The sequence below is a fragment of the Chryseotalea sanaruensis genome, from assembly GCF_003990915.1.
In the GTDB taxonomy this organism is placed as follows: domain Bacteria; phylum Bacteroidota; class Bacteroidia; order Cytophagales; family Cyclobacteriaceae; genus Chryseotalea; species Chryseotalea sanaruensis.
The window spans coordinates 692,058-749,728 of sequence record NZ_BHXQ01000002.1; the positions used below are offsets into that span (position 1 = coordinate 692,058).

The following is a 57,671-nucleotide window of genomic DNA, read 5'->3' on the forward strand; positions in this document are numbered from 1 at the left end:
TACTAGCCATTTCTTATACATCGAGTTTACCTACCTGATCAACCTTGGCTTGATGGTGAGCGTGCTGCTATGTGCTTTCATGGCCTGGAAGCGTCTTATTTTATATCAAAAATCCAAGTGGTTAATTCGTCTCTGGACCTTTTTTGAGGCCGGTATGATCTTGTCGCTGCTGTATAACAGTTTAAGTTATCCTTTTGTACAGCAGTATTATGAGTATGTATTAGGACTTTTTGTTTTTGTGGGCCTGGTGCTTTCCGGCAACATGAAATGGGTGGCCTATCTTAACTTCCGACAAAAGTGGACAGGCTTGTTATTACTACTTTTAACCATTTTCTATCTCTTTTATATTTTCATTACATCAGGTTCGCTGGTTCCTGAAGATCTGTTGGTGAGCCAACGAGTAATCGACCACTCAGTACACATATTCATTTTATCCCTGATGATTTTTGTGTCGATGTATAGTATCTTCTCATTTCTGGTAATTCTATTCAACTTGCCAACCACTTCAGTCTTTGAACAGAAACTTGAAGAGGTAGTGAACTTTCAACGTATAAGCCAGTCGATACAGACCGAACAAAATGAAGAGAGCGTTTATAATATTTTGTTGGAAACATCAGTAAGCACTGTCTTTGCTGATGCAGCCTGGCTTGAAATAAATGGTAGTAAAGAATCGCACAGACTATATACATACGAAATCTCCGAGAAAGAAGCACGAGACATTATCGATCACTTGGCTAAACAGCAGGTTCGTGGCTTGTTAGACCAAAACCAGGACAAAACAAGAAACCTGTCTAAGCATTTAAGCTCATTACGCGGCTCTCGTTTCCGCTCTATTCTGGCTTACCCCATTTATGTAAAGGGTGATAATATTGGTACGCTCGCTTTGTTGAAAGAGCTCCCAGAAGGTTTCAATAAGGAAATGAATAAGATCGTTTCCACCTTTGCTAACCAAGCTGGTATTTCTATTGAAAACTTCCGCTTGATGGAAGAGGCACTTCAAAACGAACGTTACAAAGAAGAACTAAAAATTGCCAAAACAGTTCAAAAGAGTCTACTACCTCAACAGCTTGAATTCGATGATCATTTTGACCTCGTGGCTTTCTCTGAATCAGCCGATGAAGTAGGAGGTGATTACTACGACTCTTTACGAATTAACGAGCACCAAACGGCATTGATTATTGCAGACGTTTCAGGCAAAGGAACAACAGCAGCCTTTCACATGTCGCAGATGAAGGGGATATTCCATAGTCTGGCACAAGGTTGTACGAGTCCGGAAGACTTTATGTTCAGAGCCAATCAGGCCCTTATCCGCTGTCTTGAACGCGGTTCCTTTATCAGTGCTATTTTCTTTGTGATTGATACAGAAACTAAAAAAGTAAAATATGCCCGAGCCGGACATTGCCCGGTACTTTATTACAATAGTTTAACCGATAAAGCCGACTATTTTAAAGACAAGGGCGTGGCATTGGGTATGGTGCGCAATAAAAGCTATAAAGAGTTTATTCAACAGAATGAATTTACCTATGCTCCGAACGATGTAATGGTACTTTACACCGATGGAATTACCGAAGCAAAAAGTGTAAAAGGAGAACAATTTGGTGACGACAGACTAAATCAAGTGTTGTGCGAAGTGAAAACACTTTCTCCAGAACAAATTCAGGAGCATTTAATCAACCGTTTGTATGCGTTTTCGGGAACCGACAATATCGATGACGATTATACAACCATGATTGTAAAATTTAAAGAGAGAACATAATTAGAAAAAAACCGTTTAACCATGATACATATTAAGCGATTACAAGAAGACGGAGCCGATGTAATGGCGTTGGTGGGAGAAATTGATGCGAGTTCGTCTATAGACCTTGATTTGGCAATTGCCAAAAGTGTCGGGGAGGGTTTCACTAAATTATTAATTGACTGCTCAGCATTGGAATACATCTCCTCTGCCGGACTTGGTGTCTTTATGTCATATATCGAAGAATTTAGAGAAAAGAGTATTCAAATGGTATTGTTTGGTATGAACGAAAAGGTAGCAAATACGTTTCAAATATTGGGTTTGAATGAGTTGCTGAAAATCGCAGCAGACAAGGCAGAGGCAAAGAAAATGTTGGCATGATCTACAAGCAAAAAGTTGGCTGTAAACTGGAGAATCTAAAAACACTCCGCGACTTTATCAGAGAGTCCTTAGGTCGTCATGGCGTGCACGAGCTGCACATCAGCGAGATCGTATTGGCACTTGATGAGATGTGTTCAAATTTAATGATACATGCCCATCACTGTAACCCACTAGATCTTTTTGAGCTTCACATTACTGTTGAAAATGGTAAACCCATTGTTTTTGAAATTATTGATGACGGAACAGTCTTTGATATTAATAAATTTGACGAGCCAGCGTTGGGCAATCTTGTACACGACAAGCGTAAAGGTGGTCTGGGCATACGCCTTGTTAAATCTATTATGGATAAAATAGAATATATCCAACGCGATGGTGCCACTGTTTGCCGTCTGGAGAAGCTAGTACGCAAAGCCGTTGCTTAAATCATTTCCGTTCAGATGTCTACTATTCCATTAAGTAATTCGATTAATTTTTTTATGCTTATGCGACTTGTATTACGCCTGCTGTGTCTTTCATTACTCATCAACTTTTCTGGACAGGCTCAGTCAAAAGAAAAGCCTGTAACTATTTTTTCGGTTAATAAAAAATCAGTCGGTGCAGAAGAGTTTATTTACTTGTATCAAAAAAATCATAAAGGTCGCGAAGGAGAGTTCAACAAAGAGAAAATTGAAGAGTACCTTGATCTCTATATTAAATTCAAATTGAAGGTAGAGGAAGCACGCCAGCGTGGCATGGACACGACCACAAAATTCACTAAAGAATATCTTGGCTATAAAGAAGCCTTGCGCAAACCATACTTACCAGACAACAAACTTATCGATAGCCTTACACAGCTTACTTATAATCGTATGCTTGAGGAAGTAAAGGCAGCTCACATTTTAATTAAGGTTAATCCTGATGCTGCTCCTGAGGACACTTTACAAGCCTATAATAAAATACTGAACATCAGAAAAAGACTTGATGCCGGAGAAGACTTTGGCACGCTGGCAATGACTTTTTCGGAAGACCCATCAGCAAAAAGCAATGAAGGAAATTTAGGTTACTTTACAGCTTTTCAAATGGTTTATCCATTTGAAGCAGCAGCTTATTCAACTGCCATTGGTTCAGTTAGTAACCCAGTACGCACACGCTTTGGTTACCACCTTGTAAAGGTTGACGATAAACGTAAAGCACAGGGAGAAATAGAAGTATCGCACTTGTTGATACGTGTTGGTAAAGATCGTAATACTGAAAAGGCGAGGCTTCAAATTTTTGATATTTATGATAGACTACAGGGCGGTATGCCGTGGGGTGATCTTTGCAAACAGTATTCAGAAGATCAAAGCACGAAAGATAATGGTGGAAAACTCAGGCCATTTGGAGTTGGTGCCATGGCATCAGTCCCTGAATTTGAAGGCAATGCTTTTGGATTAATAAATCCAGGAGACTATTCTGCGCCATTTGAAACACAATATGGCTGGCACATAGTAAAACTCGAAAGAAAAATTCCGGTACCTGCCTACAATGAACTAGAGAGTAGTTTGAAGAGTAGAGTAAGCCGTGATGAGCGCATGCAGGTAGCAAAAGAAGCCATAGCTGTACATCTCAGAAAAAAATATGCTTTTAAAGAAAATGCTGAAGTAAAGAGAAAAGCAATGCTTTTGGCAGACAGCACATTGCAAAAAGGAGCGTGGAGAGCACCAAATGAAAATCTGAATACCCAAACCTTATTTACGCTGGAGAGCAAAGCAGTACCCGTTGAAAAATTCTTTGCTTACGTATCAACCAATCAGAAGCCTAATAAGCTTACCCCTGTTTTATATTTTAATCAGTTATATGAAAGCTTCGTAAATAACAGCATAGAAATGGTGGTAGAAGAGACACTGATGAGCACAAATGCTGACTACCGTTTCTTAAGTAATGAATATTACGAGGGTATTTTACTTTTTGATATAATGGAGAAAGAGGTTTGGAATAAGGCGTCAACAGATACAATCGGTCAGCGTAGTTATTTTGAAAACAACAGCGCCAAATACAATGCAAGTGAACGGGCACAAGCCACCATTTACAGTGCGGCCAAAAAGGAACCATTAGATGGTTTAGAAACTTTGCTAACGGCCGATTCTATTATCGAGAACGCTTACTTGAAAAAGAATGGTATTCGCATGGATCAGGGTAGATACGAGAAAAATGAACGTGCTGTATTAGACAAGGTAAACTGGGCTCCGGGACACCAAAAAATAGAGTTAGACGGAATTTATTATCTTGTAAAAATTGACAGCATACTGCCGGCAGGCAGTAGAACGTTTGAAGAAGCAAGAGGATTGCTGGTAGCGGATTATCAAACATATTTGGAAAACAAATGGCTTGAGACGCTACGCAAAAAATACCCTGTAAAGATAAATGCAAAAGGAAAGAAATATGTATTGGGCAAGCTCACCAAAGCAGGCTGAGGCTGATCAAAACGAAAGCAGACAAGAAGTTAAATGCTATATGGCTTTTAGCCTGGCAGCTTTATGTCTGCTATTTTCTTCGTGCGATTTAATCAAAAGGAAAAGTGAATCAGAAACCGATAACATAAGGCCTTCGGTCGCTCGCGTAGGCGAAACCTATCTTTACCTGGATGAACTTACAGGAATAGTACCTCCAGGCACACCAAAAGCGGATAGCATAACACGTATGGAAGCCTACGTAAACAGCTGGGTGAGGAAGCAGTTGTTGATAAGGCAGGCAGGCAGGCAGATAGACATTAACAAAGCCGAGGTAGAGCGAAAGTTGCTAGATTACCGATATAGCCTTATCGCCTATGAGTTTCAGACCTACTATATCAAGCAGAACCTTGATACGGTCGTAGCACAATCGGAAATTGAACAATATTACAAAGAACATCTCGACAACTTTGTGCTCAAGCAAAACATCGTGAGAGCAACCTTCCTAAAGGTACCTCAAAGTGCGCCACGTACAAAAAAAGTTAAGGATCTCATCTTTTCTACAAAGGAGAAAGATGTTGAAGAACTTAAATCATATTGTCTTAGTTTTGCAGCCTCTTATCATTTATCTGATTCAAGCTGGATGGAGTTTGACGAACTGGTGAAAGGAACACCCTTGGTGGGGATTCCTGACAAAGTGCAGTTTCTGAAACGTACGCCCTATTATGAAACAAATGATGAGGCCTATCTGTACTTTTTGAAGGTTGATGAATACCGAATCTCGGATAACGTTTCCCCACTTCAATTTGTAAGGGATGATATTGTGAATGTTATTTTAAACAGGCGCAAAGTTGAGCTGGCAAAAAAGCTTGAAGAAGAAGTATATAGTAAAGCACAGGAGACTAATGAATTTGAACTTTTTAACAAATAATATGAAGCAGTTAAAATGCCTTGGGCTGGTTCTTTTGCTGGTGACATCTGCCTATGGCCAAGAAGAGAACAAGGGGTTTGTGGTTGATGAAATCATAGCTAAAGTTGATAATTATATTGTGTTAAAGTCTGAATTAGAGCGGGCTTATCAGGATTACATTACCAATGGTGGTACACCTTCACAGGAGGCGAGATGCCAATACCTTGCCATTCTTGTACGCAACAAATTAATGGTTGCGAAAGCAGAAATAGATTCGGTGATTGTAGAAGAGTCACAGGTTGATAATAACCTGCAACGCAGATTTGATCTCATTCTTGGGCAGTACAATGGTTCTCCTCAGCAATTGGAAGCGGCCTACGGCAAATCAATTGATCAGATCAAGGCTGATATTTATGATCTTGTTAAAGAACAGTTAGTTGTTCAAAGAATGCAGGAAGAAATAACTAAAGATGTTACTGTAACTCCGGCAGAGGTTAAGCGCTTTTTTAATAAAATACCTAAAGACTCTATTCCTTTTTTATCAGCTGAAGTAGAAGTTGGACAAATTGTGCGTGTGGCCAAAGTAAGTGATGAGCAGAAAGAAGAAACAAAACGCAAGCTCATCGCCCTGCGTGAGAGAATTTTGAAAGGTGAAGATTTTGCAACTTTAGCCAGACAGTACTCAGAGGATCCCAGCGTGGTAGCCAACGGTGGTGATATGGGTTTTGTTGGACGGGGTATGATGGTGCCAGAATTTGAAGCAATGAGTTTCAAACTTAAAGCAGGAGAGATATCAATGCCTGTAGAAACAGACTTTGGATTCCATATTATTCAGCTGATTGATCGTAGGGGTAATGAATACAACTCACGTCACATTTTAATGTCACCAGCTCCTTCTAATCAGGATTTGAAAGATGCTACAGATTTTCTTGACAGCATTCGTGTTCTCATCTTAAACGATAGCATTAAGTTTGACAAAGCAGCTAAAGAATTTTCGGATGATGATCAAACAAAAAGTTCAGGTGGTTTTTTTGCAGACCAGGAAGGTGGGACCTTCGTATCAGTTGATGAACTTGATCCGGTTATCTTTTTTAGCCTGGATACAATGAAAGTAGGTGGCGTTTCAAAACCCGTAGCCTATAGAACTGACACCCAAAAGGATGCAGTAAGAATTTTCTATTACAAATCAAGAATTCCTCCACACGAAGCTTCTTTAAAAGACGATTGGAATAAAATTGAAAGTTTTACCCTGAACGAAAAGAAGAACAGACTTTTATACAAATGGTTTGAGAAAGCCCGTCAGGATGTGTTCATTAGCATAGATCCTACTTATGACTATTGCAGACTTTTGGAATAAACGATGATGAAGCCATTTGCTAACGATGTTGAAGCTGCTGATGCACTGGCGGCTTCGTTTAAGAAAATGCAGGCAGAGATTGGTAAGGTAATTATCGGTCAGCATGACGTTGTACGTCTCTTACTTACAGGTATTTTCTGCCATGGACACTCGCTTTTAGTGGGTGTGCCCGGATTAGCTAAGACTTTGTTAGTTCAAACGATTTCATCGGCCCTGGATTTGGACTTTAAACGTATACAGTTTACGCCCGATCTTATGCCATCAGATATTGTGGGTGCAGAAACCCTCGATAAGGAACGCAACCTGAAATTTGTTAAGGGCCCTATATTCTCCAATATAATCTTGGCTGATGAAATAAACAGAACCCCTCCAAAAACGCAGGCGGCTTTACTTGAATCTATGCAGGAGTATACCGTTACTATTGGCGGTATTAAATATCAATTACCACAGCCTTTTTTCGTGCTGGCTACTCAAAACCCGATAGAACAAGAAGGTACTTACCCACTTCCTGAGGCACAGCTGGATCGCTTTATGTTTAACATTTTGCTTAACTACCCAAGCATGGCTGAAGAAATTGCCGTGGTTAAAGCAACCACTAGTGACAATGTCTCAAAGGCGACCAAGGTAGTAAGTGCTGAAGAAATTGTAGCCTTCCAGCATTTAGTAAGAAGGGTACCAGTTCCGGATAATGTAGTAGAATATGCGGTAGCACTTTCAAGCAAAACCAGACCACAAACAAGTGGAGCTTCGCCTCTGGCTAACGAATACCTTGAGTGGGGAGCAGGCCCAAGAGCCTCCCAATACCTGATTTTAGGAGCCAAATGCAACGCACTTTTCAATGGCAAGTACTCCCCGGATATTGAAGATGTTCAGGCCATTGCTCAACCTGTGCTTCGCCATCGCATTGTACGCAATTTTAAGGCCGAAGCTGAAGGCATTAGCGTTGACGACATTGTAACCCGTTTGATGCAGTAAAAGCCTTTGGTCCTTCCATTTTACCTTTATACTTTAAATTCTGGCTTCTAACTTCTAACTTCTAACTTCTATCTTCTATTTTTGCGCCTTATGGCGAATCAAGAAGACAACCTTTTCAAAAATGTTATATCCCATGCCAAAGAGTATGGTTTCATATTTCCCTCCAGCGAAATTTACGATGGACTTAGTGCTGTTTATGATTACGGACAAAATGGTGCCGAATTAAAGAACAACATCAAGGAATACTGGTGGAAATTTATGACACTCCTTCACGATAATATCGTGGGAATAGATTCAGCCATTTTCATGCACCCCACCATTTGGAAAGCTTCCGGTCACGTGGATGCTTTTAACGATCCGATGGTTGACAACAAGGATTCCAAGAAGCGTTACCGTGCAGATGTTTTGGTGGAAGATGCCGTTGCTAAACTTCAGGATAAAATTGATAAAGAAGTTGAGAAGGCAGCCAAGCGTTTTGAGAATTTTGATAGCGCCATGTTTATCTCAACAAACGCGCGTGTAGTTGAATACCAAAAGAAAATAGATGAAGCCAATGAGCGTCTGAAGTCAGCCATGAATGATGGAGATATGGCGGCCATGAAACAACTCATTGAAGATTTAGAAGTTACTTGCCCTGTTTCCGGCACACGCAACTGGACAGAGGTTCGTCAATTTAACCTGATGTTCTCTACTGAAATGGGTTCAGTAGCCGAAGACGCCAACAAGATTTATTTGAGACCTGAAACAGCACAAGGTATTTTTGTCAACTTTCTAAACGTGCAAAAAACAGGAAGGATGAAAATTCCTTTTGGTATTGCACAAATTGGTAAGGCTTTCAGAAACGAGATTGTAGCGCGTCAGTTCATTTTTCGTATGCGGGAGTTTGAGCAAATGGAGATGCAGTTTTTTGTGAAGCCGGGTGAGGAAATGAAGTGGTACGAATATTGGAAAGATAAGAGAATGAAGTGGCATAAAACGTTGGGCTTAGGCGATAATAACTACCGCTTTCACGACCACCTTAACCTTGCACACTACGCCAATGCTGCCTGCGATATACAATTCAATTTTCCCATGGGATTCAAAGAATTGGAAGGTATCCATTCCCGCACAGATTTTGATTTAAAAAGCCACGAAAAATTCTCCGGGAAAAAATTACAATATTTTGATACTGAAGCCAACCAGAATTATATCCCTTATGTAGTAGAAACCTCTGTTGGTTTAGACCGCATGTTTTTATCAGTGCTTGCTTCATCCTATCAGGAAGAAAAACTAGAGGACGGAAGCGATAGGGTTGTATTACGCATACCTGCATCGTTGGCACCAAATAAAGTTGCAATTCTGCCATTAACTAAGAAAGATGGTCTTCCGGAAAAAGCGATGGAGATTATGAATGAACTGAAGTTTGACCTTCGTTGCTTCTATGAAGAAAAGGATGCTATTGGTAAACGTTACCGCAGACAAGATGCCATTGGTACACCTTATTGTATAACTATTGACCACCAGACGTTACAAGATAATACAGTAACCATTCGTGACAGAGACACCATGAAACAAGAGCGCATCTCTGTTGATGTTTTGCGTGCCAAGTTAATGGATGCATGTTCAATCAATAATTTGTTAAGAAAAATTTAAACTGAATGCTCACCATTTTCATTTTCGGAACGATCATTATACTGGTGTTCAGTTTCCGAAATCAGGTGGCAGAAGGATTTGGCCAGGTGGAGGTAAAAACTGCTGCATTGCGTAGCAAAATATTGCCTGTGCCTGCATCATATATAGAAATACTTAACAAATACTTCTACTATTATCAAAAACTTTCTGAAAAGGATAAAAGAGAGTTTGAACAACGGATGATGCATTTCTTAATGACCAAAAAATTCATCCCTCGTAATTTCACTTTGGTTACCGATGAGATGAGGGCAACGATTGCTGCTACCGCAGTTCAGCTTACTTTTGGTTTACCTGCTATTTACTTCTTACATTTTAAAAAAATACTAATCTATTCTGACGACTATTACTCTAATATTACCAAACGCTATCACAGAGGTGAAGTTAATCCGGCCTTCGGCATTATCGTTTTATCCTGGCGAAGCTTTGTGGATGGTTTTATTAATCCAGACAATGCCGTTAATCTTGGACTGCATGAAATGGCACACGCCCTTCGATTAGAAAATATGGTGAGAGATGAAGAATTTGGTTTTCTGGATGAAGAGGCCCTCGAACACTTTAACCAAAGCGCATACGAACTCTGTAACGATCCTGAGAAAAGTTTCCAATTCTTCAGAGCATATGCCTGTACCAATGAACATGAATTCTTTTCTGTAGCCGTGGAAAATTTTTTCGAACGGCCACTTGATTTCAGAAACAATCTTCCTGAGTTATACCAAACTATGGTTACGCTGTTAAAGCAAGATCCAATTAAACTACTAAGTCATGAATAGTGTATTAAACAAAAATGTGTTTTTTGTAAAAGAACACGTTAAGGTATTTAAAGCATCCAACAGTTTTGACATCTACGATCCGGAAACACAACAGATAGTGATGCAGGCACGAGAAGAACGCCTGGGTTTTTTCACAAAACTATTTCGCTTTACAGATTATAAGCGAATGACACCCTTTGAAATTGATATCAACACACCAACAGGCCAGCGTATTCTAACAGTGAAGCGCGGGACGACATTGTTTGTATCAACAGTAGAAGTACTGGATGAGCACAATCAGTTGATCGGAAAGTTTAAACAAAAGTTTTTCTCTATAGGAGGTAAATTCGAAGTATTGGATGTCAATGAACGCTCTCTTTGCTGGTTAAAAGGGAAGTGGACAAGCTGGGACTTTAAGTTTTTAAGCAATGATGGTAAGGAATTTGCAACAGTAACAAAAAAATGGAGTGGCTTTGGTAAAGAGTTTTTTACTTCAGCAGATAACTACGTTTTGCAGATCAGTAACGAAGTACCGGAAAATCATCCGTTGCGTCAATTAATTTTAGCAGCAGTTATGTGTATTGATTTGGTGTTGAAGGAGTAGAAATTGAAAGCCTTGTTATAAACAAAACCTTCGAAATTCCGAAGGTTTTTGTTTTTGACCACTGGTGTAACCAAAGACATCTATCTTCGAGAAAGCTATATATTCGTTATACTAACTGAAGTTTATGAATAAGATTGCTTTGCTCTTTTTGCTATTTGCCTTTGTGGCTAATGCTCAACAAACCCAAAAACCAATCCTGCACGGTAAAAACTGGATGGCTATTACCGGCAAACCTTTAGCGGCTACCGCAGGAGCTATGGTTTTTCAGAAGGGTGGTAATGCTGTTGATGCATCGTGTGCTATGCTTGCAGCTACTTGCACGATGTGGGATGTACTCAGCTGGGGAGGAGAAACACAAGCAATCATTTACAATCCGAAAACAAAAAAGATAATCGGCATTAACGCATTGGGCGTTGCACCAACTGGAGCCACTCCAGAATTTTTTAAAGAAAAGGGTATGAACTACCCACCACAATACGGACCACTGGCAGCAACAACACCAGGAACACCTGGCGGACTGATGTACATACTGGCTGAGTATGGTACCATGAGTTTAAAAGATGTACTCGCACCTGCTATGCAACTAGCAGATGGATACCCGATTGAGGCACAAACTGCAAATGCCATGGAACGTGGCAAAGCACAAATCAAAGAATGGCCATACTCAAAAGAAGTTTTTCTACCTCATGCCGGAGAGAAGCGTGAAGCACCAGTAGCAGGAGAAATTTTCAGACAAGCTGATTTATTGGCTACGCTACAGAAATTAGTTGATGCGGAACAACAAGCGCTAAAAAAGGGCAAGAATAGAAAGGAAGCTATTTATGCAGCTTACGATCGTTTCTATAAAGGTGATATCGCCAAAGAATTTGTGCGAGGCAGCAAAGAGCAAGGCGGCTTAATTACAGAGCAGGATCTCGCATCTTGGAAAGTGATAGAAGAAGAGCCACTTCACGTAAATTATAAAGGGATAGAAGTATACAAACTTTCGCAATGGACACAAGGCCCCATGTTGCTACAGTCTTTAAACATTCTTGAAAATTTTGATTTGAAGGCAATGGGTTTCAATTCTGCCAAATACATTCACACCTTGTATCAAACCATGAACCTGACTTTTGCTGACAGAGATTTTTACTACGGAGATCCTTACAAAGCCCCTGAAGAACCAATAAAAGGTTTGTTGTCGAAAGAATACGCAAAGGAAAGAGCCAAAACTATTAACCTCGAGAGCAATGATGCAAAGACAGCGCCTGGCGATCCTTATCCTTTTGAAGGAAAAATAAATCCTTATCAAGATTATTTGAAACAATGGAATCAGGCAGCAGTAGAAAAATCAGTACTTACGCCTATGGATGAAGAATGGTTGAAGAACCAATTCTTAGGCACAACATCCATCGAAGCAACGGATAAAGATGGTTGGATAGTATCCATGGTGCCGAGTGGTGGTTGGTTACCGGCTACCATTGCAGGTAAAACAGGTATTGGTATGAGTCAGCGCATGCAGAGTTTTGTAACCGATCCAAAATTAAATCCATTTAATGTTGTTGAACCAGGTAAGCGCCCACGAGTAACACTTACGCCAACATTGGCAATGAAAGGTGATAAACCTTTTTTGGCTTTTGGTGTACAGGGTGGCGATACACAAGATCAAAACTTGTTGCAGTTCTTTTTGAACATTGTTGAGTTTGATATGAATGTACAGGAAGCCTGTGAGGCACCAAACATCAATACAGATCAATTGTATTTATCACTAGGTGGTGAAGACCGCAAACCAAAACCAGGTTCCATATTACTACACGACAGCACTCCGGCTTATGTAAGAAGTGAATTGCAAAAGATGGGGTATCGCATGCGCTTTAATGAAAGAACATCAGGGCCGATTAATGCAATATTTTTTGATTGGAAGCACGGCAGTTTCTGGGGTGGCTCCAGCAACCATGGCGAAGATTATGGTATAGGTTGGTAAACAGCAATGCTCAATCAAAAGCTCAATGAAAATCATTGAGTTTTTTGTTTTTAATACTTACTTATAAAAAATGAACCACAACTTATTACCATACTGAAAGTAAAAGAACCAGATGAATTTGGATGCTTGGTCAACCGTATATCAAATTAAATGTGATTCCAAAGATATTATAGTGCTTCAGTCGGTTATGAAGATGCTTAATATGAAATGAAAGCATAACTTTACAAAAAAATGATTATGCGATTAATCTACGCAGTGCTATTCTTTCTACTGTTAAATCAGTACGCTTTTGCGCAAAGAACTCCTAAAGTAACAAAGAGCCAAACTAAGCAGCTAACACCGGAACAGCGTCTGGTACTTGAATCAAACCGCAAAAGTAAGGGGGGCAAGAAAAAACTGAGCATGAAAAGGCGGGTAAGAATTGATAAAAAACAAGATAGAAAGGCGCGTAAAATCAGACATAGCGGTCATAATTCCGAAAAAAGGATTCAAAGAAATCAGACTATATAAAATGGTGTTGCCAAAAATGATTTATGGTTCTCATTTCGAAATCAGTATCGAATAATTTTACAAAGAAGGCTTAAGCCACTGAGATGTGACTTTTTATTGATTTGTAGTTACTTCATATCACTTAAATCGTTCATCAGTTATTTCGCAATCCTTAGTCTATAATCATCAAGGAAATAATTCTTTTAAACTAATATGAGCAGAAGGCAGAACGCCTGTAACTAGTTCTTCATCATTGTAATGAATGATTACAGTTGAAGGTTCTTTAACTTGCTTATCTGCCTTGGCAATACAATAGTACATTCCCGAATAATCTACATTATTAATAATGCCCAAATCGAAATAATGGCAGTATTGGTTTTCGCATAGATCAATTTTAAACAAAGCGTTCTCAGCCCTGTCTGCGAAGTGTGGTTGCTTAATAATTCTTAGTAACCCATCAATTAAGTTGGCGGGTTGGTACACAACGGGCTCAACCAATCCACTTAATAAAACTTTTATGGTAGCAATATCAATTTCACAGTTGCGCTCGACTTCGGTAAAAGAGATTGTATGAAGATGTATATTGGAGAACATAGCGTCAAGTCTGCCTACAGAAATAAAACTTGTAAAACTTTTTTGACTGTTTGGCGAGCTGATTGACTTATCTATGTGTAGAAAAGTAAGTTGCTCACCCATTAAGTTTGAGCTTGATTTGATATAAAGAGATCTTTCTACGATTAGCTTTTTTGCAAGGTTATTCGACACAAGGAGTTCGGTAATAATAAAGTATAACTCGTCATTGGAAAATGAAGCTAGTTTTTTGGGGATTTGGCTGAATATTTCTTTGATCATAACCAAATATAATATTTGAACACTATAGTATTCAACCACACAATTATCTCCACAATAGCTTGCTCAAGGTGAAAAGAGATTTAAAACCAGCCTTTGCGATGACTTTAAAAAATCTGCGGATAAATAGTGGGCTTAGTCAACAAGCCTTGGCAGATTATTGTGATTTGGAGCGGGTATATATATCCAAACTAGAGCGAGGTTTATCTATGCCATCCATAGAAACAATTTTTAAAATTGCAGAAGTGCTTGATATGAAGCCTTCTGAGTTAGTTGAATATGTTGAGAGGACATTGAATAAATAATTTCATGAATTATTGGATCACTTAAAATTGAACACGAAAAAGTTGTATAGCGTTGACTGTTCTTCGCAACTTGATTACTAGAAAGACTTGTAAGGCCATACAATGTTGTCATGCAGTGAATCATATCATGAAAACAAATAAAACCGACTGTGGCATTAGTTGTCAATAAATCCATATCCATGATTTAACTTATTGAACAATAAAACGAAAACAGTACTTAATCTAAAAAAACAATAGAAAATAGATAAACAGATTTTTTACAATCTCAACTATGAGAATAACGCAACAAAAGAACGCATCAATCAATAATAGTAACAATTCTCTTATTGATTTCATGACTCTGTCATCCAGATATTCGAAGTTGGAGCTCATTCCATACGATGCTTTGCTGCGCACAAAGGAGTGGATTGAGAAGAGAACAGAAATTCTAAAAAGGGACGGTCATGTCTGCACAAGATGCAAAAGACGGTCAACAAAACAGTTCAAGGCAAGGGATATCCAACAAATGATCAAAACCGACAAAAAGAAGGTTGACTGGTTTAGAGTTGGAAATGATTTAAAACTTCCTGACCAAATTGAAGATAGTCACTATTGGTTTTTCTCAATTGAGACACTTAATAAGTCAAGCGCTTATTATAGGGATTGCAAGTATCTAAAGTACAAAGATGGCGATTCTGTGTTCGCTTTGATAAAAGCTTCTAAAAGGTATTCCCTCAACATCCATCACAAACTTTATATTATTAACAAATTGCCATGGGACTATTTGGATTCGGACCTTGAAACAATTTGCAATTGGTGCCATTGGGAGTTGCACGAGACTGAGAAGGTAAAGAGCTACAAAATTGTGGAAGGTGGACTGGAGCCAACAAGTTTAACACCCTGTGAAAGATGTAATGGTGCAGGATGGCTCCCAAAGTATGAACATGTTGAAGGCGGCTTATGCTTTAAATGCCTTGGCTTCAAGTTCGAGGAGCTCATCCAAAGTAAGAAATGAATTCAAAAGATGATTTCTGACAATTTATGTCGTTCCTTTAAAGTAATAGCCTTTTATGGCATCAGATTATAGCTATTCTTAAATTTCCACCATACTTTTCGAGTTGGAATCTTACAATTTGAATAGCTTTCTAAAATATGGTCTAGAGAAATTCGAAATGATTGATAATCAAGGGGTTTCCTTTGGGCTTACCGAAGTAAAAGACCTGAAACTAATCGATCACAATAACCTTAGTATATCAGAGGTTATCGCCATTGAAAATGCCTTGAATTATAAAGCATCCTATATCTACTTCAGGAGGTTCAAAGATCGGCCAGCAATACCACAAGTTTACATATATGATTTCACTTCTGGCAAGGAAGTTGAAACGGACGAGTTAATTACATTACACCAGCGTCTCTACAGTTCCGGGCATGTTCCGATGTTTTTTGTTTTCTCTCAATCAAATGTGAGAATCTTTAATTGTTATGAGCGACCGGCAAGGGGTAAGAAATTGATTTATAAACCTCTTGAAACAATTCAACTTGCATCTGATGTCTTATTCAAGCTTGACGAGGATGAGAACGAAAGGAAATTCAAAGCATTTTCGGGAAAAATTTTTGACAACGGTACATTTTGGGAAGTTTCTCCGTACAGTAAAGAGTTCCTATTTGGTAATAGCGCTTATGAGAAGCTACTAACTGAGTTAAAGCAAGCTTTAAGAGACATTGTTGCCCTTAAGATTCTACCAGCTCGTGTTAGCCGGAAAATCATGGTTGTCTCAATCTTAATTAAATATCTAGAAGAACGCACCGATGACTTTAATAACTCTGTTTTCCCAAGAGCTAATGAGGAGCGTAAGGCCTTAGTAAACGGGAAGAGAAAAAAAATTAAGTACAAGAAAAGTTTTTTCGAAAAATTTGCAAAAGGAGCTACTAAATTCACTGACGTTCTTAAGAGTAAGGGTTCGGCTGTCAAATTGTTTGATTATCTAGCAAAGCACTTCAATGGAGGTGTATTTCAATTTTCAGAAAGTGAGAAAGGGGCGTTGAAAAAAAGTGACCTTACACGATTTGCGCATTTTCTGGAAGGTGAACTCGCAGGGATTCAATATGTATTTTGGAAGTTATATTTCTTCAATGATCTACCAGTTGAGTTAATCAGCAACATCTATGAAGAATTTCTAGAAAAAGAGCCAGGCGTTGTTTACACACCTCCATATCTAGTTAACTTTTTACTAGACGAAGCTTTACCCTTGGCTGACTCCGAGACCGATTTTAAAGTTTTAGACCCAGCCTGTGGTTCGGGGGTATTTTTAGTTGGAGCCTATAGAAGGTTGGTATATAGGTGGAGAAGAAATAATAAATGGAAGGACCCAAGTTTAGCTACGTTAAAAAGACTGCTAAAAGAGAATATCTATGGATCGGATAAGGATCCAGATGCAGTTAATCTTTCTATTTTTAGTTTAAGCCTTGCTTTGTGTGACGAGCTCACCCCTTTACAGATTTGGGAGGACTTAGAATTTGATGCACTGTATAACCAAAATCTTTTTGACTCAGATTTTTTTGACCTGATACTTCAGAATAAATTCAAGCGATCAACTTTTGATTTAGTGATTGGCAATCCACCGTTTGAAGCAAAGCTTACTCAGCCTGCAAAGAAAATTGACTCAGAGAACTATAAAAATAGGTTGCTATTGGTGACTGAAGGTGAGGGCGCAAAAAGCTTAAAAGTCAAGTTACCAGATAATCAGATTGCACTTCTCTTTTTAGAAGAGTCAATAAAACTCACAAAACAAAATAGCCTCGTTTGCCTGATTCAGCCATCGGGCCCATTGTTGTATAATAATACGTCTTCAGAATTTAGACGATGCCTCTTGTTAAAATATGATATCCCTCAAATTATAGACTTTACTCATCTTAGTAGGGTTCTATTTGGAAAAAATGGAGATGTTGCAACTGCAGCCATCTTTGTAAAGAATCAACCGGCTAAAGACAAGGGATTGCTGCACATAACAGCACGAAGAACCAAGCCCAATAAGGAGAAAATATTTTTTGAGTTGGATGCATACGACTTTCATTATGTACCAAGAAAGCTAGCACTTTATGATAATTTTATTTGGAAAGCCAATTTTCTAGGGGGCAATAGAATACACCAGTTTATTAAAAGGTTGTCACATCTAAGAACTCTAGGAGAATTTATCATTGATAAAAAGTGGATATCTGAAGAGGGATTTATGGTCGGAGGTAAAAAGGCTCACAAGAAAGCTGAGCATCTGACTAATAGTCGATCGCTGCCTGCAGATGCATTTACAGAATTAGGGATAGATAATGTGAGGATTTATGAATTGAAAAATAAACTTTTCTACTATTTACCTAACCCCAAAATTTTTAAAGCACCTCACCTACTTATAAAGGAAATAATCTCTAATGATAGAATCCCTGTTGAGTTTAGGGCTGATGATTTAACGTTCCAGAGTAGAATTGTTGGAATTCATGCTCCTAATAAAGATGTATCAGAATTAAAAAAAGTAGAGAAGTCAATCAAAGACAATAAACTCTACCCATTCTACATTGCGGCCACAAGCGGTCAATATTTGATAAATAAGTCTTCGGCAATTTTAAAGCAGGATATCGACAATTTGCCATTTCCGGAGAATCTAAGCGATTTAGGTTTAGACGCTTTCGAGAAGATTCTGCTCGATGATTTTTGGAATCATTTACTCGAATTTAGACGCTATGGTGAGACTTCTCAAATAGCCACTAAAAATGTTACCAGAAATGATCTTCTCGAATATGCAGATGTCTATTGCAAGGTTTTGAATTCTGTATATTCCAATTTAAAATACTCAGATCCCTTAGAAACAAATTCTTATATATGCTTCCCGTTTTACTTTAACAAGAAACCAACAATTAAATTTGACGATCCGGAAACTGCAGAGCAGAGCATCGAAAAATTGGTTATAAAGACATCGGGAGTAAGTTTAAGATTAACTCGCATAGTTAGATTGTATCATGATAACATCATCTATATCATTAAGCCAAAAAAGCTTAGGTTTTGGATTAAATCAATAGCATTAAGAGATGCAGATGAGACATTTTCGGATTTGAGGAAACAAGGTTTTTAATGCTATCTGATTCAACTATATACGACAGTGGTGGAACTCTTTCTTCAGGAGTTGAAAATAACAGCTCAATAAATGCAGTAATCACTTTTATTAAAGAGCATTTTGACCATTTCGCTGAGCAAAATAAAGGACAAACATCTATAAACGAGAAAGGATTAACCCAAAAGCTATGCATCTTTTTAAATCGAAGTGCTCGAGAACAGCCGTTCTTTTTTCATTCTGAATTTATGGAAGATGTCAATATTGGAACGAGTGCACAAGTGGATATTGGAACGCTATCGTACTCTCAAACCATAACTATAGTTGACAGAGATTATAGTGATGACGATAGTTTTTTCTCAATCGAAGCAAAGCGACTTCCAACTCCAGGAACTGGCCGTGAAAGAGAATATGTTATTGGGGAATCGAAACCATCTGGCGGTATTGAGCGATTTAAAAAGGGCTTACATGGAAGTAGATTGAAATTCTCTGCGATAATCGCATATGTTCAAAAGGAGAATTTTGATTTCTGGTTTTTAAAAATCAATTCCTGGATTCAGGAGCTTGCAAAACAGGATCAAGAAGGCTTATGGAGTAATCTTGATCAACTAAACAAAACTTCGAATGTTAAAGATTCGGCAATAATGTTGGAATTGTCATCTACTAACTCTAGAAAAGCTCCAGACCAACAGCTAGATTCGATTCAACTTTTTCACTTTTGGATTAGCCTTGTGTAAAATGGAAAAAATTTATTACTCGCTTCTAATCTGAATTCAACACATCGTATTGCTATAATTCCGCAAATGGTTAATCGCAACGTCAACATATTTGTCCTGAAAGAGTTTCTTTTTCCGATCAGACCAATTATGAATTGTTCTTATGATATCTTCATTTTTTAATGATTTATCCTTGCTAACAAAATCCACTGTTGCCAGTATTTCAAGAGATAGTGCAGATTGAAAGCCGTCTATAATTTTTGTAAGATTTTTTATGATGTTCTTTTGATCTTCGGATAATTCTTTCTTCACATACTCGCTTACTTCTTGCAATTTGTCGTACTGCAGTTCCAGAGGTTCAAAAGCTTTCGCATTCATTTGCTCCAAACCCTTAAGGTATTTTCCGTTAATATTGTGAAGCATGTGCTCCACCTGAACAGTGTATGGTCCATATCGACTTGCCTCAAATCTTAAGTTAGAGAAGCTTTTCTCTCCTAATCTTCTGAGAAAGTAAGCAAGTTTGTTTGCAACAAATAAGCTTGTGTCTTCGCCAAAGCTTTCATAGTAAAACATCATATACAGAAGCATAGCTCGAGCGTGTGTCAGCTTAGCTTCCTTTTTACTGTCTTGCTGTTTAATTAGCTCCTTTACAGCTTCATTCGGTTCGTAAATTAGAATGTCAACATCTGTTAAATGTCCAAGGTATTTTTCCATTAAGCCTCGAACTTTTTCCCACTTGAGCCCACCATTTCCGCACCCTAAGGGAGGTATTGCTATGCTTTTGATATTTTCTTGCCTAACAACATTCACAAGTTCTTGTAGACCTTGTTCGATGTAATCATACTTTGATTTTAAATGCCATAGAGTCTTGGTTGGGAAGTTTACAATAATTTTTACCCCTTCGAGTATTGGTTCCTTTACGACTAATAGCTTGCCCGGCGTAAGCTCACCACGCTTGCATACGTCAATATACGCCCTGTAATTATTTGGGAACGCCTCTTTAAATTGCAACGCAATGCCTTTGCCCATAACTCCAACTGTATTGACAGTATTCACAAGAGCTTGTGTCTTTGCATCTAATAGGTTGCCTTTAATGTATTGCATTTGTAAACTTTTGTTATTCAATAGTAGTAATAGTTGTTGCCCGGATTCACTTTAACTTGGATTTGCAGTTCTAAATCCTCAACAATTTCTTGAGCCTTAGCAAGTGCGGATGCATCATAAACAATAATTTGTTCTACACAGTCAACCGGCGCATAATCCTTTACCAAGAATTCTGCTTGTTTTCTCCGCACCCTGTCAATATCATTAACATCATTTCGCCAATATCGTTCGTCAACGATACTCCAATCAACCTCATCTAAATCTTTTAGATCATTGTAAAATTCCGTTAACGATACAGTCTTAGCATGACCGTCAGTAAAACACCACTCTTCACATTGAGCAACGACATCACTTAATCGACAACAGATATATATTATTTCACGCTGATGTCTTTTTGTAACATCTCTTTGACCCGTCTTAATGTTTAGCAGCATTGGTGAAAGCCTACCAAAATAAAACGGTACATAATCTCCTAAATTACCACCTGGAGGATCAATACCTACAGCATAGACATTTCTTTTATTTATAAGCCCCCTATCACCAATATCAATATAGTTAGGGTCTGCCAAATTGTGCGATTTAGTACAAATCCCATTTGCAAGGAGATGCCGCAAATTGTTAATATGAATTATGCGATATAGTCTAATAATGTTAGGACTCTTCCCTGGCATCTACTCAAATTGAGGTTATATATCTGAAAGGTATATATAAAGATTACACATCGTGGTGACAATCTATGACAAACGCTAAAATTACGAGATACATCTAATATTTGGTAAATACAGACCACACTATTGGCCACACTAAACGAAAAAAGCTCTGGAAATCAGAGCTTTATTTCGCACTTTAGTACCTCGGGCGGGACTTGAACCCGCACGACTATTACTAGCCACAGGATTTTAAGTCCTGCGTGTCTACCAATTCCACCACCAAGGCAGGTTGTGAAACCTATTAAAAATAAACCCCTCTCTGTTGAAGAGAGGGGTTTGAGCGGGAAACGAGACTCGAACTCGCGACCCCGACCTTGGCAAGGTCGTGCTCTACCAACTGAGCTACTCCCGCTTGTCAGCCAAACCCTTAAAGTCTGGCTTTTTGGTCATTTCTTGCTGAAATGGGATGCAAATTTAGTCATGCTTTCTAAAAATGCAAATATCAGAAAAATAAATTCTCAGGCTTTTATAGAAGACCCCTATGCTTAGCTACTGGTTTTTAACTCTTCAAATTCCCTGCGCAGCTGTGCTGCCTCTGTTTTATTTTTAGAATATTTAATGTGCTTAGGCACTTCTTTTAAATCCCAGATTAGACCTAATGCTTGAAAAGTTTTAAGCACATAGTATGTAATGTCAATCTCCCACCAGAAGAAACCTTGTCGCGCAGCGGTCTCGTAATAATGATGGTTGTTATGCCAGCCTTCGCCTAACGTAACCAGCGCCAGCCAAAGACTGTTCCTACTTTCATCGTTTGACTCGTAGCGTTGAGTGCCCACCTTGTGCATAATGGAGTTAATAGAAAAAGTAGCGTGGTACAAAATCACCGTACTTAAAAAGAAACCGATCAGGAGGGTAGACATGCCTGCAGAAGTAAACATGTCCAGAATACCATCGCCATTAACAATCCCACCCAGGGCGGTTACAACAACGGCTAAAATAACTGGTGGCACGAGGTAGTGTTTATTTAACCAAACCAGTTCAGGGTATTTGGCATAATCCCCTATTACTTTATAATCTGTCTTCTTAAAATCCGGACCTACTATCCAGCCAATGTGCGAATACCAAAAACCATAAATCTTCATGGAGTGAGGATCGGCCGGTGTATCGCTGTGTCTGTGATGATGGCGGTGGTGTGCTGCCCACCAAAGTGCTCCTTTTTGTGCAGTAGTTTGTGCCATAAAAGCAATGACAAACTGAAACCAACGTGAAGTTTTATAAGACTTGTGGGCGAAATAGCGGTGATAGCCTCCCGTTACCCAAAACATACGCACTACATAAAGCACTGCACAAACAATCCAGTCAAACAAAGTAGCCCCTGTTAACAGTGCCAATAATGGCAACATGTGCACAAGTGCAAAAGCAATTTCTTGTCTTAAAATAGGTTTGCTCCTGGCCTCAGGAACCATGGCATTTTCCGTCATCACAATTAATTTTTGAAAGGGCTAATTTCGCATCTAATTCTTAATAACATTCCTAATCAGCAAATAATTCTGAATAAAATCGCCTTAAACACTTTGAAAAAACAATTTACTCTGCATGCACAACAAACGGTAAGCCTACTGGTTTTAAGCGTATCTTTGTAGTCTTAATTAGTATGAATCACGCTCAGACCATATCGCACTATCAACCCATGCTGCACGCTATTGCCCAAAACCTGGTAAGGTGTACAGCAGATGCGGAAGATATTGTGCAAGAAACTTTTCTAAAATGGTTAAGCATTGATCAGACAAAAATTGAAAATACTAAGGCCTACCTTATTAAAGCAGTTACTAATAACTGCCTAAATCACCTTAATTCGCTTAAGAAAAAGAAAACCGAGTATCTGGATGCTATTCATATGCCGGAGTTTCTGCATAAGGCAATGGAGATTAATTTCTCTAAAATGGACCTCGATGCTAACCTTAAAGCAGCTTTTAAAGTACTTAATAGTAAGCTTGAACCTTTAGAAAGAGCCGTTTTTCTGCTAAAAGAGGTGTTTGACTTTGATTATGAAGCTGTTCAAACTACTCTCAATAAAAAGAAGGATCATTGTCGCCAATTGCTAAGCCGGGCTAAAAAGAAGCTAAACGAAGAGCGCTCCAAAATCAATTTTGAAATGCCTGATGCAACCCAGATGATGGAAAGCTTTAGAAGAGCTTGCGATTTAAATAATGCCTCAGATTTCGTTTTAGCGCTTAAAAACGACCTTTAAGCCTTTTCAAAAAAAATATTCTCCATTCTGTCACAAATCGAAAATCTGTTTGTCTTACAGGACATTCAAGTCGTATTTAGGCTTGTTTGATTTTGTTTAACATTTTAACTTTTTCCTAACAAATGGAAGTCATTCTCATCTTTTTTGCAGCACATTGGTATTTGTCGCTGTTCTTTCAAACCTTCTTTTTGCATCGCTATGCATCGCACAAGGCATTTACGATGAACAAGACCACAGAAAAAATCTTTTACATGCTTACCTGGTTTTTTCAAGGTTCAAATTATTTAAGCCCTTACGGCTATGGCGTTATGCACCGTATGCACCATGCTTATGCGGATACTGAGAACGATCCACACTCGCCCAAATACGATGAAACCATTTGGAACATGATGTGGAAAACAAAAACGATCTACTCTGACATCGCGAATAAGAAAATGATTCCGGACGCACGTTTTACAGAAGGAGTGCCTAACTGGGAAGCCTTCGACAAATTTGCGCGCTCATGGCCATCACGCATTTTCTGGGGTGCTGTTTATATTTCTGTTTATGCAGTGTTTGCTACACAATGGTGGTTATGGTTATTGTTGCCACTTCAGTTTTTAATGAGCCCAATACATGGCGCAATTATCAATTGGTTTGCACATAAGTATGGTTACAGAAATTTCGAAGTAGGCGATACATCACGCAATTTCTTGCCTACTGACTTTTTAATGATGGGCGAAAGCTACCATAACAATCACCATAAAAACGGTTCAAGTGCAAACTTTGGCGGCATCCGCTGGCACGAGATTGATCCTACTTATCAGGTAATAAAAATCTTGAACGCTTTTAAGATTATTAAACTAGTTAAGCACAAGGAAATAAACCTCGAATCCGTTAAAAAGGCTGCATAACAGTCTAATAAAGAGATTATTATGAGCAAATAAGAATATGTGGTTTATTCTGCATACCTTTGTTCATTAATTATTTTAACACATTATCACAAATGAAACAAGGAACAGTAAAGTTCTTTAACACAACTAAAGGTTTTGGTTTTGTTAAGGAAACAGCAACAGGTGAAGAATTTTTCGTTCACGTATCAGGTCTAGTAGACGAAATCCGTGAAAACGATGCTATCACTTTTGAAGTACAACAAGGAAAGAAAGGCTTAAATGCCGTTAAGGTTCGTTTAGCCAACTAATTTTATATTAGTAACAAAACAAAAAAGCCCCGCCTCATAACGGGGCTTTTGATTTTCCACCCCACAACAAAGCAGACCTTCGTGGGCGAATTACACGATTCCCAATAATCAGGTAATTTTAGCAGGGGACGCCTGAACACGCACTCGTATCAATTCGGACGAGAATTCTGCCTGGTGTATTTTTGATTTTGATATAAAAACAAGTGACATTCCACGATTTCAACTTTGATGAGCGTTTGGCTGAAGGCCTCGACTCAATGAATTACCAAAAGCCTACACCCATACAAGAGCAGGCTATTCCCCTTATTTTAGAAGGACATGATTTGATTGCTTGCGCCCAAACAGGTACAGGTAAAACCGCAGCTTATATTTTGCCTGTCGTGCACCGCATGATACGCGGAGATCATAGACATTTAAATACACTCATTATTGCGCCCACACGCGAGCTTGCACAGCAGATTGATCAGCAAATTGAAGGCTTCGCTTATTTTACGGGGGTAAGTTCAATACCTGTTTATGGCGGAGGAGATGGCGCAACCTGGGAACAACAGAAACGTGCGCTTGAACAAGGTGCAGATATTATTATTGCCACCCCAGGGCGTTTAATTGCTTTATTAGCATCAGGCACAATTGACCTTACTCACTTACAACATTTAATACTAGATGAGGCCGATCGCATGCTCGATATGGGCTTTTACGATGATATAGTAAAGATCATCAGCTACCTCCCTAAAAAAAGACAAACACTTCTTTTCTCGGCCACTATGCCGCCTAAAATCAGGCAGCTGACAAGCAAAATTTTGCACGAGCCTAAAGAAGTAAACATTGCTATTTCAAAACCTGCAGCGGGCATTTTACAACAGGCATATGTTGTGTACGATGCACAAAAGATGCCGTTGATCAAGCACATATTAACAGCAGATACCTATAACAGTGTGATCATTTTCTGCTCAACAAAAGATGGAGCCAAAGCCCTTGATCGCTCATTTCAAAAAGAGGGATTGAAAGCAAGCGCTTTTCATTCCGACCTTGAACAATCAGAGCGTGAAGAAATTATGCGCGCTTTTAAGAGCAAGCAAATCAATATTTTAATTGGCACTGATGTGCTTTCAAGAGGAATAGATGTTGATGGTATTGACCTTGTCATTAATGCAGATGCTCCACCTGATCCGGAAGATTACATTCACAGAGTAGGGCGTACTGCACGTGCTGAGCGCACAGGTACAGCCATCACTTTAATAAATGACAGAGATCAACGCAGATTTTTCAGTATAGAAAATCTGATAGGGCAAGAGATAATAAAATTGCCCATTCCGGCAGCACTTGGTGAAGGACCTGTTTACGAGCCAGAAACTAAAAAGAAAAGTACTTTTAACAAAGGCGGCAAAAAGTTTGGCGGGAAAGGTAAATTTGTAAAGCGCAAGTAGTTGGAATAGGTGCGCTGCTAAAATATTATTACTGATCGAAACTAACGTTCAATGAGATTTAACGTTTACTGGCTGATGTATCGGTGTTATGTTTTATTGGTGTTGCTTTTTTGTGACGCTGCATCTTCTGTAGCACAGTCCTCCGATGCTTTAAATAATAGTTCAGCATTATCACAAACCTCCGTTTATCAATGGACCGGTGAGAATGGGTTAATTTCCAATAATATTACTTCGGCCATACAATCCAGTGAGGGTTTCATGTGGATCACAACGTATAATGGTATTATGCGTTTCGATGGTCAGCGTATAATTGTATATGATCGTGGTGTGCTTCCATTTTTAGCGACTGATGCCTTTTATCAGGTGTATGAAGACAAGAAAGGTGTGCTTTGGTTTGCATCGCAAGGCAGCGGTATTGTTTTGTACCAGGACAAAAAATTTAAACTGCTGGAAGTAAGTGGCGAAAAAATGCCAAAGTCTGTGCGATCCATACTAATAGAAGATGATGGGAGTGTTTGGATTGGATCAAATAATGAAGGCTTGTTTAAAATGACAAAAGGTGGTGAGCTAAAGCGCCTTGATCATGCAGTACTTAACACACTTACCATTTTTGATATAACCAAGGATAAAAAAGGTAAGGTTTGGATAGCTACAGATGGTGATGGTTTATTTTCATTTAATGGAACACATCTTGAACACTTCGATCAGCTTGATGGCTTATTGAGTAATAATGTAAATACACTCGCTTTATCAAAAGGTGACACACTTTATGTAGGCACCGCAGATGGGCTTCAAACTATTTGTAACGGTAAACTTCGGACGGTAAATTTTTTGAAGAATATCCCCATTAATGATATTTATATAGATAAAGAAAATAGAAAATGGTTTGCTACAGAAAATGGCCTTGCCAGAATTAGCGGGAATAATGTTGCTGAAGAGTTGACCAGTCGAAAAAAAGGATTCGCATACACTAGACTAAACTCAATTAGTCGTGATAGAGAGGGTAGCATTTGGATTAGTTCAGGCCGCGATGGATTGTTGCAAATGCGTGAAACTGGTATTATGAATGTATCCGAGGAACAAGGCCTTTCAAATAACCGAATCAATATTGTAGTTGAAGAAGCAAACAAAACCCTTTACATTGGCTCAGATGCAGGAACTGTTGATAGATACACAAACGGGGAAATAACAAGTATTGTATTTAAAACTGATTTGAAGGAAGCCGCCATTCGGGATATTTGCGAGGGCGCTAATGGAACACTATGGATAGCTTCCTACAGAGGTATTCTTAGAATGCAGGGTAAGTCAGAGAAATTACTTGGCGAGAAGGATGGATTAACAGCCATTGATATGAGGAGAGTACTTCGCGATAAAAATAGTGATCTCTGGTTTGCTTCTCGATCAGGAGGGTTATTCAAATTCTCTCAAAAATTGAATCGTGTTATAAAGCACTATAATAAAGATCAGGGACTTGAGTCGAACTACATTTTATCATTAGAGGAAAATAGTAAGGGCGATATATATGTGGGTACACATAGTGGTGGTTTAACTATTATTAAAAATGATGGGAGTACAAACACATACCATATTTCTAAAGATGATGCTGGCGTTTTGATTTTTAATATTCATCTGGATAAAGATGGTAACGTATGGGTGGTTAGTAATCTTGGCTTATACCGCTTTAATAATGGTGTGTTTAAAAAAATCAGACTTCAGGCAATTAATAAAGGCGAAACTTATTTTGATTGGTTGGAGGACAATGATCACAACGCATGGATTACCACTAACCTTGGTGTATTGAAGATTGAACACACAGATCTTCAAAATTTTTTCGCAGGCAGAGATAGCGTTGTGCACACAAAGCTTTACGACAATCATGACGGAATGAAGAATAAAGAGTGTACGGGCGCAACACGCTCTCTTGTTTCAAGCAACGGTGACTTATGGATACCAACCCTTGGAGGTATAGCGGTATTCTCTCCGGATAAAATAGTTAGTAATGCTCTTCCTCCTCCGGTATATGTAACTGATTTAATTACAGATAGTGAGACATTTGTATCCGATACAGTAATTGTTGAACCTGGAAATCTCCGGTATATCTTTAATTACACAGCATTGAGCTACACAGCACCCACGAAAATAAAATTTAAATACAGACTTGAGCCTATAAATAAAACTTGGGTAGAGTCGGAAATGAAACGTGATGTAGAGTATACAAACTTATCGCCAGGTACATACACTTTTAGGGTAATGGCCTCCAACAATGATGACATTTGGAATACAACTGGGGATAGCAAGGTCTTGATTGTAAAACCTTTTTTCTATCAGACAGTATGGTTTTATATCATTTGTTTTTTAGCAGTAGTTATTTTGCTTTACACTATTTATCAGTGGAGGATTTATGTGGTGGAGAAGAGAAACAGAGAATTGAGAAAGCTAAATTCAGAGCTCGATAGATTTGTATACAGTGCCTCTCACGATTTACGAGCACCATTAGCCTCAATCCTTGGATTAATAGCGGTGGCAAGATTAGATAAGTCGAACAATGTAGAGGAATACCTCAATTTAATTGAAAAAAGTATTCACAAGTTAGATGGTTTTATCCGCGATATTATTGACTTCTCACGCAACTCACGCTTGGAACTGGATACCGAGCCTATCAAGTTCGAATCAATGATACACGAAATAATCGATGAACTTAAGTATATGGATGAAAGGGGGCTCATTAGAAAAATTGTGGAGGTAAACGGAAGTGGAGATTTCTGTACAGACAGAAAACGATTAGCCATTATTCTTCGCAATTTAATTTCAAATGCTTATAAGTATCATAATCCATACACTGAAGACAATTTTGTTCATGTAACAGTTAAATATTCAGGGCAGGAAGCAACAATAAAAGTGGCCGATAGTGGTATTGGTATTTCTGAGGAGCATTTGTCTAATATCTTTAAAATGTTTTACCGGGCCAACGAAAACAACAATGGTTCAGGTCTTGGTTTATATATTGTAAAAGAGACGGTTGAGAAATTAAAGGGTAGCATAACAGTTCACTCTGAGCCTAATCAAGGAAGTACCTTTGAATTAAAATTGGTGAGTATAAAACCAGCCTCCTAGCTTATATCCACTTGTTCAGTGGCGTACGATTTTCTACTTTTGATTACCCATGGAAAATCAAACATATGTTATTTTATTTTATGGCATCATTGGCTTTTTAATGCTTCTCATTGTTATCACTGCTATTATTTTTTTTCTTATACGCAGACATTACAAAGCTCGTTTTTTCATTTTAGCACAACGCCTCACTGCAGCCAGTTATCAAAAAGAGGTTGATTTGGCTATTACCAAAGAACACGACCGTATATCTCAGATAATTCATGATGAGGTGGGGAACAAACTCATTGCATTGCTTTATGAGTTTGAGAGACATTTTCAAAAAGGCACATTTGGCGAGAATGGATCAGATATGTTGTGGCAACTCACAAGGGAACTTAAGGATCGCATTAGAGATACCCGTGCTTTAGTCAGGGCTTTTTCAAGTTCCGAATTAAACAGTAGTGGTATCGTTACAGACTTGGATCATTTTTGTAAGAACAAAGACGGTTATCAAGGGGTAACCGTTACACTAGCTGGTGTATCAGGCGCAAGACGTTTTGAATTGAAACGTGAAAAGGAATTAGTGGCAATGGTGAAGGAACTTGTTTACAATAGTTTGAAATACAGTGGATGTTGGCACATTGACGTGGCGCTTACCTGGACAAAGGACAGCCTTATTGTTGAAGTGAGTGATGATGGTTACGGCTTGTCCAAACCTGGTAGCAGGGAATACAAAATATCAGGTCTGGTAGGTATGCGTGAGCGCTGTATTGCCATTGACGCAATATTTAAGGTTGAACACCCAGAGCGTGGAACGCGTGTATTAATTACGCTACCAATCTAATCAGAGAATTCCGTTTTTCTGAACGTATGCAATTAACTCAATAGTAGTTTGTGTTCGTGTTAACTCCATCATATCGCTCTTGTATGAATTAACGGTATTTACGCTCATGCTAAGTTTTTCCGCGATTTCCTTTGGTGATCGTCCTTTAACCAAAAGCTCGAGCACTTGCTTGTGTCGGGGCGCAACATTAATGTCTGGTAGCTGTGCTGTTTTTTGTGGATTGGCATTAATAACTTTTAACACAGATGGAGCGAAATAATTAACACCACTCATCACTGTCTGGAGCGCTAATTCAAGCTGAGCGGGTTCAGTGTCTTTTAATAAAAAACCATGAATACCCAATCGATAAAGTGTGAGTATGAGCGCATCGCCATCATGATTGGTCAGCATAACTATGCGAATATTTGGTTTGGTTTTAAGAACCACCTGTGCTACAGAGATGCCATTGCGTATTGGCATGTTTACATCGAGTAGCAAAAGCTCATAATTATTTTTCTCAAGCATCAACAGTGCTTCTTCACCATTAGCTGCTGTGTCTATTGCATCAACCCACGACCATTTACGCATCAGCTCTGCAAGCGTTGTACGTAAAAGCTTTTCATCTTCACACAATAATATCGAAGCTCGGTTAGGCATTATATTTTTTGTTTGGCATAAAACTAATGCAAAATTCAAGAGTAAGTATACCTTAATTTTAAGGTACATCATAAATTAGTTTTTTGTGTTTTTAATTTATAAGCTCGAGGCACATTACCTTATTTGTAAGGTAAATGCTTAATGGTATTGTTAAATAGATGAATTGCAATTATCGTTGCTAAAGTATGCTGGCCAGCACGTGTGTAATTAAACATTATTTTAAAATTATGAGAAAGATTATTTTATTACTCGTTGTTATGTTTTTTGTCTCATGTGAAGATAACTTCAATTTTGGAGATGACACTTGTATTGATTGTGGCGATGAAATACCACTACCTCCTGGTAAGGGAGGTGGGAACCCACCGCCACCACCGCCACCACCACCGCAGAGCCGATATGATTTGGGTTATAGCACAGGAATCAGTGATGCAGTATTGTTGTTCAACTCAACGTTTATGGAAGTTCCTTGTACTTTAGGATCTCCTGATGAAGAATGGGGATTTGATGATGAGTATGAGCAATACTATTCTCAAATTGATAACTCTACAACAAGAAAATGTTTTGCAACAACAAATAGTCAAAAGCAGGCATTTAATGATTTCATCATTCAATACAGAGCTAATTTGCAAGCAAAAATTGATGCTGGTTTGGATGTGCTTTTTAATCAAGGTTTACTGAATGGATTCAATTATAAACTACTTGAATATAGTGTCAGTTATGGCATAAACATGCCGTAGGATCGTCATTAAGTTTGATATATAAAGTCTAAAACAATAAAGGCGAGTAACACTCGCCTTTATTTATTTTTGTATTAAATATGTTTCTTACTTTTCTTTGGAAGCTTCTTTCGCTTTTCTTGTTGTAATAGTAAGCACTTCAGCATTGTCTTCGTAATCGGCAACAATGGTTCCGCCTTCTTCGATTTCACCTTTCAGAATTTCTTCGGCTACCGGATCTTCCAGGTATTTCTGAATTGCCCTGTGAAGTGGTCTAGCGCCAAATTGATGGTCGTAGCCTTTCTCAGCCAGAAAATCTTTTGCCTTATCAGTTAATTCAACATGATAACCGATTTGGGTAATACGATCGAATACTTTCTTAAGAATGATATCGATGATTTTGTGTATGTGCTCACGTTGCAGTGAGTTGAATACAATTACGTCATCTAAACGATTCAAGAATTCAGGGCTGAAGGCACGCTTCAATGCATTCTGAATAGTTGATTTCATCGTCTCTTCTTCATTCTCACGTTTAGCAGCAGTAGCAAAACCAATTCCTGAACCGAAATCTTTCAAGTCACGAACACCAATGTTAGAGGTCATTATGATAATGGTGTTACGGAAATCCACTCTACGTCCTAAACCATCAGTTAATATACCATCGTCTAGCACCTGAAGAAGTATGTTAAATACATCCGGGTGAGCCTTCTCGATTTCATCCAACAATACAACTGAGTAAGGCTTACGTCTTACCTTCTCGGTAAGCTGTCCGCCTTCTTCATAACCAACATAGCCTGGAGGTGCTCCAACTAAACGAGACACAGAGAATTTCTCCATGTACTCACTCATATCAATTCTGATCAAAGAATCTTCTTTGTCAAAAAGGTAAGTAGCCAATACTTTAGCCAATTCAGTTTTACCTACACCCGTTGGACCTAAGAATACAAAAGAACCAATTGGTTTTTTAGGATCCTTTAAACCAACTCTTGTGCGTTGTATCGCTTTAGTTAATTTTTTAATGGCCTGATCCTGACCGATCACCTTTCCAGAAAGCTCATCACCCATGTTGAGTAATTTGTTGCTTTCTTTCTGAGCAATACGTTTGGTCGGGATGCCCGTCATCATGGCGATAACGTCTGCAACGTTATCTTCATTAACGGTATACTTTTCAGTTTTTGTTTTCTCTTCCCACTTGGTTTTCGCAATCTCTAATTGCTCAAGCAGTTTCTTCTCTTTGTCGCGAAGTTGCGCAGCTTCCTCGTATTTCTGACTCTTAACTACGCGATTTTTCTCTTTCTTAATTTCTTCGACAGCTTCTTCCAACTTCACAATCTCTTCAGGCACGTGTATGTTGTTAATGTGTACACGTGCTCCAGCTTCATCCAATACGTCAATAGCTTTGTCTGGTAAATAACGATCGCTGATGTAGCGGTCTGAAAGTTTTACGCAGGCATCAATTGCTTCTTTAGTATAAACTACATGGTGATGCTCTTCGTATTTTTCTTTGATGTTGTCCAGAATTTGAATGGTTTCTTCTACGGTAGTAGAATCTACCATTACCATTTGGAAACGTCTTGCCAAAGCACCATCTTTTTCAATGTACTGACGGTACTCATCTAATGTAGTTGCACCAATGCATTGTATTTCTCCACGTGCCAGGGCAGGTTTAAACATGTTAGATGCATCAAGCGAACCGGAAGCACCACCAGCACCCACAATGGTATGAAGTTCATCAATGAAGAGGATCACATCCGGAGATTTTTCCAATTCATTCATTACAGCCTTCATACGCTCTTCAAACTGGCCGCGGTATTTTGTACCGGCAACAAGTGATGCGAGGTCGAGTGTTACAACACGTTTACCGAAAAGTACACGCGAAACTTTCTTTTGAATAATACGCAAAGCCAAACCTTCGGCAATAGCAGTTTTACCCACACCGGGTTCGCCAATAAGGATAGGGTTATTTTTCTTTCTACGTGAAAGAATCTGGGCTACACGTTCTATTTCTTTTTCGCGGCCAACGATAGGATCAAGTTTACCGTCTTCGGCTAATCTTGTTAAGTCGCGGCCAAAGTTATCAAGTACAGGCGTACGTGATTTTTCTGTTCCTTTCTTTTCGCCACCACGTTGCGCACCTTGTCCACCACCAGCGCCAAAGATTTTAGACGAATCATCATCCGGATCGTCAGTGTCTTGTGAAGCGGTAGGTCCGTCTGCCTGGTATTCAAGCATTTCTTTAACAGTTTCGTATACAACATCGTAACGACTTAATAACTGTGATGCAAGGTTATCCTTGTCGCGAAGTATAGAGAGCAATAAGTGCTCTGTACCAATCAACTGTGCTTTAAATATTTTGGCTTCCAGGTAGGTGATTTTCAAGACCTTTTCTGAAGCTTTTGTTAAAGGAATGTTAGTCAGATTTTTTACGTCTGGGGCTTGTGAGGCTGTGCCTTTAGAAATCTTCTCGATTTCGGCACGCAGATCATCAAGGGGTACCCCAAGTTTTTTAAGCACGCCTACTGCTACGCCTTCGCCTTCGCGAATAAGACCTAACAATAGATGCTCAGTGCCTATGTAATCGTGACCGAGTCTGAGTGCTTCTTCTCTGCTGAGGGAGATAACCTCTTTAACGCGGTTAGAGAATTTTGCTTCCATATTAAATTGGAGTGGATGTTACTGTAAATGTAAACTTTTGCTTTAATTTTTAATGAAGATCGTGTTCTTTTTGACTGATTACCGATGCTACTTCAAATCTCTAAACGCAGGCTCTTTGTTAATTGTTCATTCGACTTCTTTTAGATATGTAAGTGCCTGCGGTCCAGTGCAAAAAATGAGATCGATAATGCTGAGGTTATTGACAAAAGTGTTGCCAAAAACCTGAGTGTAGGGCTTAAAGTGAGGTTCATATTTGATTAACCCCTTTTTTTTCGCAGAAATAGCATTTCTTAGATCAATTTCACCTAGAGGTGTTGCTTTCTCATACGCCAAACTTTCTTGTATTTGGATTTCTAGTTTCAACCATTTGAGACACAATGTCAGCAAGCTCATATTTAGTTCATACAAATATGGGTATTGCTTAAACAAAACCGTATGAAGTGCATCAGCATAGTATTCAAAAAAGGGTGCTTTCGCATAAGCAGCTTGAATGCTTCGCCAATGGTTATTAAGCCATTTTTGTGAATAATCGATGCCTACTTCGGTAATCAGGCTTTTAAAATGACCATTAGACCCTGCGTTAGATTTACTGCTAAGCGGTACAATTAAGGTTTGTGGACCTTGTGAGGTATTGATAACGCATCGGCTACGGTAACTTTGTTTAATGAAATGCTCATGTCGCTCAATGGTAATTACATTATGCTTTGCGAGGGTGGTAAAGTATTGTACTGATGGGAGGTAGTGGAGTTCTATTAGGCAGGAGGACATGGGAGATTTCAAATTTCAAATTCAATATTTAAGAATCATCACGTTTACTTAAGCATTCTTTTTATTCGCCTCGCCCTACCCTCTCCAGAGGAGAGGGTTAAAAGAGCTATAGTAAAAGACATTGATATAAGTATAAACTTTTAGCGTAGTAATTCACCCAGACCTTGACGTATAATATAAGGTTCGGCCTGCGTAAGATCAACAAAAGTAGAGGGAATGTTTCCTCCGGCTCCACCATCAATTACCAGGTCTACAACATTTTTAAAATCCTCATAAATCTCCTCTGGATCAGTTGTATATTCTTTAATGAGGTCATCATCTTTTATAGACGAAGTAATTAGAGGATTGCCTAACTCTGCCACAATCATACGTGGAATATTATGATTGGGAATTCGGATGCCCACGGTCTTTTTATTGACATCTAAAATTTTAGGCACTTTGTTGCTGGCTTCCAATAAAAAAGTAAAACCACCGGGCAAGTTCTTCTTCAATAATTTGAAAGTGGGTGTCTCCAGGTTTTTTACATACTCGGAAATATGGCTTAAGTCGTTGCATATAAAAGACAGGTCTAACTTCTGCGGTTTTATGTCCAGGATTTTACAGATACGTTCAACGGCCTTTCTATTAGTAAGGTCGCAACCAATACCATAAATAGTATCGGTAGGGTAAACAATGATGCCTCCCTCGCGAAGTATTTGTACTGCACGCGCTATCTTTCTCCCCTCAGGATTTTGCGGATGAATTTTTAAGAGTTCGGCAGGCATGTATTAAAGATAGGATAATCTTGCTTAGTCTTTTATGAAACTTATTATGATTTCTTCAAAGCACTCAGCACCTCGTTTAACTTCAGCAAAGCTTCAACAGGGCTCATGGTGTTGATATCAATTTTTTGAAGAATCTCTTCAACCGCTTTGTGCCGCGGGTCTAATTCGAACAAACTGATTTGGTTGGTTGACTTGGGAAGTTCCTCCAGCTTTTTTCTGGGTTCGTTTTTGTGTTTGTCTTTTTCCAAAAAATGAAGAATTTCATTGGCGCGTAGCACAATCTTATTAGGCATGCCCGCAATTTGCGCAACATGTATACCAAAGCTATGTTCGCTGCCACCGCTTTTCAGCTTGCGCATGAATATGATTTTATCTCCGACTTCACGCACACTTACATTAAAATTCTTCACACGCACTAAATCCTCTGTTAGTTGATTGAGTTCGTGGTAGTGGGTTGCAAAAAGTGTTTTAGGCTTAAAGTCTTTATGGTTATGTAAATACTCTACGATAGCCCATGCGATGGATACACCATCATAAGTGCTGGTACCTCGTCCGATCTCATCCATTAAAATCAAACTGCGGTCACTCAAATTGTTTAGGATGCTGGCCGTCTCAGTCATCTCTACCATAAATGTTGATTCACCTTTAGATAGATTGTCACTGGCGCCAACACGCGTAAACACTTTGTCTACTATACCCAGCGTTGCAGCATCAGCCGGAACAAAACTGCCAATCTGCGCCATCAACACGATCAAGGCTGTTTGTCGTAGCAGGGCAGACTTACCGGCCATATTGGGGCCGGTAATAACCAGAATCTGTTGCGTTTCATTATCGAGGTAAATATCGTTGGGCACATAGCTCTCGCTGATGCTCAATTGCTTTTCAATAACCGGATGACGACCGGATTTTATATCAATAACTTTTGAATCGTTAAGATCAGGTTTAACATATTTATTTTGTCGGGCAACGCTTGCAAAAGAAAGCAGACAATCGAGCATGGCAATGGCCCTGGCATTTTGCTGAATAGGTGCTGTGAAGTCAGCGGCCTGTAAAACCAGATCCAGGAAAAGTTTTTGTTCAATAGCGCCAATCTTTTCTTCCGCACCTAAAATCTTTTCTTCGTAAACCTTTAATTCTTCTGTAATGTAACGTTCGGCATTTACGAGGGTCTGCTTACGAATCCAATCCGTTGGTACTTTGTCTTTATTGGCATTGCTTACTTCAAGGTAATAACCAAAAACTTTGTTATACGATATTTTTAAAGAGTTGATACCTGTTCGTTCGATCTCCCTTTTCTGTGCTTGCAATAGGTAATCTTTACCGCTTCCTGATATACCCCGAAGTTCATCTAGTTCTGCATTAATACCATCTTTAATGATTCCACCCTGATTACTATGGATGGAGACATCGTCACGTAATTCCTTATCTATTTTTTCTACAAGAAATTCGCAAGCGTGTAAAAGATCGCCAACCTTCTGCAATTGTGGGGATGCTTGATCGCTAATTAATTTTTTAATGGGTGCGATTCGTTGCAACGATTTTTTCAACTGCAACAGTTCTCGCGGATTAATTCGACCTACGGCTACTTTAGAAATCAGGCGTTCCAGATCGGTAATGTTCCGAAGCTCTTCTGTTAATTTTTCAGTTAGTTCTTGCTCACTGAAAAAAGTATCAACAATGGCATGACGTTCTGCAATGCTACTTAATTCTTTTAAAGGTAGAATCATCCACTTCCGCAATTGGCGCGAGCCCATCGGAGTGAGGGTGTGATCCAATACTTGTAACAAGGCCACACCACCTTCTTGTTGTGGATTAACTAATTCAAGATTTCGGATGGTAAACTTGTCCAGCCACACGTACTTCTCCTCATCGATGCGGGAGATGGAAGTGATGTGTTGTGTGTCTTTATGTTCAGTAGCTTCGAGGTAATGCAGTATGGCGCCCGCAGCGGTAATGGCTTCAGGCATGTTTTCAATACCAAAACCTTTCAGCGAAGCGGTCTTGAATTGATTTAATAGTTTCTCCTGCGCAAAATCAAAGGCATACACCCACTCATCTAATGCGAAAGTTGAATAAGCATCAGTAAACTGTGCTTCAAGTTTTTCTCTGTTGCTTTTTGCAAAAATAATTTCGGCAGGAGCAAAACTTTGAATGAGTTTGAAAATGTACGTTTCAGAACCTTGCGCTGCAAAAAATTCACCTGTACTGATATCTAAAAATGAAACACCCGTAGCATTTTTTTGAAGAACAACTGAAGCGAGGAAATTATTTTGTTTCCGTTCCAGTACATTGTCATTATAAGAAACACCGGGTGTAACTAGTTCCGTAACACCACGCTTTACAATACCTTTTACCGAGCGAGGATCTTCCAATTGATCGCAGATGGCAACCCTGTGCCCTGCCCTGACAAGTTTAGGGAGATAATTGTCGAGCGAGTGGTGTGGGAAACCGGCAAGTTCGATTTCCGAAGCTGAGCCATTACCTCTTTTGGTGAGCGTGATATCCAGAACCGCTGAAGCCTTAATGGCATCTTCACCAAAGGTTTCGTAAAAGTCGCCAACACGAAAAAGCAATAAAGCCCCCGGATACTTTGCCTTAATGGCATTGTATTGTTTCATTAAAGGGGTTTCGAATGCAGCTGGACCGGCCATAAGCGACAAAGATAAATTTTTCGGCTGTAGGAAGAACAGAAAAGATCAGCAACTCACATCTATTTTTTTATGCAAGTTCATAGGTTGTAATGCCTGGTTCTGTTGGTGCCTGTTTAATCAGTTTGGGGTATTTTCAATATTCGAAGTTTTTAATTTATCAAGGGCGAAATCCTGCTGGCAATATTTTGCATGATCAATCAGCATTACGGTTATTTGTAAAAACACAAGCCCATGCGCATGAGAAAACTTATAGGTATTTTCTGTCTGCTGATAGCCTTATTCGGTTGCCAATTAAATCAAGAAAAGATGAGCGAGTTAGTGAATGATGTCCACTCTTTTTCAAAACCTGCACAAGTACGTGTAACACATTTAAATTGGCAGGCCAAGGTCGATTTCAAAACAAAAACCATACAAGCACAAGCCGATTGGCAGATATTATACAGCAAAGGGGATACATTAATACTAGATACTAAAGGCCTCAACATTAAAGAGGTGAAAGTTGATGGGAAGCAGCCAGCTTTTACTTTAGGAAATGAAGATCCGATACTCGGACAAGCACTTCACATTCCTGTAAATGCTGATTCAAAAATCGTAAGGATAATCTACACCACTTCACCAACGGCAGAAGCCTTGCAATGGTTAAGTGCTCAACAAACGGCAGATAAACAACAACCTTTTTTGTTCACGCAATCGCAAGCCATTTTAGCGCGCTCTTGGTTGCCTTGCCAGGATTCGCCCGGAGTTCGCTTTACCTATGAAGCCGATGTAAAGGTACCCGCTGCGTTAATGGCTTTGATGAGTGCTTCTAACCCACAACAAAAAAGTGAAACTGGCGAATATCATTTTGAAATGAAACAGGCTATTCCTTCTTATTTATTTGCCTTAAGTGTAGGCGATTTTGCTTTTAAACCGATTAGTGAACGCAGTGGTATTTATGCTGAACCTTCGGTGCTGGATACTGCTGTCTGGGAATTTGCCGATCTGGAAAAAATGATTGCAGGGGCAGAGTCGCTGTATGGTGCTTATGCCTGGGAACGTTATGACGTATTGGTGTTGCCTCCAAGCTTTCCATTTGGTGGCATGGAAAATCCGCGCCTCACTTTTGCTACACCCACCATATTGGCAGGCGACCGCTCACTCACTTCTTTAATTGCCCACGAGCTTGCGCATAGCTGGTCCGGTAATTTGGTGACCAATGCTACCTGGAGTGATTTCTGGCTGAACGAAGGATTTACCGTTTACTTCGAACACCGCATTATGGAGAAACTTTATGGTAAAGACTATTCAGAAATGCTAGCAGCCCTCTCTTATGCAGACCTGCAAGCAACCATTACTGAACTGACTAATAGTGGCATGGCAGAAGACACCAAACTGAAATTGAATCTTGTTAATCGTAATCCCGATGATGGGGTTACTGATATTGCTTACAACAAAGGGTATTTCTTTTTAAGAAGTATTGAAGAGCAATTCGGACGGGAAAAGTTTGATGTTTTCTTGAATGATTATTTTAAAGATCAGGCTTTTAAAGTGATGACTACCGAGGCATTCATTCCTTATATACGCAACTACTATCAAAGTAAATTTAAGATTTCTTTGACCGATGAGCTCTTCGATAAATGGATTTTTACGGTGGGACTGCCTGAAGACTGCCCTAAACCACAGTCACTTGCCTTTGAAAAAGTAGATCAAGCACTAAACAGTTGGTTAACTACAAATGAGCTGCCTTCTAAGACCACACAAGAATGGACAACTCATGAGTGGCTGCACTTCTTAAATAATTTGCCTGCTGGATTAAGTGAGGAACAAATGGTGCGTTTAGATCAATTGGGTAAGTTTACGGAGTCTGATAATGCAGAGATACTTTGTGCCTGGCTCGTACAGGCAGTACGTTATAATTATAAACCTGCGTATGTCAAGCTGGAATCATTTCTGGTAAACACGGGCAGACGAAAATTCCTGAGTCCGATTTACCAGGAATTGCTGAAAACAGCGGATGGTAAACAACGTGCACAAGCCATTTATGAAAAAGCCAGGCCGAATTATCACTTTGTGGCTACTAATACTTTCGATGCTATGCTGAAAAAGTAGCGGAAGAGTGAGCTTTGCTGTCGGATACTTAGAGAATCTTTACAATATTTGCGGGATTAAACTTACCACACCTTATCCAAAAGCATGAAGTACAAGCGCATTCTCCTGAAACTCAGTGGTGAAGCCCTACAGGGCAGCTCTAAAAGCACTAATATTGATCCGGCAGTGCTGGAGCAGTATTGTGAAGAAATAAAGGCTGTTCGTGATCAGGGAGTAGAAATTGCCATTGTGATTGGAGGAGGCAATATTTTCAGGGGTGGACAGGCAGAAGCATTGGGGATAGAACGTGTGCAGGGTGACTATATGGGTATGCTCGCCACGGTGATTAATGCTATGGCATTACAGAGTGCGCTGGAAAAACATGGCGTTTACACACGATTAATGGCCGGTATAAAAATGGAACAAGTTTGCGAGCCTTTTATCCGCAGACGTGCCATCCGTCACCTGGAGAAAGGTAGGATCGTAATTTTTGGTGCCGGCATAGGTAATCCTTATTTCACAACAGACTCAACCGCCAGTTTGCGCGCTATTGAAGTGCAGGCTGATGTGGTATTAAAAGGCACGCGCGTTGATGGTGTGTATACAAAAGATCCCGAGAAACATCCGGATGCGGTTCGCTACAGTACGCTTTCTTTCCAGGAGGCTTATGAAAAGAACCTCAACATTATGGATATGACAGCTTTTACTTTGTGTATGGAAAATAACTTACCCATTATTGTTTTCGATATGAACAAGAAAGGGAATTTGTTGCGTGTTGCAAAAGGAGAGGAAGCGGGAACATTAATCAGTTAATTTTTACAGATAACAATAAAGATCAATTCATGGAAGAGCTTGAATTATTATTGGACGAAGCAAAAGACTTGATGAATAAAGCTTATGCACACGTTGGTGGTGAACTTACTAAAATCCGTGCAGGCAAAGCTAATCCTAATATGCTGGATAGCGTTCAGGTTTCTTATTATGGTTCCATGTCGCCTCTTAATCAGGTAGCCTCAGTAACCGCACCGGAAGCACGCACACTGTTTATTAAGCCTTGGGAAAAAAGCTTGATTCATGAAATCGAACGTGCTATTACTAATGCTAACCTCGGCTTGAATCCGCAGAATGACGGACAGCAGGTGATCATTAACATTCCTATGCTGACAGAGGAGAGAAGAAAACAATTGGTGAAGCAGGCAAGTCAGGAATGCGAGCACGGTAAAGTCAGCGTGCGTTCAGTGCGTAAAGAAATTAATGAAATGATCGACAAACTGAAAGGTGTTTCAGAAGATGATCAAATTGCATCTAAAGAAAAAGTACAGAAATTCACAGACGAATTCATTTCTAAAATCGAAGCCTTGATGAAAAAGAAAGAGGGCGAGATTATGACGGTCTAGTTTTAGTGAACTACCAACAAATGGACAATTGACTGCAATAGGTTGGTTGTCCATTTTTTTTACATCACAACAATCTCTACATCATTCAACTAGCATTTTTTCCTTTAACCACTCCATAGCAGAATCGATGCTTCTAAAAAGTTTAATCTCCACATTGTTGGTTTTTACAACTTTCAGGTATTGATTAATGGCAAACACTGAAAAAACATCGCTTGATATAACCAAGGCTGAACGTTTTCCTCCGTGTTTTTCAAAATTCAACGCCACCTCTTTACTCATGAAGTCATTTAACTTTGTAAATGTTCCTATCATCTCTGTGGCATCATGCAGTACAAAATAGCATGGATGAGTTTGTAGGAAGCTCATTGTTTTTTTGAAAGCCTCAATGCCAAGTTCAAAATTTACGATACCAGTCCACTTGTAGGTGAGTAGCTTCAAATCAGGGGTGTATGTTACCGTTACGAATTTGTTGGCGATGAGAGTATCCATGTTCGATAGAGATTAGCCATCTCAAAAATAAGACGAGCTAACACCGAACTCAATTGTAATACATCCAAACAATATCGTTAAAGGGTTATTTAAGACATGGTCTTAAATCTTAGCTGCTTATATTTGAACATAACTAAAACCAAAGAACCAAGTAGTTGCATGGGCAGCATTGGTTTAATTGCATAAACAACTCACAAGCTCCGAAATCCGTAAAAGATATAATGACCACAGACATCATTGAAATAAATGACTTTATTGTTTTAATTGAGCAATCGAATGCTTCAACAGTACTTATACAAAAGTGCGAAATTGATGCTGATGTTGTTGGCTTTGCTTTTTATGGATCAGGAAATGTGGAGTTAGAAATAAAGCACAATAGCCAAACCAAGTATGTAACTAACACTACAGGAATGGCTATTTCCTTTTTTGGAAATCAAAAAGTAGAATTCTCGCATAAGATAGCTCCCGATAAGCCATTACAGTCGATTAGTATTTTTACCAGAATTAGAAACCTACACGCCTTACCGCAGGCCGAACAACAGATTTTTCGCGAACAACTCCCTCAACTACTGCATCCAGAAGAAAATTTTGTAAAAGGTCCTTCGCTGTATATGAATTTGGAAATGCAGAACGCAGTGCAGAAAATTTTTAACACTACTTATACAGGTAATACACGATTGTTATTTTTGAAAAGTCAGGTGAATGAATTGTTGGCACATTTTTTTGCTCTATTGTCAACAGAAAATAATCGTACCGTCAGCGACAAGGACAAACTCTTTCAGGCTAAGGAAATCATCAGCAATAATATGGCTAAACCACCTTCGCTAACAGAAATATCTAAAACGATTGGCCTTAACAGTAATAAACTGAAGCGAAACTTCAAGGAGCTATTTGGTGTGCCCGTTTTCAAATTCCTTCAGGAAGAAAGACTTAAGAAAGCTTATGAGTTACTCACCAATAGCGATTTAGGTGTTCAGGAAACAGCCTGGTATGTCGGCTATGAAAGTATAAGTTCTTTCTCCAACGCTTTTCAAAAGAAATTTGGAATGCGACCCAATGAATTGAAGCAACAATTCTTTTCGAACAAATCTTAATTCTTTCAAAACAAATGCATTAGTAAATACAAGTACAGCTTTGTATCAGGTATTCTACTAAAAAGCATTTGTATGATAGAAAAGAAAATTTTAGTTCTTGGCGGAACAGGAAAAACCGGTCGCAGAGTTGTAGACCGATTAAAGCAATCGAGAGTTAGTCATGTTCGTATTGGTTCACGCACGGCACAGCCTTCCTTCGATTGGGAAGACGCAACAACTTGGAATGAGGCAGTCAACGGCATTGACACCGTATACATCACATTTCAACCTGACCTGGCTATTCCAGCAGCACCTTCCATTATTAAAAACTTTACCGAATTAGCTTCAAAAAATGGAGTAAAGAAAATGGTATTACTTTCTGGCCGGGGAGAACAGGAGGCACAGTTATGTGAAGAGATTGTAAAACAAAATGCTATAAACTGGACAATTGTAAGGGCCAGTTGGTTTAACCAGAACTTTAGCGAAAGTATTTTCTTAGACCCTATTCTGGCTGGACATGTAGCATTGCCTCGCGCAGAAGCATTAGAGCCTTTTACTGATGCAGATGATATTGCGGATGTGGTGGTGAAGTGTTTGCTGAATGATGAACATAATAAACAAACCTACGAACTAACCGGACCTCGTCTGATGACTTTTAAGGAAGTCATTTCGGAAATAGCAAAAGCTACAGAGAGAGACATCACATTTCAGGCGCTTTCATTGGATGAATACACGCAAATGCTTCGCCAATATCATGTACCGGAAGATCATATTTGGTTGGCGAATTATCTTTTTACTGAAGTATTGGATGGAAGAAACGCTAGTGTAAAAAATGATATCGAAAAGGTGTTGGGCAGAAAGGCAAAAGACTTTTCAGAATATGTTAAAGCCAATGTTGAGGTTGGTGTTTGGAATGCTGCAACTTTAAAAACGGTTGAATAGCATGAATTATCTCAGGGCAATTCGATCAGGATTTATCGTTTGGGTATTGTTGATCATTACGTTCGCAACTTTAGGCAGCATTCCTGGTATTAAGGATCCAATGCTACAACAAACAATAGTGGTGGCTTTTCTTATAATTGGTTACTCCATACTAGGAGCAACTTTATATTATAAAAAGGATAAAAATCAGCATGGGCTAAAACTCGGACTTGTCATTTCCGCCACCGCTCTTGTACTCGATGTACTTATAACAGTTCCCTTTTTTGAAATACCAGCGGGAAGAAGCTACCTGAGCTTTTTTACGAGCCCTTTGCTTTGGATGTTAGTTTTCATAAATACGATGACAGTATATATTTATTGGGTGCTAAGCGTGAGAAGGCAATTTAAATAGCTGACATACTAAAGTATGCCTTATGTATTAGTAACCAGTGATAATTTTATTACAAGTATATATTTTTCAGTTGTCCTTGTTTGCAAAGAGGACAACTGAAAATGCATTTATGATATTTCAATGTTGTAGTCAATCATCGCTAATTTTTTTATGCTCATAAGACCTTGTACAGTTATTCGATTTGTTGTTTAGCCCAGCTCTTCCGAATTTATAATTCGGAAGCCTTATCAAAGGGTCTGTGACCTAAGTTTTGTACAATGAGTATTTTAGCTTTTTAAAATCTTCTGTGTAATCGCTGCTCTAGTGCACTTTCTTCACAAGCAAGGGCGATAAGGGTTAGAGTTTTCGTAAATTCCTTTTCAGTTCTGGATTCTTTTCAATCCGATCAACCATCAAACTGAATCTGTCATAATCTTTCTTATTCTTTATGACATAATTAATAGAGACTGCTCTTCCTTTATGTTCAAACTCAATTTTATTATTACCACCGTGGTGAATACCAAATAATTCTTTTGACATTCCCAGATACTCATCGACATAGATTATTAAATTGGTCAGTTCAGAAAATGGAATTCTTACATCTCTGACCTCTAAGTATTGTTCAGTAACTACCAACGTAGCTTTCCTTTCTCCATGAGCACTTATGCCCATATATTTATCATCATAAAGCTTAACACCGAGCACAACAATTGAAAAGCCTATGGCAGTTTTAAAACCAATAAAAGGAAATCCAGTGAGGCACAAAATCCAAATAAAACCAATGGAACCAAAAATGCCTAGATTATACAGAAGACGTTTTCGACTCTTCTCTTTTGTCTTTTCAAAAATGCTGGCTCTAAACTCTTCCACGATGTAATTTTTTGATTATGGTTATTTCTCTTCCTTAAAGTTACCCGAAGTAAACTTTGTGAACCCCCAATTGTTAATTGTCCATTGTCAACTCTCAATTAACCTAATGCGCTTCCAGCCAATTCAAGCCCACACCTGCTTCTACTTCCATAGGCACTTCTAATTGTATGGCGTGTTTCATCAGGCGCACTACGTTTTCTTTTACATGGTCTTTTTCTTCTTTGTGCAAGTCAAACACCAATTCATCGTGTACCTGCATAATCATGCGCGAGCGTACCTGCTCTTTCTTCATCCATTGTTGGATGTTGACCATGGCAATTTTAATAATGTCTGCCGCACTGCCTTGTATGGGTGCGTTAATGGCGTTGCGCTCTGCAAAACCCCTGGTGGTTACGTTGCGTGAATTGATGTCGCGGAGGTAGCGTCTTCTTCCTAAAATAGTTTCTACGTATTCTTTTTCGCGTGCTGTATTAATGGATTGGTCCATGTAGCGTTTAATACCCGGGAATTCTTTAAAGTAAGATTCAATGATTTCAGCAGCTTCCGTTCTGGAAATGCCAAGGTTCTGTGATAAACCAAAAGCGGTGCTACCATACAAAATACCAAAGTTTACTTCCTTGGCTTTGCGTCTCATATCGGGTGTTACTTGTTCAAGGGGTACACCAAAGACTTTAGCGGCTGTGGTAGCGTGGATATCGCGTTTGTTTTTGAAAGCTTCAATCATAGTCTCGTCTTTTGCAAACGAGGCGGCTATGCGCAATTCAATTTGCGAGTAGTCGGCCGACATGAATAAAAAGTTTTCATCGCGTGCTACAAAAGCTTTGCGGATGGCCCTGCCTTTTTCAGTACGGATGGGTATGTTCTGTAAGTTGGGATTGTTAGAACTTAATCTACCAGTAGCGGCTACTGCTTGTCTGTAGTCGGTGTGTATTCTGCCATCGCGGGCGGAGATCAATTTTGGCAAAGCATCTACGTAAGTGGAGCGTAGTTTTTCATATTCGCGGTAATCGAGAATTTTTTTGGCTATCGGGTGTTCATCCGCCAATGTAGCCAACACCTCCTCACCAGTAGCATATTGCCCGGTCTTGGTTTTTTTGGCCTTGTCCACCAGCTTCATCTTATCAAAAAGAATTTCACCCAGTTGTTTTGGTGAACCGATGTTGAATTCCGTTCCGGCCAGCTTAAAAATTTCTGATTGCACTACTTCAGAGGCTGCTCGCAATTCTTCCGACATTTTTGCCAACACTGCTGTGTCAACTTTAACACCTTCAAATTCCATATCGGCCAACACACTGAGTAGTGGCATTTCTACATCGCTCATCAAGCGCGCATGGCCGCGTTTTTCTAATTCACGCTGCAGTTTCTGTTTTAGTTGTAGACTGATATCCACACGTTCGCTAATGCGCTCGGTAAAATTGTGTGATTCTTCCAGCAATTGATATTGCAAATGTTGGCCACTGAGTAGGGAAAGGTCATGACCGATTTCAGGCTCTATTAAATAATGGGCAATCATCGGGTCAAATAGTTTGCCTTCTACGGCTAAACCAAATTCTTTTAAAGCGAGTAGCGTAGCTTTGATGTTATAACCGATTTTACCAACAGCTTTATTAGCCAATACTTCAGCAAAAATGTTGAGTAGGGAAGTGTCCGCTTTGGTGAATTGTATGTAATTCACTTCACCCGTCTGCATAGAAAAAACAAGCAGGAATTTTTCGTCAGCTTCTTTACTGAGTTCAAGTGAAAATTCTTTTTGCTTACTAAGTTTATCGGCCAGATTCTGGCATTCATCTTCTCTGGTCAAAGCTTTGTATGTTACTTTACTGGCATCAAAACTTTGTGAGCCAGTATTTGTAGACTGATCACTTGCATTTGCTTCACCACCACCAAACATAGAAAGTTGCGAAGTTTCCGGAGCTTTGATAGCAGCCGGAGCATTACCATCGGTGAAGACACGTGCGGCAAGTGTTTTAAACTCGAGATGATCAAAAATTGGTTTTAGTTTTTCTTTGTCAGGCCCGGTGTAGACAAGGTCTTCTTCATTAAATTCTACCGGTACTTCTGTAAAAATGGTTGCCAGCTTTTTAGAGAGCAACGCTTGTTCTCCGTATTGTTCTACCAATTCTTTTTTCTTGCCTTTTAATTCGTGCGCATTGGCAATAATGTTTTCGATGTTTCCGTATTTCTTAATAAGTTCTGCGGCAGTCTTTGGTCCAAAACCCGGAATGCCTGGAATGTTATCAACACTGTCGCCTTGCAAACCAAGTATCTCAATTACCTGCGATACATTAGCAATATCCCAACGCTCACAGATTTCTTTCTCACCCATGATGTCAACGGCATTGCCCAGAAAGGCCGGTTTGTATAGGAAAACATTTTTATCGACTAACTGCCCATAGTCTTTATCGGGCGTCATCATGTACACTTCAAAACCCTGGGCTGCTGCTTTTTTGGAGATGGTACCAATTACATCATCGGCTTCGTAGCCATCTAACTCCAGAATGGGAATATTAAAGCCGCGTATAATTTCTTTAACAAGGGGTACACCGCTGCGGATATCTTCAGGTGTTTCCTGACGATTGGCTTTATACTCCGTAAAAATTTCATCGCGAAAAGTAGGTGCCGAAGTATCGAAGGCAATACCAATATGCGTTGGTTTTTGCTTAAACAACACTTCCAGTAAAGTATTGGTAAAACCAAAAGGCACAGAGGTGTTAATGCCTTTGGAATTGATGCGTGGTGTTTTAACAAAAGCAAAATGTGCTCTGTAGATCAGGGCGTATGCATCCAGCAGGAATAGTTTCTTTTCGCTCATAACTTGTATGGAAATGGATCAGAAAATTATCACAATTAATTCACAATCCGAACAAACAAGACTTATAGTTTATATTAGCAGCCAGATGAAGCTGGTAAAATTTTACAGGTTGCTGAATACCCTGAGCATAGACGTTATGCTTGGCTCTGTATGTGGTGCGTTAATGTTTGCCAAAATGCTTCAGGTAACATTGCTGCCCTATGGTATTGCAGCGCTGGCGCTCAGTGTTTGGATAATCTATACAGTTGATCATTTACTAGACGCCAGGAATGTAAAAGGTTCAGCTTCTGCTACACGTCACCGGTTTCATCAGCATCACTTTAAAACACTACTGGCTATTTTGCTTGTGGCAATTGCTGTGGTAATTGTTTTATTATTCTTTATTCGTATTCAGGTTTTGCATGGTGGCTTAATACTAATTGGCGCTGTAGCGCTCTACTTGTTATTGCACCGTTACCTGAAAATTCCCAAAGAAATGCTGATTAGTATCTTGTACACTTGTGGCGTATTGCTGCCTTCGTATATGGTAACAAGATTATCGTTTCAGGAAATCCCATATACTATCGTGCTCATGTTTATGCTGAGTGCATTTACTAATTTGTTGGTGTTCTCGTGGTACGATTATGAAAAAGATAAACGAGATGGGTTCAGATCTGTAGCCATCACTTTAGGTAAAAGCCGGACGCAAATTATGGTTTGGCTGGTAGGCTCAATTGCTCTTGTATTGGTCATGCTGGCAACAGACAGGATTGCAGCTATTATAATTTTTTCAGTGATTTTAATTCAACTGGTGTTAATCAGCTTCCCTTCATTTTTTACGCAACAAGAAAGTTATCGCTTACTAGGCGATGCTGCTTTTATGCTTCCACTGCTTTATTTGCTTTTGTAATTTCTTTTTCAACTTGCTGGACCAGCTCAGCTCTTTCTTCCATTAGTGCAATAATTTTTTTCAAATAGCTTATCTCTTTTGTCGCAAGGTTTAATTCATCATCTAGTTTGGTGAGTTGCAAATCTTTTAAAGAATCTTGCTCACCCTCCTGACAATAGTATTGGAAAAAGTTGTGTTCAAGCACCTGAGATATGCGTAGTAACAAACCTGTGTCGAGGTGGCGCTTTTTAAAAATCCTGTAAACGTTTTGGCGCACGGTACCTAATTGTTCAGCAAAATCGGAGAGTTTAGTAGCTTTTTGCTCAAAAACCTGCTGAATGAGTTCGCCAATATGAACTGATTTAGATTGATTAAAGTTAACACTCATGTTACGATTGTAAATTAAAAGGTTACAAATAAACATAAAAAGGTAATAATATGTAAACTTTACGTTTACTTTTTCGTTACAAAACCGATTCAACGGCAGAGAGGTCGCAGGGGCTTTGATATAAGTATTCATTCATGTACAATTCGCTAACCAGGGAAAATCCTTCCCTAAACATTGAAAAGGACAAATCTCTTTTCAACATTTTAAGAGGCTTTGAAGAGTTTATTCTCAATAAAGAGGGACTTATCATTAGTAGTAACCTGGAGGTTGTAAACATAACCGGGTACGAAGAGTGGGAGGTAATTGGTAATCATATAGCGCTTTTTTACAGCTTAGAAGACCGACAGCTAGAAAAACCAGAGGCGGAATTAACCTTGGCAGCAGCGCGTGGTCAGCTGGTGCTGAGCGATTGGCGCGTTAAAAAACGTAATGCCAGGTTTTGGGCAAAAATGAAAATTACCCGTTTGCAAGACGACAACGGTATCCATACTGGCTTTAGAGTAGTATTAAAAGACACTACGCACAAGGCTCTATATAACCACCGCGTTAAAAGAATTAAAGATGAGTACCTGAATCTTTTCAATAATGCCTATACAGGTATTTTTAAATTCAGGATGAAAGATCTCCGCATTTTATTGCTAAACGAAAAGGCAGTAGATATTTTGGGTAGAGATGAGTCGGCTGATATAGGCTTTCAGGATTTGTTTGTAGAAGCTGATCGTTGCGCAGTGCTGTGCCAGACTTTATATGATCAGGAAAAGGTTGAGAATTTTGAATTTGAAATTTCTAATACTGGTCGTGATGAGAAATGGGTAAGCATCAGTTGTCGCTATTTTGCAGAACAGGGTTTTGTAGAAGGTATTCTGATAGACGTGACTGAGAGTAAACGTCAGGTGACTGAATTGCAGAAACTAAACCATGAATTGGATCAATTCATTTACCATGCTTCACACGATTTACGCTCACCATTAACTACCATTCTTGGATTGGTAAACCTGATCCACTTAGATGAGCCATCACCACTCATTAAAAATTACACACAACTCATTAATGAAAGGGTTCATCATCTGGATGGTTTGTTGAAAGATTTGGTGGCTATTACCTATAACAATAAAACAAAGCCATCGGCTGAAAGCATACATATTGAAACCGAGGTTCGCACCTTGCTGAAAGAATTTCATCATCAGTATAATCAGGTGCATCCCTATTTGGAGGTAACGGGTGATGCTGTATTCACTACTGATGTTGTACGCTTCAGAACGATTTTAAGAAATATTATTTCCAATGCACTCAAGTACCATAATCCGCAGGCAAACCCTCCATTTGTAAAAATCAAGATAGCTGCTGATGTACAGAATATGTTATTAACGGTTGAGGACAATGGTTTAGGAATAGATCAAGAATATCTCGATCAGATTTTTGGGATGTTCTTCAGGGCAACAATTCAAGCAAAAGGAACAGGACTTGGGTTGTTCATTACTAAAGCGATGGTAGATAAGTTAGGAGGTAAGATACGGGTGAAGTCGCAAATAAAAATAGGGACAACATTTTACGTGGAGCTCCCTTGTTTGATGTGCTGATTGATTTGAGGATTTGAAAATTTGATGATTTGAAAATGGAGGAGCCTGTCATTGCGAGGAATTAGAAGGTATGTGCGTTGGAATGACGAAGCAATCTGATTTGATGTGCTGATAAGATGATGTGCTGGTGTGATGATTCGTTAATTCGTTGATGGATTTGAGAAGTGGATAAGAACGAGTCACCAATTTTTAATAGTGAATTTAAAATTTGAAATTATAATATGAACGTAGTATTTGATGAGGATTTTGCTAAGGTATGGAGCGATGGCTATTCACCTTGCATTTTTGCTACCATGTATCACATCCCCTCTTTAACACGCTTTAAAGAAATGAGTGAGGCTTACCTTAAATTGGTGAAAAAAATATCGAGCGAGTACCGCGAGGTTTATGGCATTTCTAATCTGTCAGAATCACAGCCTATATCAATTGAAGCACTATATCTCTATTACAATAACTATTTACCCAAACAGTTTCAGAACGGTTTGTTCTATAAAGCTTATGTAAAACCTAAAAACCTTTTCTCACAATTTTCGTTGGAAGAAGTCTTAAAAGGTCTTGATCCCCAAAAAGTAGGTGTATTCAACACCTTTGAAGAGGCATTACAGGCTGTAAATAAAAGAAGATCAGAAAAAAACACCCGTTTCTATGGTGAAACAGTTTTATAGGGATGATTACGTCACCATTGAGTTAGATGACGAGGTTCCCTGTGTTAAGGCTACTGCTCAGGGTCTACCCAAGTTTAGCGAGCATTTTCAACTGGTACAGATAAAAAGACTTGAATTGCTGCATCAGGAAATAAAAAACTTCGATTTACTCCACTTACTAACAGATAGTAGACAAGCTGGCCCGATATTAGATATAGATGTAGAGTTCTTCAAACAAAGTGTACTGCCGGAAATAGAACGCATGGGTGTAAAATTTTGGGCGATTGTATTACCTAAGAGTAAGTTTACCCGCTTTGCTGTGCGCGAAATGATATCGCAATCGGAAGAAATTGAGTTCTCTACTTTTGATGATATGCGTGAGGCACGCACATGGCTGAAGAGCAAATCGGTAATGGCACTTTAATTAGTTTTCAACTCTCTCAATAAAAAAACCTGTACAGTGTGAATTGTACAGGTTTCCTTTTTTATTACCTCTTTCATTCTACTCTCCTTTGGAGAGGACTGTAGGTGAGGCCAGTAATTTCAGATTATTTTCTGCTATAGTTTGGCGCTTCGCGTGTAATGGTTACATCATGCGGATGACTTTCGGTGACACCTGCTGAAGTAATTTTAATAAACTTGGCAAGCTTCAGTTTTTCAATATTCTTGGCACCACAGTAACCCATACCTGCTTTTAATCCACCCACCATCTGATATAAAATTTCAGACGCTTGTCCTTTGTACGCTACACGTCCGGAAATACCTTCAGGTACTAACTTCTTAATATCATCTTCCACATCCTGGAAGTAACGGTCTTTTGATCCATCGTCCATGGCTTCTAAAGAACCCATACCACGGTAGGCCTTAAACTTACGACCTTCAAAAATGATCATCTCGCCCGGGGCTTCTTCTGTACCGGCAAGTAAAGAACCGATCATAATGCTATTGGCACCAGCGGCAATAGCTTTCACTAAATCACCAGAGAAGCGAATACCACCATCGGCAATTACAGGAACATCAGTGCCCTTAAGAGCTTTAGCTGCTTCGTAAACAGCAGACAATTGTGGTAGACCTACACCTGCCACAATACGTGTTGTACAAATACTGCCAGGACCAACGCCTACTTTAACAGCATCGGCACCGGCTTTTACTAAAGCTTTTGCGGCTTCACCTGTAGCAATGTTGCCAACGATAAGATCAAGTTCAGGATATTTTTTCTTTACGCGTTTTGCTGCGTCCATCACACCTTTTGAATGTCCGTGCGCTGTATCAATACTAATGATGTCAACTCCGGAATTCTTAAGTGCGTCAATTCTATCCAACACATCGGCAGTAGCGCCAACGGCAGCCCCTACACGCAAACGACCAAATTTGTCTTTGCAGGCATTGGGTTTATTTTTCTTTTTAAGAATGTCCTTGTAAGTAACGAGGCCCGTTAGCTTACCTTTCTTATTTACAACAGGAAGTTTTTCAATTTTGTATTGCTGAAGAATTACTTCTGCTTTTTCCAGGGTAATGCCTTCAGGAGCGGTGATCAGGTTTTCCTTGGTCATGATTCTCTCCACAGGTATGCTCATGTCCTTTTGAAAACGAAGGTCGCGGTTAGTGATAATGCCTAACAACTTTCCATTTTCATCAATTACAGGAATGCCACCGATTTTATACTCACGCATAATTTTTTCGGCATCGCGTACAGTAGAGTTGATGAGCAACGTAACCGGGTCGAGGATCATACCACTCTGCGAACGTTTTACTTTTCGCACCTGGTCGGCCTGCGCTTCTATACTCATATTTTTATGAATAAAACCCAGCCCACCTTCTAAAGCCATAGCAATGGCCATTTCTGCCTCGGTAACCGTATCCATGGCAGCAGAAACAATAGGAATGTTCAGCTGAATGTTGCGGCTAAGTTTAGTAGTGGTGTCTGTTTCGCGCGGCAGTACTTCGGAGTAGGCCGGAACGAGAAGCACATCATCATATGTGAGGGCTTCGAAGAGAAATTTGGTGCTGTTTAGCGCCATAGCAAATAATATTTACGATCTGTTATTTGCAGGGCAAAAGTAGACTTAATTCTGCAATAAGCCAATGAAGCAACAAATCAATGCTTATTTTTACTCAACTAACCAGGTTTTATGAGAAAAACAGCTTTTTCTATTGCATTCTCTTTAGTTGCATCATTTTTATTTGCACAGGTTCAAACGGGTAAGGCATCTTTTTATGCCGACAGATTTGAGGGTAGGCCGACAGCCAGTGGAGAGAAGTACAAGCATAACAGGCTAACAGCCGCGCACAAAACCCTGCCTTTTGGCACGAAAGTGCGTGTTACAAATACGGCTAATGATAAAAGTGTTGAAGTGGTTATTAACGACAGGGGGCCTTATGTGGATAACCGTATTATTGACCTGTCTAAATCGGCAGCTGAAAAATTGGGTTTTATAAACCAGGGACTTGCTGAAGTTAAAGTGGAGGTAGTTGATGCAGGTGACGGCAAAACAAGTGATACCCCAAGGCCTATTGGCAATGTTGCCGTAGAAGAAAAAGAGTTTTACACTTTTGAAGTTGAGCGAAGCACACCTTCTGGTTTTGGTGTACAAATCGCTACTTATCAGGAGTTAGTTAATTTGATACGACTCACAGATAATTTAAAAAAATCGTATCAGAAAAAAGTGACTGTTCAGGTTAAGGTCCTTAATGGTGTTAAATACTATGGATTAGTATTAGGTCAATTTCCTTCCCGGCCTAAGGCTGAACAATTCAGGGCCAGCGTAAAAGGTAAATTTCCTGATGCGTTTATTGTAGATTTTGGAAGACTGTAATTGATGTGCTGATGAGTTAATTCGTTGATGTGCTGATATGCTGATGAGGGGATGAGTTGATATGCTGATTGATTTGAAAATTTGAAGACCTGCCTACCGCAGGCAGGTTTGAGAATTTGAAACCGGGGTACTGTCATTGCGAGGAAACAGCAGCTTATGCGAGAAGCGTTGACTAAGCAATCTGGGTTGATGTGGTGGTGAGTTGATTCGTTGTTGTGCTGATTGATTTGAAAATTTGATAATATTAAAATCCGTCAGACCGCTGTTTGCTTCCACTTTCAGCGGTCTGACGGAGGGTCTCTTTTAAAAACCTCTACTGTTTTTAAAACGAGTAGTATCCAAACGGATTAGCAGTTATTAGCTGTTCATCTTAACCCATTGTCTTGGCATAAAGAGATGCAGCTTACTCCGATCTTAATCCTTTGATTGGATTATCAACGACAGCCTTCAGCCCATGAATGCCCACCGTGAACAAGGCAATTAATAGCGTTGCAACTCCGGCAACTATGAAGAACCAAACCTCTAAGTTGATTTTATAAACAAAACCATCCAGCCATTCCCTCATCAAAAAGTAAGCAACCGGTGTGGCGATAACGATGGCCAGCAATACTAGCCGGATAAAATTACCAGATAAAATCCCTAATAAGTTAAAAGCAGATGCGCCTAATACTTTGCGTATACTTATTTCCTTGTTGCGTTGCTGAATCATGAATGAGGATAAACCAAACAATCCAAGGCAAGCTAAAACAATTGCGATGCCGGCAAACAAATTCATCATTTGTCCCAGCTGTACTTCGCTTCGATACATCTTTTCATATTCCTGATCTAAAAAACTGTAATCAAAAGGTCTGTGGGGTAATAATTGTTTCCACTTTGTTTGCATAAAGGCAAGTGTACCCTCCATGTCATCACCTTTTACTTTTACTAATAAGCGATTGCCCCATGATGCAGTAAATAATACCAATGGCTGAATACTTGTACGCAACGATTGAAAGTTGAAATCTTTAATAACGCCAACGATAGTTCCAACACTATTCAATTCCATTTCTCTTCCTATGGCATCTTCGGGCGATGTAAACCCCAAGGCTTTTGCAGCACTCTCATTTATTATATAGTAAAACTTATCTTCTTCCGAATTCATTGCCCTTGTTCTATCTACTTGCTCATCAGTAAAATCAGCTCCGGCAAGTAGTTGCAACCCCGTTGTTTTGATATAACCCGCATCTACAGGATTGGCATTAGTAGAAATCACTTCATTCTCGGCCATAGAGGGTAAACGCATACTATAGCCGCTATAAATATTTACAGGACTACTGGAACAACGAGAAGCATGTAAAATGTTCGGGTTGGTTTTGAGTTCGTTTTTTAAGGTTATCATTTGTTGATGTGAAAGATTCCATCCAACTGAAAGCATTACTACATGTTCGCGATCATAACCAAGTTTTTGATTTTGTATAAAATTGAGTTGCCCTTGAATTATACCAGTAGCGATAATGAGGAATAAAGAGATGGCAAATTGAAAAACAGTAAGAGACTGTTGTAATATTTTGGCTGAAGGTGTATTCTTAAAAACCCCCTTTAACACGCGTGCTGGTTGTAATCTGGATAATATAATTGCCGGGTATCCACCTGCAATAAGACTTACTAAAAGCGAGGCGATGAAAATTCCTAAGAGAAAGGTTGGAGTAAAGAGATTGGCAAAATCAAGCTCTTTATTAAGAAGCTCGTTAAAGGTGGGAAGCAGCAAAATGGCTAAGCCCATACTGACTATTACTGCAAGGATGCTTAATACGAATGCCTCACCAATAAATTGCCAGAATAATTGTGAACGCACAGCACCCGATACTTTGCGAATACCTACTTCTCGTGCACGATCAATTGATTTCGCTGTACTTAAATTAATATAAGTAAAACATACAATAACCATAATCAATAAGGCCACTCCACCAAGTGTATACAAATATGTAATGCTGATGCTGCCTGTAAAGTCAGCATAGGGTGAGCGCAGGTGTACATCTGTAAAGGGTTCAAGGTAGAAAAGAATAGAGGCACCACTACCCTTCATTTCATTTTCCATAAAGGGATGTAGTTTTTCTTGCAAAGGACCAAAAGCATGCTGGTTGTTCAGTAGCAGATAGGTTGTGTAATTAGCATTAAAATATGTCTCTTCCTGATTGGCTTTTAGCGAGGAGAATGAGGCGAGGAAATCAAATTTGATTTGTGAAGTGGTGGGGTAATCGCGCATGACTCCGGTTACTTCATAAGGAGTCCCGTTGTTGCCAATCAATAAAGTTTTCCCCACGGCTGGTTCCTTTCCAAAATATCTAAACGCGGTTGAAGCGGTGAGCACAACTTTGTCGGGACCATTCAATGCCGTTGTAGGATTGCCCTCTAGCATATCGAAAGCAAAAGCCTGAAAGAATGACGAATCGGCAAACATGAAATTACTTTCCAATACTGGTTCGTTGTTAAGCTTTACAATCATGTCGGCATCGGTCATCCGAACACCTTTCTCTACCTCAGGAAAAGTACGTGAAAACACAGGTGCTACTTTTGTACTGGTAAATGTGCCCTTTACTTTATCAGTGCTACCTTCGAAACCATACTCCATTATAACACGAGCAATTCTTTCCTTATTGGGCTGAAAAGCATCAAAGCTCATTTCATGATAAATAAATAATGTAATTAACAACGCAGAGGTAATACCTACTGTTAATCCGAATACGTTGATAATTGTGGCAACCTTATTTTTCCAAAGATTGCGTACGGCTAGTTTTAAATTATTTTTGAGCATAACACTATGATAAAATTTTGGGGACTGATCCATTGATCGAATAATACCAGGACGAAAAAGAAATACGATATCAATAATAAAAAGTAAATCGGCTTTTACTTTTCGTCCGTTTTTCAGACGCCTCTCATACACTTCCATTAAATCACCTTCTATGTAGTCTGCCAGTTCGGGCGTGCAGTACCATTGAAAAAAGCGAAGTGCAAACAGGGGTGGTTTAACTTTCATACTAAAGAATAAGCAAGCACCAACTTGTTAAGTTTAGCATCTAATATGACATTGGGAATTGCCTTCCAGAGTTCATCTCTTGTTTCTTTGCTATGTCGCATAGCCTTTTTTCCTAAGGCCGTTATTTCGAAATACCTTCGTGGACGCCCGGCCCTGTCCTCTGTGCTTTCTCCTGAAAATGATTTCAGGTAACCTTTATCTTCAAGTCTTTTCAGGGCAGTATGCAGTGCACCCATGCTTACTGTTCGTGTCAGGCGCGACTCAATTTCATCTTTAATGGCAACGCTGTAAGCCTCTGTATTCAGTATGCAGACAGTCAGTATGACTATCTCTTCAAACTCACCCAGTTGATAATTTTTCATATTATCTAAATGTAGGAATAATAATCATGCCAATCGTTTTTCAT

General features: G+C 39.2%; 50 protein-coding genes and 2 tRNA genes (1 of these 52 only partly in view). 34 read left to right on the forward strand and 18 right to left on the reverse strand.

Annotated elements, in window-relative coordinates; translation table 11 throughout:
• The 12 genes from SanaruYs_RS07430 to SanaruYs_RS07485 form a co-directional block, all read left to right on the forward strand.
• On the forward strand, window positions 1-1,756 hold the 3' portion of the coding sequence (locus SanaruYs_RS07430) for a GAF domain-containing SpoIIE family protein phosphatase (protein ID WP_127121889.1). Its footprint begins 314 nt before the window's first position; 1,756 of the gene's 2,070 nt are visible here — the last part of the coding sequence; its start codon lies beyond the left edge, outside the window; its stop codon occupies window positions 1,754-1,756.
• A gap of 21 nt (window positions 1,757-1,777) precedes the next feature.
• Window positions 1,778-2,116 carry an STAS domain-containing protein gene (locus SanaruYs_RS07435; RefSeq protein WP_127121890.1) on the forward strand — a complete coding sequence of 113 codons (339 nt, stop codon included), beginning with the start codon at window positions 1,778-1,780 and terminating at the stop codon, window positions 2,114-2,116.
• Window positions 2,113-2,538, forward strand: coding sequence for an ATP-binding protein (locus SanaruYs_RS07440; RefSeq protein ID WP_127121891.1), 426 nt, complete (start codon window positions 2,113-2,115; stop codon window positions 2,536-2,538). The genes SanaruYs_RS07435 and SanaruYs_RS07440 overlap by 4 nt, the downstream gene beginning before the upstream one ends.
• Window positions 2,539-2,598: 60 nt before the next feature.
• Window positions 2,599-4,548, forward strand: a complete 1,950-nt coding sequence (locus SanaruYs_RS07445; RefSeq protein ID WP_160118606.1) for a peptidylprolyl isomerase — start codon at window positions 2,599-2,601, stop codon at window positions 4,546-4,548.
• Window positions 4,499-5,455, forward strand: coding sequence for a peptidyl-prolyl cis-trans isomerase (locus SanaruYs_RS07450; protein WP_246011869.1), 957 nt, complete (start codon window positions 4,499-4,501; stop codon window positions 5,453-5,455). The genes SanaruYs_RS07445 and SanaruYs_RS07450 overlap by 50 nt, the downstream gene beginning before the upstream one ends.
• A 1-nt stretch (window position 5,456) precedes the next feature.
• Window positions 5,457-6,791 (forward strand): peptidylprolyl isomerase, encoded by a 1,335-nt coding sequence (locus SanaruYs_RS07455; protein WP_127121893.1) that lies wholly within the window; start codon window positions 5,457-5,459, stop codon window positions 6,789-6,791.
• Between the two features lie 3 nt (window positions 6,792-6,794).
• Entirely contained in the window at window positions 6,795-7,766 is a 972-nt protein-coding gene (locus tag SanaruYs_RS07460) for an AAA family ATPase (RefSeq protein WP_370684882.1), read from the forward strand.
• A gap of 90 nt (window positions 7,767-7,856) precedes the next feature.
• A complete protein-coding gene (locus SanaruYs_RS07465) occupies window positions 7,857-9,398 on the forward strand; it encodes a glycine--tRNA ligase (RefSeq protein WP_127121894.1) in 1,542 nt (513 codons plus the stop codon).
• 5 nt (window positions 9,399-9,403) lie between these two features.
• Window positions 9,404-10,207, forward strand: a complete 804-nt coding sequence (locus tag SanaruYs_RS07470; protein WP_127121895.1) for a zinc-dependent peptidase — start codon at window positions 9,404-9,406, stop codon at window positions 10,205-10,207.
• On the forward strand, window positions 10,200-10,790 hold the full coding sequence (locus SanaruYs_RS07475) for an LURP-one-related family protein (protein WP_127121896.1): 591 nt from the start codon (window positions 10,200-10,202) through the stop codon (window positions 10,788-10,790). Before SanaruYs_RS07470 ends, SanaruYs_RS07475 begins: the two co-directional genes overlap by 8 nt.
• Before the next feature lie 124 nt (window positions 10,791-10,914).
• On the forward strand, window positions 10,915-12,753 hold the full coding sequence (locus SanaruYs_RS07480) for a gamma-glutamyltransferase family protein (protein WP_127121897.1): 1,839 nt from the start codon (window positions 10,915-10,917) through the stop codon (window positions 12,751-12,753).
• A 237-nt stretch (window positions 12,754-12,990) separates the two neighbouring features.
• Entirely contained in the window at window positions 12,991-13,263 is a 273-nt protein-coding gene (locus SanaruYs_RS07485; RefSeq protein ID WP_127121898.1) for a hypothetical protein, read from the forward strand.
• A gap of 165 nt (window positions 13,264-13,428) precedes the next feature.
• On the opposite strand, the gene SanaruYs_RS07490 is transcribed toward SanaruYs_RS07485, so the two are convergent.
• Window positions 13,429-14,094 (reverse strand): hypothetical protein, encoded by a 666-nt coding sequence (locus SanaruYs_RS07490; protein ID WP_127121899.1) that lies wholly within the window; start codon window positions 14,092-14,094, stop codon window positions 13,429-13,431.
• A 68-nt stretch (window positions 14,095-14,162) separates the two neighbouring features.
• On the opposite strand from SanaruYs_RS07490, the gene SanaruYs_RS07495 reads away from it, so the two are divergent.
• The 4 genes from SanaruYs_RS07495 to SanaruYs_RS07510 all read left to right on the forward strand — a co-directional run bounded on the left by SanaruYs_RS07495 (window position 14,163) and on the right by SanaruYs_RS07510 (window position 19,212).
• Entirely contained in the window at window positions 14,163-14,396 is a 234-nt protein-coding gene (locus SanaruYs_RS07495; protein WP_218022385.1) for a helix-turn-helix domain-containing protein, read from the forward strand.
• A gap of 271 nt (window positions 14,397-14,667) precedes the next feature.
• Window positions 14,668-15,390 (forward strand): hypothetical protein, encoded by a 723-nt coding sequence (locus SanaruYs_RS07500; protein ID WP_127121900.1) that lies wholly within the window; start codon window positions 14,668-14,670, stop codon window positions 15,388-15,390.
• Window positions 15,391-15,547: 157 nt separating this feature from the next.
• A complete protein-coding gene (locus SanaruYs_RS07505) occupies window positions 15,548-18,496 on the forward strand; it encodes an HsdM family class I SAM-dependent methyltransferase (protein WP_127121901.1) in 2,949 nt (982 codons plus the stop codon).
• On the forward strand, window positions 18,496-19,212 hold the full coding sequence (locus tag SanaruYs_RS07510; RefSeq protein ID WP_127121902.1) for a hypothetical protein: 717 nt from the start codon (window positions 18,496-18,498) through the stop codon (window positions 19,210-19,212). The genes SanaruYs_RS07505 and SanaruYs_RS07510 overlap by 1 nt, the downstream gene beginning before the upstream one ends.
• Before the next feature lie 36 nt (window positions 19,213-19,248).
• Here SanaruYs_RS07510 and darG read toward each other — a convergent pair whose 3' ends face one another.
• The 5 genes from darG to SanaruYs_RS07535 form a co-directional block, all read right to left on the reverse strand.
• A complete protein-coding gene (darG, locus tag SanaruYs_RS07515; RefSeq protein ID WP_127121903.1) occupies window positions 19,249-20,295 on the reverse strand; it encodes a type II toxin-antitoxin system antitoxin DNA ADP-ribosyl glycohydrolase DarG in 1,047 nt (348 codons plus the stop codon).
• A 17-nt stretch (window positions 20,296-20,312) separates the two neighbouring features.
• Window positions 20,313-20,966 carry a type II toxin-antitoxin system toxin DNA ADP-ribosyl transferase DarT gene (gene darT / locus SanaruYs_RS07520; RefSeq protein ID WP_127121904.1) on the reverse strand — a complete coding sequence of 218 codons (654 nt, stop codon included), beginning with the start codon at window positions 20,964-20,966 and terminating at the stop codon, window positions 20,313-20,315.
• 179 nt (window positions 20,967-21,145) lie between these two features.
• Window positions 21,146-21,231, reverse strand: a tRNA-Leu gene (locus SanaruYs_RS07525).
• A gap of 53 nt (window positions 21,232-21,284) precedes the next feature.
• Window positions 21,285-21,357, reverse strand: a tRNA-Gly gene (locus SanaruYs_RS07530).
• 133 nt (window positions 21,358-21,490) lie between these two features.
• The gene (locus SanaruYs_RS07535) at window positions 21,491-22,426 is read right to left on the reverse strand and encodes an acyl-CoA desaturase (protein WP_127121905.1); all 936 of its coding nucleotides are present in this window, start codon (window positions 22,424-22,426) and stop codon (window positions 21,491-21,493) included.
• Between the two features lie 173 nt (window positions 22,427-22,599).
• On the opposite strand from SanaruYs_RS07535, the gene SanaruYs_RS07540 reads away from it, so the two are divergent.
• The 6 genes from SanaruYs_RS07540 to SanaruYs_RS07565 all read left to right on the forward strand — a co-directional run bounded on the left by SanaruYs_RS07540 (window position 22,600) and on the right by SanaruYs_RS07565 (window position 29,740).
• Window positions 22,600-23,196 carry a sigma-70 family RNA polymerase sigma factor gene (locus SanaruYs_RS07540; protein WP_127121906.1) on the forward strand — a complete coding sequence of 199 codons (597 nt, stop codon included), beginning with the start codon at window positions 22,600-22,602 and terminating at the stop codon, window positions 23,194-23,196.
• A gap of 122 nt (window positions 23,197-23,318) precedes the next feature.
• Window positions 23,319-24,089: an acyl-CoA desaturase gene (locus tag SanaruYs_RS07545; RefSeq protein WP_127121907.1), complete on the forward strand. Its 771-nt coding sequence runs from the start codon at window positions 23,319-23,321 to the stop codon at window positions 24,087-24,089.
• Window positions 24,090-24,181: 92 nt separating this feature from the next.
• Window positions 24,182-24,376 (forward strand): cold-shock protein, encoded by a 195-nt coding sequence (locus tag SanaruYs_RS07550; RefSeq protein WP_127121908.1) that lies wholly within the window; start codon window positions 24,182-24,184, stop codon window positions 24,374-24,376.
• A gap of 203 nt (window positions 24,377-24,579) precedes the next feature.
• Entirely contained in the window at window positions 24,580-25,803 is a 1,224-nt protein-coding gene (locus tag SanaruYs_RS07555) for a DEAD/DEAH box helicase (RefSeq protein WP_218022386.1), read from the forward strand.
• 51 nt (window positions 25,804-25,854) lie between these two features.
• Window positions 25,855-28,917 carry a sensor histidine kinase gene (locus tag SanaruYs_RS07560; protein WP_127121909.1) on the forward strand — a complete coding sequence of 1,021 codons (3,063 nt, stop codon included), beginning with the start codon at window positions 25,855-25,857 and terminating at the stop codon, window positions 28,915-28,917.
• 49 nt (window positions 28,918-28,966) lie between these two features.
• Window positions 28,967-29,740 carry a sensor histidine kinase gene (locus SanaruYs_RS07565; protein ID WP_127121910.1) on the forward strand — a complete coding sequence of 258 codons (774 nt, stop codon included), beginning with the start codon at window positions 28,967-28,969 and terminating at the stop codon, window positions 29,738-29,740.
• Here SanaruYs_RS07565 and SanaruYs_RS07570 read toward each other — a convergent pair whose 3' ends face one another.
• Complete coding sequence (locus SanaruYs_RS07570) at window positions 29,741-30,376, reverse strand: response regulator transcription factor (protein ID WP_160118608.1); 636 nt, start codon at window positions 30,374-30,376, stop codon at window positions 29,741-29,743. It lies immediately after the preceding gene.
• 227 nt (window positions 30,377-30,603) lie between these two features.
• On the opposite strand from SanaruYs_RS07570, the gene SanaruYs_RS07575 reads away from it, so the two are divergent.
• Window positions 30,604-31,113 (forward strand): hypothetical protein, encoded by a 510-nt coding sequence (locus SanaruYs_RS07575; protein WP_127121912.1) that lies wholly within the window; start codon window positions 30,604-30,606, stop codon window positions 31,111-31,113.
• Window positions 31,114-31,200: 87 nt separating this feature from the next.
• Here the strand turns inward: SanaruYs_RS07575 and SanaruYs_RS07580 are convergent, their stop codons facing one another.
• The 4 genes from SanaruYs_RS07580 to mutS all read right to left on the reverse strand — a co-directional run bounded on the left by SanaruYs_RS07580 (window position 31,201) and on the right by mutS (window position 37,897).
• Window positions 31,201-33,747, reverse strand: coding sequence for an ATP-dependent Clp protease ATP-binding subunit (locus SanaruYs_RS07580; RefSeq protein ID WP_127121913.1), 2,547 nt, complete (start codon window positions 33,745-33,747; stop codon window positions 31,201-31,203).
• Window positions 33,748-33,873: 126 nt separating this feature from the next.
• Window positions 33,874-34,515 (reverse strand): WbqC family protein, encoded by a 642-nt coding sequence (locus tag SanaruYs_RS07585; protein WP_127121914.1) that lies wholly within the window; start codon window positions 34,513-34,515, stop codon window positions 33,874-33,876.
• Window positions 34,516-34,655: 140 nt separating this feature from the next.
• Window positions 34,656-35,279, reverse strand: a complete 624-nt coding sequence (locus tag SanaruYs_RS07590; RefSeq protein ID WP_127121915.1) for an L-threonylcarbamoyladenylate synthase — start codon at window positions 35,277-35,279, stop codon at window positions 34,656-34,658.
• Window positions 35,280-35,323: 44 nt separating this feature from the next.
• Complete coding sequence (mutS, locus tag SanaruYs_RS07595) at window positions 35,324-37,897, reverse strand: DNA mismatch repair protein MutS (RefSeq protein ID WP_127121916.1); 2,574 nt, start codon at window positions 37,895-37,897, stop codon at window positions 35,324-35,326.
• Window positions 37,898-38,167: 270 nt separating this feature from the next.
• On the opposite strand from mutS, the gene SanaruYs_RS07600 reads away from it, so the two are divergent.
• The 3 genes from SanaruYs_RS07600 (at window position 38,168) to frr (ending at window position 41,394) form a co-directional block, all read left to right on the forward strand.
• Window positions 38,168-40,018: a M1 family metallopeptidase gene (locus SanaruYs_RS07600; protein WP_127121917.1), complete on the forward strand. Its 1,851-nt coding sequence runs from the start codon at window positions 38,168-38,170 to the stop codon at window positions 40,016-40,018.
• 84 nt (window positions 40,019-40,102) lie between these two features.
• Window positions 40,103-40,810: a UMP kinase gene (pyrH, locus tag SanaruYs_RS07605; protein WP_127121918.1), complete on the forward strand. Its 708-nt coding sequence runs from the start codon at window positions 40,103-40,105 to the stop codon at window positions 40,808-40,810.
• A 29-nt stretch (window positions 40,811-40,839) separates the two neighbouring features.
• The gene (gene frr / locus SanaruYs_RS07610) at window positions 40,840-41,394 is read left to right on the forward strand and encodes a ribosome recycling factor (RefSeq protein WP_127121919.1); all 555 of its coding nucleotides are present in this window, start codon (window positions 40,840-40,842) and stop codon (window positions 41,392-41,394) included.
• Between the two features lie 81 nt (window positions 41,395-41,475).
• Here frr and SanaruYs_RS07615 read toward each other — a convergent pair whose 3' ends face one another.
• Complete coding sequence (locus tag SanaruYs_RS07615; protein WP_127121920.1) at window positions 41,476-41,883, reverse strand: hypothetical protein; 408 nt, start codon at window positions 41,881-41,883, stop codon at window positions 41,476-41,478.
• Between the two features lie 221 nt (window positions 41,884-42,104).
• Here SanaruYs_RS07615 and SanaruYs_RS07620 point away from each other — a divergent pair, with 221 nt between their 5' ends.
• The 3 genes from SanaruYs_RS07620 to SanaruYs_RS07630 all read left to right on the forward strand — a co-directional run bounded on the left by SanaruYs_RS07620 (window position 42,105) and on the right by SanaruYs_RS07630 (window position 44,289).
• Window positions 42,105-42,977, forward strand: a complete 873-nt coding sequence (locus SanaruYs_RS07620; RefSeq protein ID WP_127121921.1) for a helix-turn-helix domain-containing protein — start codon at window positions 42,105-42,107, stop codon at window positions 42,975-42,977.
• A 72-nt stretch (window positions 42,978-43,049) separates the two neighbouring features.
• Window positions 43,050-43,898 (forward strand): NAD(P)H-binding protein, encoded by an 849-nt coding sequence (locus SanaruYs_RS07625; RefSeq protein WP_127121922.1) that lies wholly within the window; start codon window positions 43,050-43,052, stop codon window positions 43,896-43,898.
• Window position 43,899: 1 nt separating this feature from the next.
• On the forward strand, window positions 43,900-44,289 hold the full coding sequence (locus SanaruYs_RS07630; RefSeq protein ID WP_127121923.1) for a DUF5367 family protein: 390 nt from the start codon (window positions 43,900-43,902) through the stop codon (window positions 44,287-44,289).
• Between the two features lie 336 nt (window positions 44,290-44,625).
• Here the strand turns inward: SanaruYs_RS07630 and SanaruYs_RS07635 are convergent, their stop codons facing one another.
• The gene (locus SanaruYs_RS07635; RefSeq protein WP_127121924.1) at window positions 44,626-45,138 is read right to left on the reverse strand and encodes a hypothetical protein; all 513 of its coding nucleotides are present in this window, start codon (window positions 45,136-45,138) and stop codon (window positions 44,626-44,628) included.
• 103 nt (window positions 45,139-45,241) lie between these two features.
• Window positions 45,242-47,950, reverse strand: coding sequence for a DNA polymerase I (gene polA, locus SanaruYs_RS07640; protein ID WP_127121925.1), 2,709 nt, complete (start codon window positions 47,948-47,950; stop codon window positions 45,242-45,244).
• Window positions 47,951-47,963: 13 nt separating this feature from the next.
• Here polA and SanaruYs_RS07645 point away from each other — a divergent pair, with 13 nt between their 5' ends.
• The gene (locus SanaruYs_RS07645; RefSeq protein WP_127121926.1) at window positions 47,964-48,839 is read left to right on the forward strand and encodes a UbiA family prenyltransferase; all 876 of its coding nucleotides are present in this window, start codon (window positions 47,964-47,966) and stop codon (window positions 48,837-48,839) included.
• Here the strand turns inward: SanaruYs_RS07645 and SanaruYs_RS20215 are convergent.
• A complete protein-coding gene (locus tag SanaruYs_RS20215; RefSeq protein WP_174842764.1) occupies window positions 48,808-49,206 on the reverse strand; it encodes a hypothetical protein in 399 nt (132 codons plus the stop codon). The genes SanaruYs_RS07645 and SanaruYs_RS20215 overlap by 32 nt on opposite strands.
• 134 nt (window positions 49,207-49,340) lie before the next feature.
• Here SanaruYs_RS20215 and SanaruYs_RS07655 point away from each other — a divergent pair, with 134 nt between their 5' ends.
• The 3 genes from SanaruYs_RS07655 to SanaruYs_RS07665 all read left to right on the forward strand — a co-directional run bounded on the left by SanaruYs_RS07655 (window position 49,341) and on the right by SanaruYs_RS07665 (window position 51,854).
• Window positions 49,341-50,786: a sensor histidine kinase gene (locus SanaruYs_RS07655; RefSeq protein WP_127121927.1), complete on the forward strand. Its 1,446-nt coding sequence runs from the start codon at window positions 49,341-49,343 to the stop codon at window positions 50,784-50,786.
• 221 nt (window positions 50,787-51,007) lie between these two features.
• Window positions 51,008-51,451, forward strand: a complete 444-nt coding sequence (locus SanaruYs_RS07660; RefSeq protein ID WP_127121928.1) for a hypothetical protein — start codon at window positions 51,008-51,010, stop codon at window positions 51,449-51,451.
• Window positions 51,432-51,854, forward strand: a complete 423-nt coding sequence (locus tag SanaruYs_RS07665; RefSeq protein WP_127121929.1) for a hypothetical protein — start codon at window positions 51,432-51,434, stop codon at window positions 51,852-51,854. Before SanaruYs_RS07660 ends, SanaruYs_RS07665 begins: the two co-directional genes overlap by 20 nt.
• A gap of 124 nt (window positions 51,855-51,978) precedes the next feature.
• Here the strand turns inward: SanaruYs_RS07665 and guaB are convergent, their stop codons facing one another.
• Entirely contained in the window at window positions 51,979-53,451 is a 1,473-nt protein-coding gene (guaB, locus tag SanaruYs_RS07670; RefSeq protein ID WP_127121930.1) for an IMP dehydrogenase, read from the reverse strand.
• Between the two features lie 111 nt (window positions 53,452-53,562).
• On the opposite strand from guaB, the gene SanaruYs_RS07675 reads away from it, so the two are divergent.
• Window positions 53,563-54,246, forward strand: a complete 684-nt coding sequence (locus SanaruYs_RS07675) for a septal ring lytic transglycosylase RlpA family protein (RefSeq protein ID WP_127121931.1) — start codon at window positions 53,563-53,565, stop codon at window positions 54,244-54,246.
• Window positions 54,247-54,649: 403 nt separating this feature from the next.
• Here SanaruYs_RS07675 and SanaruYs_RS07680 read toward each other — a convergent pair whose 3' ends face one another.
• Window positions 54,650-57,265 carry an ABC transporter permease gene (locus SanaruYs_RS07680; RefSeq protein WP_127121932.1) on the reverse strand — a complete coding sequence of 872 codons (2,616 nt, stop codon included), beginning with the start codon at window positions 57,263-57,265 and terminating at the stop codon, window positions 54,650-54,652.
• A complete protein-coding gene (locus tag SanaruYs_RS07685) occupies window positions 57,262-57,627 on the reverse strand; it encodes a PadR family transcriptional regulator (RefSeq protein ID WP_127121933.1) in 366 nt (121 codons plus the stop codon). Before SanaruYs_RS07685 ends, SanaruYs_RS07680 begins: the two co-directional genes overlap by 4 nt.
• Window positions 57,628-57,671 lie beyond the last annotated feature (44 nt).

What these genes read in the sequence shown, in the direction of transcription:
- SanaruYs_RS07435 (WP_127121890.1), top strand. Translation starts at nt 1,778, where the DNA reads ATGATACATATTAAGCGATTACAAGAAGACGGAGCCGATGTAATGGCG.
- SanaruYs_RS07440 (WP_127121891.1), top strand. Translation starts at nt 2,113, where the DNA reads ATGATCTACAAGCAAAAAGTTGGCTGTAAACTGGAGAATCTAAAAACA.
- SanaruYs_RS07445 (WP_160118606.1), top strand. Translation starts at nt 2,599, where the DNA reads ATGCGACTTGTATTACGCCTGCTGTGTCTTTCATTACTCATCAACTTT.
- SanaruYs_RS07450 (WP_246011869.1), top strand. Translation starts at nt 4,499, where the DNA reads ATGCAAAAGGAAAGAAATATGTATTGGGCAAGCTCACCAAAGCAGGCT.
- SanaruYs_RS07455 (WP_127121893.1), top strand. Translation starts at nt 5,457, where the DNA reads ATGAAGCAGTTAAAATGCCTTGGGCTGGTTCTTTTGCTGGTGACATCT.
- SanaruYs_RS07460 (WP_370684882.1), top strand. Translation starts at nt 6,795, where the DNA reads ATGATGAAGCCATTTGCTAACGATGTTGAAGCTGCTGATGCACTGGCG.
- SanaruYs_RS07465 (WP_127121894.1), top strand. Translation starts at nt 7,857, where the DNA reads ATGGCGAATCAAGAAGACAACCTTTTCAAAAATGTTATATCCCATGCC.
- SanaruYs_RS07470 (WP_127121895.1), top strand. Translation starts at nt 9,404, where the DNA reads ATGCTCACCATTTTCATTTTCGGAACGATCATTATACTGGTGTTCAGT.
- SanaruYs_RS07475 (WP_127121896.1), top strand. Translation starts at nt 10,200, where the DNA reads ATGAATAGTGTATTAAACAAAAATGTGTTTTTTGTAAAAGAACACGTT.
- SanaruYs_RS07480 (WP_127121897.1), top strand. Translation starts at nt 10,915, where the DNA reads ATGAATAAGATTGCTTTGCTCTTTTTGCTATTTGCCTTTGTGGCTAAT.
- SanaruYs_RS07485 (WP_127121898.1), top strand. Translation starts at nt 12,991, where the DNA reads ATGCGATTAATCTACGCAGTGCTATTCTTTCTACTGTTAAATCAGTAC.
- SanaruYs_RS07490 (WP_127121899.1), bottom strand. Translation starts at nt 14,094, where the DNA reads ATGATCAAAGAAATATTCAGCCAAATCCCCAAAAAACTAGCTTCATTT.
- SanaruYs_RS07500 (WP_127121900.1), top strand. Translation starts at nt 14,668, where the DNA reads ATGAGAATAACGCAACAAAAGAACGCATCAATCAATAATAGTAACAAT.
- SanaruYs_RS07505 (WP_127121901.1), top strand. Translation starts at nt 15,548, where the DNA reads ATGATTGATAATCAAGGGGTTTCCTTTGGGCTTACCGAAGTAAAAGAC.
- SanaruYs_RS07510 (WP_127121902.1), top strand. Translation starts at nt 18,496, where the DNA reads ATGCTATCTGATTCAACTATATACGACAGTGGTGGAACTCTTTCTTCA.
- darG (WP_127121903.1), bottom strand. Translation starts at nt 20,295, where the DNA reads ATGCAATACATTAAAGGCAACCTATTAGATGCAAAGACACAAGCTCTT.
- darT (WP_127121904.1), bottom strand. Translation starts at nt 20,966, where the DNA reads ATGCCAGGGAAGAGTCCTAACATTATTAGACTATATCGCATAATTCAT.
- SanaruYs_RS07535 (WP_127121905.1), bottom strand. Translation starts at nt 22,426, where the DNA reads ATGACGGAAAATGCCATGGTTCCTGAGGCCAGGAGCAAACCTATTTTA.
- SanaruYs_RS07540 (WP_127121906.1), top strand. Translation starts at nt 22,600, where the DNA reads ATGAATCACGCTCAGACCATATCGCACTATCAACCCATGCTGCACGCT.
- SanaruYs_RS07545 (WP_127121907.1), top strand. Translation starts at nt 23,319, where the DNA reads ATGGAAGTCATTCTCATCTTTTTTGCAGCACATTGGTATTTGTCGCTG.
- SanaruYs_RS07550 (WP_127121908.1), top strand. Translation starts at nt 24,182, where the DNA reads ATGAAACAAGGAACAGTAAAGTTCTTTAACACAACTAAAGGTTTTGGT.
- SanaruYs_RS07560 (WP_127121909.1), top strand. Translation starts at nt 25,855, where the DNA reads ATGAGATTTAACGTTTACTGGCTGATGTATCGGTGTTATGTTTTATTG.
- SanaruYs_RS07565 (WP_127121910.1), top strand. Translation starts at nt 28,967, where the DNA reads ATGGAAAATCAAACATATGTTATTTTATTTTATGGCATCATTGGCTTT.
- SanaruYs_RS07570 (WP_160118608.1), bottom strand. Translation starts at nt 30,376, where the DNA reads ATGCCTAACCGAGCTTCGATATTATTGTGTGAAGATGAAAAGCTTTTA.
- SanaruYs_RS07575 (WP_127121912.1), top strand. Translation starts at nt 30,604, where the DNA reads ATGAGAAAGATTATTTTATTACTCGTTGTTATGTTTTTTGTCTCATGT.
- SanaruYs_RS07580 (WP_127121913.1), bottom strand. Translation starts at nt 33,747, where the DNA reads ATGGAAGCAAAATTCTCTAACCGCGTTAAAGAGGTTATCTCCCTCAGC.
- SanaruYs_RS07585 (WP_127121914.1), bottom strand. Translation starts at nt 34,515, where the DNA reads ATGTCCTCCTGCCTAATAGAACTCCACTACCTCCCATCAGTACAATAC.
- SanaruYs_RS07590 (WP_127121915.1), bottom strand. Translation starts at nt 35,279, where the DNA reads ATGCCTGCCGAACTCTTAAAAATTCATCCGCAAAATCCTGAGGGGAGA.
- mutS (WP_127121916.1), bottom strand. Translation starts at nt 37,897, where the DNA reads ATGAAACAATACAATGCCATTAAGGCAAAGTATCCGGGGGCTTTATTG.
- SanaruYs_RS07600 (WP_127121917.1), top strand. Translation starts at nt 38,168, where the DNA reads ATGAGAAAACTTATAGGTATTTTCTGTCTGCTGATAGCCTTATTCGGT.
- pyrH (WP_127121918.1), top strand. Translation starts at nt 40,103, where the DNA reads ATGAAGTACAAGCGCATTCTCCTGAAACTCAGTGGTGAAGCCCTACAG.
- frr (WP_127121919.1), top strand. Translation starts at nt 40,840, where the DNA reads ATGGAAGAGCTTGAATTATTATTGGACGAAGCAAAAGACTTGATGAAT.
- SanaruYs_RS07615 (WP_127121920.1), bottom strand. Translation starts at nt 41,883, where the DNA reads ATGGATACTCTCATCGCCAACAAATTCGTAACGGTAACATACACCCCT.
- SanaruYs_RS07620 (WP_127121921.1), top strand. Translation starts at nt 42,105, where the DNA reads ATGACCACAGACATCATTGAAATAAATGACTTTATTGTTTTAATTGAG.
- SanaruYs_RS07625 (WP_127121922.1), top strand. Translation starts at nt 43,050, where the DNA reads ATGATAGAAAAGAAAATTTTAGTTCTTGGCGGAACAGGAAAAACCGGT.
- SanaruYs_RS07630 (WP_127121923.1), top strand. Translation starts at nt 43,900, where the DNA reads ATGAATTATCTCAGGGCAATTCGATCAGGATTTATCGTTTGGGTATTG.
- polA (WP_127121925.1), bottom strand. Translation starts at nt 47,950, where the DNA reads ATGAGCGAAAAGAAACTATTCCTGCTGGATGCATACGCCCTGATCTAC.
- SanaruYs_RS07645 (WP_127121926.1), top strand. Translation starts at nt 47,964, where the DNA reads ATGGATCAGAAAATTATCACAATTAATTCACAATCCGAACAAACAAGA.
- SanaruYs_RS20215 (WP_174842764.1), bottom strand. Translation starts at nt 49,206, where the DNA reads ATGAGTGTTAACTTTAATCAATCTAAATCAGTTCATATTGGCGAACTC.
- SanaruYs_RS07655 (WP_127121927.1), top strand. Translation starts at nt 49,341, where the DNA reads ATGTACAATTCGCTAACCAGGGAAAATCCTTCCCTAAACATTGAAAAG.
- SanaruYs_RS07660 (WP_127121928.1), top strand. Translation starts at nt 51,008, where the DNA reads ATGAACGTAGTATTTGATGAGGATTTTGCTAAGGTATGGAGCGATGGC.
- SanaruYs_RS07665 (WP_127121929.1), top strand. Translation starts at nt 51,432, where the DNA reads ATGGTGAAACAGTTTTATAGGGATGATTACGTCACCATTGAGTTAGAT.
- guaB (WP_127121930.1), bottom strand. Translation starts at nt 53,451, where the DNA reads ATGGCGCTAAACAGCACCAAATTTCTCTTCGAAGCCCTCACATATGAT.
- SanaruYs_RS07675 (WP_127121931.1), top strand. Translation starts at nt 53,563, where the DNA reads ATGAGAAAAACAGCTTTTTCTATTGCATTCTCTTTAGTTGCATCATTT.
- SanaruYs_RS07680 (WP_127121932.1), bottom strand. Translation starts at nt 57,265, where the DNA reads ATGAAAGTTAAACCACCCCTGTTTGCACTTCGCTTTTTTCAATGGTAC.
- SanaruYs_RS07685 (WP_127121933.1), bottom strand. Translation starts at nt 57,627, where the DNA reads ATGAAAAATTATCAACTGGGTGAGTTTGAAGAGATAGTCATACTGACT.